Annotated in this window: 50 protein-coding genes, 2 tRNA genes and 1 riboswitch; of the genes, 21 read left to right on the top strand and 31 right to left on the bottom strand. The window is 60.3% G+C overall.

All coding sequences use genetic code 11. The features are described from left to right. Positions 1-1263, top strand: a complete 1263-nt coding sequence (locus PG881_RS08640) for a DUF945 family protein (RefSeq protein ID WP_016349961.1) — start codon at positions 1-3, stop codon at positions 1261-1263. Positions 1264-1332: 69 nt separating this feature from the next. Here the strand turns inward: PG881_RS08640 and purU are convergent, their stop codons facing one another. Next, positions 1333-2169: a formyltetrahydrofolate deformylase gene (purU, locus tag PG881_RS08635; protein ID WP_011705222.1), complete on the bottom strand. Its 837-nt coding sequence runs from the start codon at positions 2167-2169 to the stop codon at positions 1333-1335. A gap of 198 nt (positions 2170-2367) precedes the next feature. Beyond that, positions 2368-2525: riboswitch (FMN riboswitch) on the top strand. A 102-nt stretch (positions 2526-2627) separates the two neighbouring features. Between purU and ribB the strand changes: the two genes are divergently transcribed. Then, positions 2628-3281: a 3,4-dihydroxy-2-butanone-4-phosphate synthase gene (gene ribB, locus PG881_RS08630; protein WP_039215521.1), complete on the top strand. Its 654-nt coding sequence runs from the start codon at positions 2628-2630 to the stop codon at positions 3279-3281. A 224-nt stretch (positions 3282-3505) separates the two neighbouring features. Next, a complete protein-coding gene (locus PG881_RS08625; RefSeq protein WP_010634682.1) occupies positions 3506-3748 on the top strand; it encodes an Lpp/OprI family alanine-zipper lipoprotein in 243 nt (80 codons plus the stop codon). 142 nt (positions 3749-3890) lie between these two features. On the opposite strand, the gene PG881_RS08620 is transcribed toward PG881_RS08625, so the two are convergent. Continuing rightward, entirely contained in the window at positions 3891-4739 is an 849-nt protein-coding gene (locus PG881_RS08620; protein ID WP_039215517.1) for a tetratricopeptide repeat protein, read from the bottom strand. Next, positions 4736-5458 (bottom strand): 4'-phosphopantetheinyl transferase family protein, encoded by a 723-nt coding sequence (locus PG881_RS08615; protein ID WP_039215516.1) that lies wholly within the window; start codon positions 5456-5458, stop codon positions 4736-4738. Before PG881_RS08615 ends, PG881_RS08620 begins: the two co-directional genes overlap by 4 nt. 275 nt (positions 5459-5733) lie before the next feature. Here PG881_RS08615 and PG881_RS08610 point away from each other — a divergent pair, with 275 nt between their 5' ends. From PG881_RS08610 to PG881_RS08600, 3 genes are all read left to right on the top strand, one after another. Beyond that, a complete protein-coding gene (locus PG881_RS08610) occupies positions 5734-6222 on the top strand; it encodes a C40 family peptidase (RefSeq protein WP_005298673.1) in 489 nt (162 codons plus the stop codon). Positions 6223-6370: 148 nt separating this feature from the next. Beyond that, positions 6371-7327, top strand: a complete 957-nt coding sequence (gene rlmF / locus PG881_RS08605) for a 23S rRNA (adenine(1618)-N(6))-methyltransferase RlmF (RefSeq protein ID WP_270799329.1) — start codon at positions 6371-6373, stop codon at positions 7325-7327. A gap of 270 nt (positions 7328-7597) precedes the next feature. Further along, positions 7598-8317 carry a MaoC family dehydratase gene (locus tag PG881_RS08600; RefSeq protein WP_270799326.1) on the top strand — a complete coding sequence of 240 codons (720 nt, stop codon included), beginning with the start codon at positions 7598-7600 and terminating at the stop codon, positions 8315-8317. Between the two features lie 149 nt (positions 8318-8466). On the opposite strand, the gene PG881_RS08595 is transcribed toward PG881_RS08600, so the two are convergent. Together PG881_RS08595 and PG881_RS08590 are read right to left on the bottom strand one after the other, a co-directional pair. Then, positions 8467-9465, bottom strand: coding sequence for a DUF481 domain-containing protein (locus tag PG881_RS08595; RefSeq protein WP_270799323.1), 999 nt, complete (start codon positions 9463-9465; stop codon positions 8467-8469). A 27-nt stretch (positions 9466-9492) separates the two neighbouring features. After that, positions 9493-10410, bottom strand: a complete 918-nt coding sequence (locus tag PG881_RS08590) for a L,D-transpeptidase family protein (protein WP_270799320.1) — start codon at positions 10408-10410, stop codon at positions 9493-9495. A 421-nt stretch (positions 10411-10831) separates the two neighbouring features. Between PG881_RS08590 and PG881_RS08585 the strand changes: the two genes are divergently transcribed. Further along, a tRNA-Ser gene (locus PG881_RS08585) sits at positions 10832-10921 on the top strand. A 146-nt stretch (positions 10922-11067) separates the two neighbouring features. On the opposite strand, the gene PG881_RS08580 is transcribed toward PG881_RS08585, so the two are convergent. The 17 genes from PG881_RS08580 to PG881_RS08500 form a co-directional block, all read right to left on the bottom strand. Then, a complete protein-coding gene (locus PG881_RS08580) occupies positions 11068-11397 on the bottom strand; it encodes a DMT family transporter (RefSeq protein WP_010634671.1) in 330 nt (109 codons plus the stop codon). A gap of 17 nt (positions 11398-11414) precedes the next feature. Continuing rightward, the gene (locus tag PG881_RS08575; protein ID WP_270799317.1) at positions 11415-11828 is read right to left on the bottom strand and encodes a DMT family transporter; all 414 of its coding nucleotides are present in this window, start codon (positions 11826-11828) and stop codon (positions 11415-11417) included. A 19-nt stretch (positions 11829-11847) separates the two neighbouring features. Next, positions 11848-12540, bottom strand: coding sequence for a hypothetical protein (locus tag PG881_RS08570; protein WP_270799314.1), 693 nt, complete (start codon positions 12538-12540; stop codon positions 11848-11850). Between the two features lie 11 nt (positions 12541-12551). After that, a complete protein-coding gene (locus tag PG881_RS08565) occupies positions 12552-13172 on the bottom strand; it encodes a phosphate propanoyltransferase (protein ID WP_270799312.1) in 621 nt (206 codons plus the stop codon). Further along, positions 13169-13621 (bottom strand): BMC domain-containing protein, encoded by a 453-nt coding sequence (locus PG881_RS24030; protein ID WP_270799311.1) that lies wholly within the window; start codon positions 13619-13621, stop codon positions 13169-13171. The genes PG881_RS08565 and PG881_RS24030 overlap by 4 nt, the downstream gene beginning before the upstream one ends. 12 nt (positions 13622-13633) lie before the next feature. Continuing rightward, complete coding sequence (cutD, locus tag PG881_RS08555; protein ID WP_270799309.1) at positions 13634-14581, bottom strand: choline TMA-lyase-activating enzyme; 948 nt, start codon at positions 14579-14581, stop codon at positions 13634-13636. A 113-nt stretch (positions 14582-14694) separates the two neighbouring features. Continuing rightward, positions 14695-18081, bottom strand: a complete 3387-nt coding sequence (cutC, locus tag PG881_RS08550; RefSeq protein ID WP_270799307.1) for a choline trimethylamine-lyase — start codon at positions 18079-18081, stop codon at positions 14695-14697. A 25-nt stretch (positions 18082-18106) separates the two neighbouring features. Further along, positions 18107-19261: a 1-propanol dehydrogenase PduQ gene (locus PG881_RS08545; protein WP_106552085.1), complete on the bottom strand. Its 1155-nt coding sequence runs from the start codon at positions 19259-19261 to the stop codon at positions 18107-18109. Positions 19262-19276: 15 nt separating this feature from the next. Continuing rightward, positions 19277-19534 (bottom strand): EutN/CcmL family microcompartment protein, encoded by a 258-nt coding sequence (locus PG881_RS08540; protein WP_010634663.1) that lies wholly within the window; start codon positions 19532-19534, stop codon positions 19277-19279. 26 nt (positions 19535-19560) lie between these two features. Further along, complete coding sequence (locus PG881_RS08535; RefSeq protein WP_270799304.1) at positions 19561-21147, bottom strand: acetaldehyde dehydrogenase (acetylating); 1587 nt, start codon at positions 21145-21147, stop codon at positions 19561-19563. A gap of 53 nt (positions 21148-21200) precedes the next feature. Beyond that, positions 21201-21482, bottom strand: coding sequence for a BMC domain-containing protein (locus tag PG881_RS08530; RefSeq protein ID WP_017408466.1), 282 nt, complete (start codon positions 21480-21482; stop codon positions 21201-21203). Between the two features lie 11 nt (positions 21483-21493). Continuing rightward, entirely contained in the window at positions 21494-21778 is a 285-nt protein-coding gene (locus tag PG881_RS08525) for a BMC domain-containing protein (protein ID WP_011705244.1), read from the bottom strand. Between the two features lie 16 nt (positions 21779-21794). Then, positions 21795-22073, bottom strand: coding sequence for a BMC domain-containing protein (locus PG881_RS08520; protein ID WP_010634659.1), 279 nt, complete (start codon positions 22071-22073; stop codon positions 21795-21797). Positions 22074-22754: 681 nt separating this feature from the next. After that, positions 22755-23168, bottom strand: coding sequence for a FidL-like protein (locus PG881_RS08515; protein WP_235333247.1), 414 nt, complete (start codon positions 23166-23168; stop codon positions 22755-22757). 101 nt (positions 23169-23269) lie between these two features. Continuing rightward, positions 23270-24079, bottom strand: coding sequence for a winged helix-turn-helix domain-containing protein (locus PG881_RS08510; RefSeq protein ID WP_270799299.1), 810 nt, complete (start codon positions 24077-24079; stop codon positions 23270-23272). A 21-nt stretch (positions 24080-24100) separates the two neighbouring features. Continuing rightward, complete coding sequence (locus tag PG881_RS08505) at positions 24101-24673, bottom strand: TetR/AcrR family transcriptional regulator (protein WP_270799297.1); 573 nt, start codon at positions 24671-24673, stop codon at positions 24101-24103. A gap of 413 nt (positions 24674-25086) precedes the next feature. After that, complete coding sequence (locus PG881_RS08500) at positions 25087-26001, bottom strand: LysR family transcriptional regulator (RefSeq protein WP_269383901.1); 915 nt, start codon at positions 25999-26001, stop codon at positions 25087-25089. A gap of 148 nt (positions 26002-26149) precedes the next feature. Between PG881_RS08500 and fdhD the strand changes: the two genes are divergently transcribed. The 9 genes from fdhD (at position 26150) to PG881_RS08455 (ending at position 35478) form a co-directional block, all read left to right on the top strand. Beyond that, the gene (gene fdhD / locus PG881_RS08495) at positions 26150-26956 is read left to right on the top strand and encodes a formate dehydrogenase accessory sulfurtransferase FdhD (RefSeq protein ID WP_270799293.1); all 807 of its coding nucleotides are present in this window, start codon (positions 26150-26152) and stop codon (positions 26954-26956) included. Further along, positions 26943-29231, top strand: a complete 2289-nt coding sequence (locus tag PG881_RS08490; protein WP_270799291.1) for an FdhF/YdeP family oxidoreductase — start codon at positions 26943-26945, stop codon at positions 29229-29231. Before fdhD ends, PG881_RS08490 begins: the two co-directional genes overlap by 14 nt. Before the next feature lie 316 nt (positions 29232-29547). Beyond that, positions 29548-30852, top strand: a complete 1305-nt coding sequence (locus PG881_RS08485) for a tyrosine-type recombinase/integrase (protein WP_270799289.1) — start codon at positions 29548-29550, stop codon at positions 30850-30852. Then, entirely contained in the window at positions 30852-31376 is a 525-nt protein-coding gene (locus PG881_RS08480; protein WP_270799287.1) for a hypothetical protein, read from the top strand. Before PG881_RS08485 ends, PG881_RS08480 begins: the two co-directional genes overlap by 1 nt. 97 nt (positions 31377-31473) lie before the next feature. Then, the gene (locus PG881_RS08475) at positions 31474-31662 is read left to right on the top strand and encodes a helix-turn-helix transcriptional regulator (RefSeq protein WP_041993776.1); all 189 of its coding nucleotides are present in this window, start codon (positions 31474-31476) and stop codon (positions 31660-31662) included. Further along, positions 31662-31895, top strand: a complete 234-nt coding sequence (locus PG881_RS08470) for a hypothetical protein (RefSeq protein WP_270799283.1) — start codon at positions 31662-31664, stop codon at positions 31893-31895. The genes PG881_RS08475 and PG881_RS08470 overlap by 1 nt, the downstream gene beginning before the upstream one ends. Before the next feature lie 65 nt (positions 31896-31960). Further along, positions 31961-33109, top strand: a complete 1149-nt coding sequence (locus PG881_RS08465; protein WP_270799279.1) for a hypothetical protein — start codon at positions 31961-31963, stop codon at positions 33107-33109. Beyond that, entirely contained in the window at positions 33106-34404 is a 1299-nt protein-coding gene (locus tag PG881_RS08460; protein WP_270799277.1) for a VapE domain-containing protein, read from the top strand. The genes PG881_RS08465 and PG881_RS08460 overlap by 4 nt, the downstream gene beginning before the upstream one ends. 636 nt (positions 34405-35040) lie before the next feature. Next, on the top strand, positions 35041-35478 hold the full coding sequence (locus PG881_RS08455; RefSeq protein ID WP_270799274.1) for a hypothetical protein: 438 nt from the start codon (positions 35041-35043) through the stop codon (positions 35476-35478). 451 nt (positions 35479-35929) lie between these two features. Here PG881_RS08455 and PG881_RS08450 read toward each other — a convergent pair. Together PG881_RS08450 and PG881_RS08445 are read right to left on the bottom strand one after the other, a co-directional pair. Beyond that, a tRNA-Thr gene (locus PG881_RS08450) sits at positions 35930-36005 on the bottom strand. 85 nt (positions 36006-36090) lie between these two features. Next, positions 36091-36831, bottom strand: coding sequence for a phosphatase (locus tag PG881_RS08445; protein ID WP_270799272.1), 741 nt, complete (start codon positions 36829-36831; stop codon positions 36091-36093). 469 nt (positions 36832-37300) lie between these two features. Here PG881_RS08445 and PG881_RS08440 point away from each other — a divergent pair, with 469 nt between their 5' ends. The 4 genes from PG881_RS08440 to PG881_RS08425 all read left to right on the top strand — a co-directional run bounded on the left by PG881_RS08440 (position 37301) and on the right by PG881_RS08425 (position 44622). Further along, the gene (locus tag PG881_RS08440) at positions 37301-37954 is read left to right on the top strand and encodes a TetR/AcrR family transcriptional regulator (protein WP_011705252.1); all 654 of its coding nucleotides are present in this window, start codon (positions 37301-37303) and stop codon (positions 37952-37954) included. A 48-nt stretch (positions 37955-38002) separates the two neighbouring features. Next, positions 38003-40327 (top strand): acyl-CoA dehydrogenase, encoded by a 2325-nt coding sequence (locus tag PG881_RS08435; RefSeq protein ID WP_270799270.1) that lies wholly within the window; start codon positions 38003-38005, stop codon positions 40325-40327. A gap of 170 nt (positions 40328-40497) precedes the next feature. Continuing rightward, on the top strand, positions 40498-43560 hold the full coding sequence (locus PG881_RS08430) for an efflux RND transporter permease subunit (RefSeq protein ID WP_270799269.1): 3063 nt from the start codon (positions 40498-40500) through the stop codon (positions 43558-43560). Positions 43561-43575: 15 nt separating this feature from the next. Continuing rightward, positions 43576-44622: an efflux RND transporter periplasmic adaptor subunit gene (locus tag PG881_RS08425; protein ID WP_270799267.1), complete on the top strand. Its 1047-nt coding sequence runs from the start codon at positions 43576-43578 to the stop codon at positions 44620-44622. 65 nt (positions 44623-44687) lie between these two features. On the opposite strand, the gene pyk is transcribed toward PG881_RS08425, so the two are convergent. Together pyk and PG881_RS08415 are read right to left on the bottom strand one after the other, a co-directional pair. Beyond that, positions 44688-46127, bottom strand: a complete 1440-nt coding sequence (gene pyk / locus PG881_RS08420) for a pyruvate kinase (RefSeq protein ID WP_011705256.1) — start codon at positions 46125-46127, stop codon at positions 44688-44690. A 163-nt stretch (positions 46128-46290) separates the two neighbouring features. Beyond that, entirely contained in the window at positions 46291-47145 is an 855-nt protein-coding gene (locus tag PG881_RS08415; RefSeq protein ID WP_005298732.1) for a MurR/RpiR family transcriptional regulator, read from the bottom strand. Positions 47146-47494: 349 nt separating this feature from the next. Between PG881_RS08415 and glk the strand changes: the two genes are divergently transcribed. Continuing rightward, positions 47495-48463 (top strand): glucokinase, encoded by a 969-nt coding sequence (gene glk / locus PG881_RS08410; RefSeq protein ID WP_011705258.1) that lies wholly within the window; start codon positions 47495-47497, stop codon positions 48461-48463. A 297-nt stretch (positions 48464-48760) separates the two neighbouring features. On the opposite strand, the gene PG881_RS08405 is transcribed toward glk, so the two are convergent. The 5 genes from PG881_RS08405 to PG881_RS08385 all read right to left on the bottom strand — a co-directional run bounded on the left by PG881_RS08405 (position 48761) and on the right by PG881_RS08385 (position 56560). Further along, entirely contained in the window at positions 48761-50143 is a 1383-nt protein-coding gene (locus PG881_RS08405; protein ID WP_016350039.1) for an ATP-binding protein, read from the bottom strand. Then, positions 50143-50817, bottom strand: a complete 675-nt coding sequence (locus PG881_RS08400; protein WP_016350040.1) for a response regulator — start codon at positions 50815-50817, stop codon at positions 50143-50145. The genes PG881_RS08405 and PG881_RS08400 overlap by 1 nt, the downstream gene beginning before the upstream one ends. A gap of 138 nt (positions 50818-50955) precedes the next feature. Further along, a complete protein-coding gene (locus PG881_RS08395; protein ID WP_270799265.1) occupies positions 50956-53100 on the bottom strand; it encodes a type I secretion system permease/ATPase in 2145 nt (714 codons plus the stop codon). Between the two features lie 35 nt (positions 53101-53135). Continuing rightward, on the bottom strand, positions 53136-54500 hold the full coding sequence (locus PG881_RS08390; protein ID WP_270799263.1) for an HlyD family type I secretion periplasmic adaptor subunit: 1365 nt from the start codon (positions 54498-54500) through the stop codon (positions 53136-53138). Then, the gene (locus PG881_RS08385) at positions 54497-56560 is read right to left on the bottom strand and encodes a peptidase domain-containing ABC transporter (protein WP_270799261.1); all 2064 of its coding nucleotides are present in this window, start codon (positions 56558-56560) and stop codon (positions 54497-54499) included. Before PG881_RS08385 ends, PG881_RS08390 begins: the two co-directional genes overlap by 4 nt. Positions 56561-57082 lie beyond the last annotated feature (522 nt).

The following is a 57082-nucleotide window of genomic DNA, read 5'->3' as shown; positions in this document are numbered from 1 at the left end:
ATGAAGAAGCGAGTAGCGCTGGCCGTCACGGCGGCCTTGGTGGTGGGTGGGCTGGGTGCCTGCTGGTACACGGGCAACACGTTCGATCGCATCATGGCCGAGCAGATCGCCAAGGTGAAGCAGGAGAGCGGCGTCGAACTGAGCTGGCAGCCGAGCTCGAGCAACCTGTTCGCTCGCGATGGCGTGCTGAAGGTGGTGGTCACCCCGCAGACCCTGGCCAGCCTGGATGGTCAGCTGGAGGGGAGCGAGCCGGTCGAGGCGCAGTTCATCGTCACCAGCCGCATCCTGCCGCTCTACATCAAGAGCCACATGCTGCTCGACACCAAGCAAGGTTCGCTGGCGCCGGTGTTCAACGCCTTCAAGATGGAGCAGTGGCAGTTCGGCATCGAGTCGGTCAGCAGCCTGTGGACCGCCAGCAACAGCAGCCGCTTCTGGGCCAACGAGTTCAAGATCAAGCAGGGGCTCGACGAGTTCAACTTCCTGCCGATGAAGGGCGACTATCACGGCGATCTGGAAGGCAACGGTCACGTTACCTTCCACTGGCAGGGTATGACGGTGCACGAAGAGCAGAACAAGATGGACATGGTGCTGGCCGAGCTCAAGGGCAGTGCCGACATGGCCGAAATCAGCGGGATCTGGCTCTCTCCGCGCAGCGACATGACTCTCTCCGCGCTGTCGGTACAGCTGCCGGACAGCGTCAAGGTCTCCCTGCAGGGGCTGACCACCGAAACCCAGCTGGCGGGTGATGATGCCCAGACCCTCTCCAGCAGCTACCAGATGAAGGTGGACACCCTCAATCTGGAGAACGAGACCGACAACCTGGCGCTGACCCAGAGCAAGCTGGCCCTCAATCTGAAGGGGCTGGATCTGGAAGGCTATCAGGCGCTGCAGGCCTCCAGCGGCCAGGGCGTGGAAGAGGAAGCGATCCAGCAGGCGCTGGACAAGATGCTCAAGCGTGGCGCCACGCTGGAGCTGGTGGACTTGAGCTCTCACCTCAATGGCGAACCGGTGGCCATGAAGGGCGACATCAAGCTGGCGGCCACCTCGCTCGAGCAGCTGTTCAACAGCGAAGAGGGGATGCACGCGCTCTCCGGCCTGCTGCACGCCAACCTGAGCGGCAAGCTGGGCAAGGCGGTGCCGCAGCTGGCGCCCATGCTGGATCAGTTCGCGGCCATGGGTTACCTCAAGGCGGACAAGGAGCAGCTGACGGCCGAGCTCAAGCTCGACAAGGGCGCCATGACCGTCAACGGTCTGCCGCTCTGATTGACGTTGCTTTCGTGCACATAAAACAAAGGCTCCCGCGGGAGCCTTTGTTGTTTTCAGTGGCCGGGATTACTTGAATACCACCGTCTTGTTGCCGTAGACGAACACCCGCTCGTTCAGCACCAGCTCCAGTGCCCGGCTCAGCACCGATTTCTCCACGTCGCGGCCGGCCTTGGCCATGTCGTCGGCGCTGAAGGTGTGATCGACGTGGATCACGTCCTGCTCGACGATGGGGCCCTCATCCAGATCGTCGGTGACGAAGTGGGCGGTGGCGCCGATCAGCTTGACCCCGCGATCGAACGCCTGGCGATAGGGGCGGGCACCGATGAAGGCGGGCAGGAAGGAGTGGTGGATGTTGATGATCTTGCGCGGATAGGCCTCGACGAAACTCGGGGTCAGCACCCGCATGTACTTGGCCAGCACCACGTAGTCGGGCTGGTAGCCGTCGATGATGGCGCGCACCTGCTCTTCGTGCTCGGTGCGGCTCAGATCCTCGTGGCTGACGGTGTGGAACGGAATGTCGAACTTGCCGGTCAACTCGGCGAGGGTGTCGTAGTTGCCGATCACCGCGACTATGTCCATGTCCAGCGCACCGGCGTAGTTCTTCATCAGGATGTCGCCGAGGCAGTGGGTCTCCTTGGTCACCAGGATGACGATGCGCTTCTTGCCGGCCTTGACCAGGCGGCGCTGGGCACCGGCGGGCAGGGCATCATCGAGGTCGGCCAGCAGGGTCTCGTCGTTGAAGCGTCCCTCCAGCTCGGTGCGCATGAAGAAGCGGCCGTTTTCGTGATCCACGAACTCGTCGTTCTTGTTGATGTTGAGCTGGTGCTTGTAGCAGATGTTGGTGATCTTGGCGATGAGGCCCTTGGCGTCCGGGCAGTCCGTCAGCAGTATTTTCTTTTCCATCTCTGTCATGATTCCGTTTGTGTTGTTGGCGCCTGAGTCTGCGCAGGCAGCGCGTTTTTTCAGGCACTATGCCACAAACAAAATCAGAAAAGACAGTGCGCCGTGCGCCCTGATGCAATGCGGCCACAAGCGGTGCGCTATTCATCTTTGATGGGTTTTGGGCTGGTATCCGGCGTTTTTTTTCTTTACGCTGTCTGCGCTTATTCTCAGGGCGGGGTGAAATTCCCCACCGGCGGTATCCCGATGTGACTCGGGGAGCCCGCGAGCGCCCGACCCGGTATTGCACCGGGACGGGGTCAGCAGATCCGGTGAGATGCCGGAGCCGACGGTCATAGTCCGGATGAAAGAGGATAAGACAGATATTGCAGGCAAGCCCCATGGGCCGGCCGCTGCATACCTATCTCTGTCTGCCTTTCCATGCCCTGATTCTGGTCCTTGTCTTGTTTAGGAGTCTTACCATGAATCAGTCTCTTCTCAGTGAATTTGGTGATCCCATTGCCCGTGTCGAAGCGGCGCTGGCAGCTCTGCGTGCCGGCCGCGGCGTGCTGGTGGCCGACGATGAAGATCGGGAGAACGAAGGGGATCTCATCTTCGCCGCCGAATCCATGACCAACGAACAGATGGCGATGATGATCCGCGAGTGTTCCGGCATCGTCTGCCTCTGCCTGAACGACGAGCGGGTACGCCAGCTCGAACTGCCGATGATGGTGGAGGCCAACTCCAGCCATTATCAGACCGCCTTCACCGTGACCATCGAAGCGGCGCAAGGGGTGACCACCGGCGTGTCGGCAGCCGATCGCATCACCACCATCCGGGCCGCCATCGCCGACGGTGCCAGACCGTCCGACCTGCACCGCCCGGGTCACGTTTTCCCGCTGCGGGCCCGCACCGGCGGGGTGTTGACCCGTCGCGGCCACACCGAAGCCACTGTGGATCTGATGCAGCTGGCAGGACTCAAACCGTTCGGTGTGTTGTGCGAACTGACCAAGGAAGATGGCTCCATGGCACGGCTGCCGGATCTGGTGGCATTCGGTCGTCAGCATCAGATGCCGGTGCTGACCATCGAGGATCTGGTGCAATATCGTCAATTGCTGTCAGAACGTTCAGCCTGAGCCTCATACGAAATTGTAATAAGCCCAAAATTTGGTTACGCTTTGTGCGAACCTCATCCAGAGACCCTCATTTTTGGCTTAACTTTGCACAAAAAGTGTACGTTTAAAAAAAAATGAGGGTTTTAATGCATTTATCTGTGATGGGGCCTATCCAAACTATGATTTTTTTGTGCCATAATCACGCCGCTTGCTAAACGTCTGGCGAGTTAAAGGGAGCTTTTAAAATGAAAAAAATGTTGTTGGTAGGTGTTGTTGGTCTGTCCGCTCTGCTGGGCGGTTGTGCAAACACCAGCGAACTGGAAACTTCCGTTCAGAATCTGTCTAACAAAGTTGACCAACTGGCTCAAGATGTTAGCGCTGTTCGTGCTGATCAATCCAAGATCGCTGCTGATGTTGCAGAAGCCAAGCAAGAAGCTATGCGTGCTAACCAGCGCATCGACAACATGGCTACTTCCTACAAGAAGTAATCCATGCGAAAAAAATGGCGCAGTTATGCGCCATTTTTTTTTGCCTGAAATTCGTCAAATTCCCGCGTTTTCCCCGCTGATACCTGCCTGACAAGGCAATGCCGATCACTCGGCATCACCCCGTTTTTCATTCCCGCATCGATCAGTAGAGCAGGCTGTAGAGCTTGCGACGGTAGCTCTGCGCCGCCGGGTTGTTGCCCATGGTGGTCAGGATGTCGAGATAGGTCTTCTTGGCATCACCGAAGGCGAGATCCCGCTTGAGGATGGTAAACAGCAGCGTGAGCGCCTCTTCCTGCCGGCCTGCCTGGCTGTATTGCACCGCCAGCTCCTGGGCCAGGGCAAAGTTGTCCGGCTCCTGCTGGTGACGGGCTTCCAGCGCCCGCAGTTCCGGGCTGTCGGCGGCCTGTTGGGCCAGTGCCAGTCGGGATGTCAGGGTCTGGTAGTGATCGTCCTGGGCGATCATCGGGATCTTGCCCAGCCGATCCTGCGCTTCATCCAGCAGATTGAGATCGAGCGCCGCCTGAATGAGCCACAGGCTGATGTCGTGGCGCTCCGGTGCCAGCTGATGGGCCTTGCCGAGATGGGCATAGGCAAGGTCCGCCTGACCATTTGCCAGCGCCTGCTGTCCCTGTTCGAACAGCAGCTCCTCCTCCTTGGGGGCGAAGGCGGCAAAGTAGTGGCGCAGGGTGGCTTCGTCCTGCGGGCCTTCCAGAATGGCCTGCTCGTCAGGGCGGCCCTGATGGAACAGCACCAGCGCCGGCAGGGCGCGCAGGCCGAGCTGGCCTGCCAGCGGCTGCAGCTGCGGATCGTTCATGTCCACCCTGGCCAGGGTCACCTGAGGATTGGCCGGGCCGACTAGCGCTTCCACCTGCGGGGTCATGGCCTGACACTCCGGCATCTGGGGGGCGTGGAAATAGATGACGATCGGCTTTTTCATGGAAGCATCGATCAGGGCGCTTTGGAAATTCTGGGGATTGATGTCGACGATCATGAGGCTGACTCTTGGAAAATGGTGTGAGTTAACATGGGGTTGATGGGCACAGAATTCAAGCTGCCGTCGAGCAGCCAGCCGTTGACGGCGAGGGTCGGTGCCGCCAGGCTGAGCCAGCCCCGGCCGATGGGCCAATCCTGTACTTGGTAATCCTGTTCATCGAGTTGGTTGTCGAGCTGCCACGCTTCCTCTGGCACGAAGCGCACCTTGTCGAGGCCGGCGGCGATGCCAGCGCCTTGGGCCTTCAATACCGCCTCCTTGCGCGACCAGAACCGATAGAAAGCCGGCTCTTGCTCCGCCTCGGGCAGGGCGAGCAGCCACTCATATTCACTCTGCGCATAAAAACGGCGGGCCAGTGGCAGAATCTGGCGGCGCCGCTGGCCCATTTCTATGTCCACTCCGAGCGGGCCGGCGGCACAGAGGGCGATCGCCAGCCAGTCACCGCTGTGGCTGAGGTTGAACTGCCAGCGCCCGTCGCTCAGTACCGGCTTGCCGTGCGGGTTGCTGCAAAACTGCAGCGCATCGGGGCGGCACTGCAGGCGCTCGGCCAGCAGCCGTCGCAGCAAGCCACGGCTGAGCAGGTACTCCTGGCGGCGTGCCGGCTGACCGATGGACTGCCATGTCTGCCGTTCTTCGGGGGAGAGCAGGGTTTGCAGCAGGCTCAGCTGGTCGGCGTCCGTGTTGGCCGGTTTTAACAAATAGAGATCCACAGAGATCATAATTTTTCACTTAAAAAGCATGCTGAAACAGCGATAAAAGTCAGTTTGATCCGGCCTGGGTGGCCCCTTTCGAGATTGTATATTGTTTGGCCACGATCACATTAATCAGGAAAAATAATGCATTTCCTTGCAGAAATGTGAGGTCGATAGGGATTTTCGCTTGCCTCGATAGAATTCTTGGATATAGTCGGGTGCTGTTGCCTTATAAATTGCCCGTTCGGGCCGTATTTTAACAAGTTTTACTATTTTGCGGGGATAAAGGATTGCGCCACCTGATGCTACTGCTGGTCGCGCTCGGAATGGTGGGTTGTGCCTCGGCACCCCAGCCCGAGGTCGCGAGCAAGATCGAAGTTTCCATGATGGAACCCGTTATTGAACCGGAAGCTTCGCAAACCCCAGATGTAAACGAAATCCTGACAGTATACAAAGAGTGGCGCGGTGTTCCTTACCGCATGGGCGGCAGCAGCCAGCGTGGCATCGATTGTTCCGCCTTCGCCCGTGAAGTGTTCCGCAACGCCGTCGGCATCGAACTTCCCCGTGATACCCGCTCCCAAGTCCATGAAGGCACCCGCGTTTCCAAGCAGGATCTGGTCGAAGGTGACCTGGTCTTCTTCAAGATCAATCGCCGTCTCAATCATGTCGGCATCTATGTGGGCAATGGTGAATTCATTCACGCCTCCACCCGCGCCGGGGTAACGCGCTCCAAGCTCGACAGCTCCTACTGGCGCAGCAAATTCTGGCAGGCACGCCGGATCGACATCTGAGTCAGGCTGGACAAACGGCTCGCAGTACGGACTGTTTTTCCAACCTCACTTGAACCGGGCTCGACAGCCCGGTTTTTTATGGCCGTCATTTAGACTTTCCGGGGCCAAGTCACTATAGTGTGGGCCCGTTTTCCTCGGCAGGCCCAGCATGAAGACTCATTCCGACCGCAAATCCGGATTGCATCCACGCAATCGCCATCAGGCTCCCTATGATTTCGATGCGCTCTGCCAGCGCACCCCCGAGCTGCAACCCTTCGTGTTCGTCAACGAGCACGGCACCCAGACCCTGGACTTTGCCGATCCGGCCGCCGTCAAGGCGCTGAACAAGGCGTTGCTGGCGCTGCACTATGGCATTGCGCATTGGGATCTACCGGCCGGTTATCTCTGCCCGCCCATTCCGGGGCGGGTGGATTATCTGCATCGGATGGCCGACCTGCTGGCCGAGAGTGCCGGCAAGGTGCCGACCGGCAAGGGCGTCCGGGTGCTGGATATCGGGGTCGGTGCTAACTGCATTTATCCACTGCTGGGGGTCCGCGAATATGGCTGGCGCTTCGTCGGCTCCGACATCGATCCGGTGTCGGTCAAGGCCGCTACCTTGCTGGCCAAGAGCAACGGGCTGGGCAGCCAGATCGAATGCCGCCTGCAGGGCAAGGCCGGCGACATCTTTCAGGGGATTGTGGCGCCACTCGAGCGTTTTGCGCTGACCCTCTGCAATCCTCCCTTTCATGCTTCACTGGCAGAGGCGAGCAAGGGTACGGAGCGCAAGCTGCGCAACCTGGGCAAGGCGGCGACGGCCAAGCCGGTGCTCAATTTCGGCGGCCAGAAGGCCGAGCTCTGGTGCGAAGGGGGGGAGGCGGCCTTTCTGGCGAGCATGATCACTCAGAGCAAGGCATTCGCCAGCCAGTGCCTCTGGTTCAGCTCGCTGGTGTCAAAAAAAGAGAACCTGCCGGCGGCCAAGCAGGGGCTGAGCCGGGTCGGGGCCCGTCAGGTGCGGGTGCTCGAGATGGCCCAGGGCAACAAGATCAGCCGGGTCCTGGCTTGGTCTTTCCAAGACGAGGCGGCCAGCAAACAGTGGTGGTTGCCAATGGCGCACGATAACGCCTGAACCGGCTGAAGCGGGACGACGACAAGGGGCATGCCGATGGTATGCCCCTGTTTTTTGGGGAGCGTCAGTGGCCAGTTTGGGTCGATGCCCGGCACCCATGACAATCGTTTTTCCCCTTGTGGTACCTGGGTTGGCGCCTGCATGTTAGTGAACACTTTCATCCTCGGTACAGTTGTACGCTGAGATTTTTTTGCACTTGCAGTTGAAACTTTCATAAAATAGGACTGGTTAGACCTCTTTACAGGCTTTGAATCGAATAGGGATCGGTACATGAAAGTTGTCGATTTTCTGAAGCGCAAGCGCGAAATACTGGCGCAACACCCCTTTGAGCTCAAGGATTGGCTCTCTCCGGCGATCCGCGACTACTGGCGTGAGTTTCAGCAAAAGGCACACCTCCACCCTCTGCTGGGCCGGGTGCTGGATTTGCAGAGCGACAGCCAGTCCACGCAGCAACAGCAGGGCGCGGCGCAAGTCGTCAACGGCCAGCCCGTGCCGCTGGATACCCCTGCCGTCGAACTCAGCGGCGAGGCAGCAGCCTTGTTTTCCACCTTGCAGGAGCGCATCGGCGAAGAGACTCATGTCGGCGAGTGGTTGCTGGTCAGCCAGCAGATGATCAACGAGTTTGCCACCGTGACTGGCGACAACCAGTGGATCCACACCGATCCGGAGCGCGCAGCGGCCGAGTCACCGTTCAAGACCACCATTGCCCATGGCTTCCTGACCCTGGCGTTGTTGCCGCGGTTGACGGGCAGCATCAACGAGGCCGCCCCCGAGTTTCCGACCGCCCGCATGGTGGTGAACTTCGGCCTGGATCAGGTACGTTTCCCGTACCCCATCAAGGTGGACAGCAACATCCGCGCCCGCACCAAGCTGGCTCGGGTTACCCCGATCAAGGGCGGGCTGGAGCTGCTCAAGGAGATCAAGGTCGAGATCGAAGGCATTCGTCGCCCAGGCTGCGTCATTGAATCGGTCACCCGGATCTACTTCTGACGGGGTGACGGTGTCACCCGCTGGCACGAACCGTATTGAAAAAAACAGGCTCACCTCGGTGAGCCTGTTTTGTTTATGGCGGTTTGTTGCACTTGCCTATGTTGCCTCTATGTAGGCGCCACTCACACATCCATGGCTTGCCCCGAGGGCTAGAAGCTGGCCCCCAGGCTTATCAGGTGGCGCCACTCTTTGTCTGATAAGGGGGTCTGAACACCTTGATAGTCCAATCTGGCATCTTCCCAATCGAGCTCGCTCGACCAGGAGAGGCGCAGGTGGTCGTTGAAGTAGTAGCGCATCCCCAGGCTGCCTTTTACGGCCTGCGCCCGGGTGATGTAGGGCGAGGGCTGGTCCAGATAGCGCTTGTAGGTGCCCTTGCTGAACAGCTCCAGTTGCTCCGACCAAAGTGCAATGGGTTGCCGGTAGTCCCAACCAAGGCCCATCAGGGGATAGCTAATGATCCTGTCATTGAAAATATCGGGGATGATGAAGTTGTCCCAATAACCCGGCCTGACGTAGGAACGCTCCAGTCCGGCCTGGCTGATCAGCTCAAGCCGTCGCCGCTTGTCGTTCCAGAACCGGTAACCAGGTCCGGCCACATAACCTACATCCATGTATTCGGGGCTCAGCATCTGATATTCAAAGTCGACGGCGGAGCGCAGAAACCAGCGCTGATCGAAGAAGAAGTCCAGCATGGGCTTGAGCCGGTACTCATGGCTGTTGGTGACGTTGTTGGCAGTCTCGTAGATGTACTCCCCATCCAGCGTATAGCGCCAGTCGAGGTTGGCCACCTCGGTGGAGGCCTTCAGGTTGACATTGTTGGTCTGCTTGTCGCTGTGCTTGAGCTTGACGTTCAGATCGCTGCTGCCGCTCCACAACCAGGCTTTCTGGTCATCCGGCGTCAGGGCCAGCAGGGTAATGCCGGTCTTGACGGTCGGTTTGGGTTTGTCCTGCTTCTCGATGCGCCAGCGCTTGACAGCTTCGCGCTTGACGGTGATGGGGGCGCTGTAAGGGAGCGCGATGCGCACTTGCTGGTCGCCTATCTCCTCTATGGTGCCGGTCAGCCGGTCACCGTTGTCCATCCAGAGGATGTCGGCCGATACCGCCGGGCTCAGCAGCAGGGCCAGCAGACAAAAAATGCGGTAGCTCATGAAGATCCTCGTGAACATGGTTGGCCATCAGCCGCTGACGGGACGGGGGATACCGTTCTTGCTGTTTAGCACGCGGGCGGCCTTGTCACCATCGACTTCCGGTTTGGCGATGAAGGCTTCCACCTCGGGGGAGAGGATCAGCGGGGCGCCCTGCTCCAGCTCCAGTTCGGTGCGAGAGAGCGGTGAGTGCACCTCCAGCCAGTGACGGCCATCAGGCTCGATGGCGGTTTTGACCGGCTGGTTGATGACCCGCACCTGAGTGCCGATGGGAACAATCTTGAACAGGGCCTCGATATCGTCGGGGCGCAACCGAATGCAGCCGGCGCTGACCCGCAGACCGACGCCAAAATCCTTGTTGGTGCCGTGGATGAGGTAGTCCTGCTTGCCATAACCGAGGCGCATGGCGAATTTGCCGAGGGGATTGTCGGGACCGGGTGGCACTACCGCCGGCAGGGTGATCCCTTTTTGCTCGAGCCAGGACTTGCGCACCATGGGGCCGGGCACCCAGGTCGGATTGGGATTCTTGGCGATCACCGTGGTGGTCATCTCCGGCGTCTCTCGCCCTATGTCACCGATCCCGATGGGCAGCACCATCACCTCGTTTTTGCCTTTCGGGAAATAGTAGAGGCGCAGCTCCGGCAGATTGATGACGATACCCTCGCGAGGCACGTCCGGCAGCAGCATCTGGGTCGGCAGGGTCAGCCGGGTGCCCGGCTTGGGCAAATAGGGATCGACCCCTGGATTGGCTTCGAGCAGCGCCAGAAAACCAATCTGGGTGTGCTTGCCGATGAGCTCAAGATGTTCATCTGGCTGGACTATGTAGTCCTCCAGTTCGCCGAGCAGGCGGCTGCCTGCCGGGGGCAGCGGATAGGTGGTGGCGAGGACCGGAGCCGTCAGCAGGCTGGCGGTTAGCGCCAGCAATGAGAGGGTTCGTGCTATGAACATGTACTTCCTGTCTGATTGAGATGAGGGGGCCGCGAGGCGACCGCCTTGAGTAAAAGGGGGAAATTGTCAGTCAAACGGGTGACGATTGCCAGCTTGGCCGGCCAGGGTTACAGCCGGGTCCGGACATGGCAATCCATCATTTTGACCGTTTCTTGCCTGTTTTTAATGCAAGGCAGCATAACCTGCAATGAACAGCATGCTTGGAGAGCGGTGGGAGAGGGGATGAGTGGCGAGTAGCGCCGGCGACACCGGTGTAGGGGGAGTGTCTCGGCGTCAGTGCTGCAGCGACAGCAGGTACGACAGCGGAGAGCATCTCGCCACCGGGCGCGTGCTCATCTGCTGGTTTTATGTGCAGTCGTTTGATCTTTAAAGAGATTCAAGTTGATTTCCAGAGGCGGCTCCGGTAACAATGATGCCCCGTGGAGAGATGCCGGAGTGGCCGAACGGGATTGACTCGAAATCAATTGTGGCAGCAATGCCACCCAGGGTTCGAATCCCTGTCTCTCCGCCATCTTCAAGGCCCAAGCTGCCAGACAGCTTGGGCCTTTCTCTATTTGCACGCTTGCCGGCTTGTTACCCGGCAGGGCGTGTCAGGGCTGGCATGCCGGCGCGCCGGTGGCAGGGGCAGAGCGCCACTGCCAGGGTCTTGTCACGGCGTTACATGCTGGAGAAGACATTCATGATCACCCCGCCCGAGATGATCAGCGCCATCGCCAGGATGGCGGGCAGATCCGGTTTTTGCTTGTAGAGGAGCATCGAGCAGATGGTGACCCCGACGATGCCGAAGCCGCACCAGAGCGAATAGGCCACCCCGACCGGAATGGTGCTCATGGCGCGGGTGAGGGCGAAGTAGCACAGGCTGTAGGCGCAGACGACCAGTATGGATGGCCCCAGTCTGCTGAAACCGTTGGTCTTCTTGATCATCGAGGTACCGGTGATTTCAGAGCCAATAGAGAGCGCCAGCCATAAAAATCCGAAATTAAACATGGGTCATTCCTTTTGTGTCAGTTGGCGATGTTGTTGTTCATGGGAGGAGTGAGCGGCTCGGCGGAGGCATCGGCGCCCTCTTCGCTGCCCATCTTGGAGAACAGGTTCATGATGACGATGCCGCTGGCGATGACGGCCATGCCGATCATGGCGGCGGTGTCCGGGTGCTGGCCGTAAAACGCCATCCCCAGGGTGGAGACCACCAGGATGCCGGTGCCGGACCAGGTGGCGTAGGCAAGCCCAACGGGGATGTCTTTTACCACGCGGGAGAGGGAGTAGTAGCAGGTGCAATAGAGCAGCACGAGCAGACCGAGCAGGAGCATCTTGGTGGTTCCTTCACTGCTGCCAAACATCTTGAGAGTGGAGGTGGCCGAGGTTTCGGACACGATCACCAGCAGCATCCATAGCCAACATTTTGTTTTTGAAGACATAAGTTAAACTCCGGGTTTGTTATTTAAGGTAAGGTTGTTTTTCTTTTCTTCTGCTTTTCAAAAAATCGATGGCGGCATCGGTCAGCTGGGCCTCGGCCGTCTGTGCCAGCGCCGGATCCTTCTCAACATCGCTGACCGTGAGATAACGGCGCGCCGTGCCCGCCGGCACCGGGGCCGCGTCGTTCGCCGGTGCCAGCCTCTCCAGCAGCTCATTCATGGTGCACAGCACAACACCGATCTCGCCCAGACGGCTGAGCGCCGCCTGCATGTGCCCGGCGTATGGCGTGCCCGGTTGCGCCCCCAGCAGCTGGTTCAGCTCGCTGGCGGGATCGCAGTGATAGCGCAGCGCCAGCACCGGCAAGCCGCTTAGCAGGGCATCGTGCAGCCGCCGGGCGACGGGGCTTTGCAGCGAGCCGCTCAGCAGATCCATCGCCAGCGGGTAGTCGAGAAAGGGCAGCACCAGCGCGCGATAGGGGGCGGGCGGCAGGGCCTGTTGCCAGACGTTGGCCGGCACTGTCTCCCCCAGCGGTTGCCACAGCGCGCCATCCTCGATCTCTGCTGCCAGCGCAAGCTGCAGGGGCTGCCCACTGCCGGCCAGACGGTTTCGAATGGCCTGCCGATAGCCCTGAGCCGCGGTCACCATCACCAGCAGTGGCGGCTGCAGGCGCCTGAGCATCTGTTCGACCAGGCGTTCAATCTGTTCGTCGGTCATGGGGATCTCCGTTAGCCGAGCAGCCTGACCTGCGCGCCGTTTTTCAGTCCGGCGGCGTTGGCCTCTTCGGTGTCGATGTGAAATTCCAGCGCGAAATCATCGCGTACCCGCACCACCACCTCATCGAAGGTCAACTGGCGCTCGCCGTCGCTGCGCACCCTCACCTTCTGACCGTGGGTCACGTTCAGCTGGCGGGCATCTTGTGGCGAGAGGTGGATATGGCGCCAGGCGCAGATCACCTGGGAGCGCAACTCCACATGGCCGGCGGGGCCGATGAGCAGCGCGCTGCCGGTATTTTCCAGCTGGCCTGACTCACGGACCGGCGCCTTGATGCCGAGGGTGAAACAGTCGGCGCGGGAGATCTCCAGCTGTGAAACCGGCCGGGTCGGGCCGAGTACCCGTACCCGGGTCAGCGAGCCCTTGGGACCGACCACGGTGACGCACTCTTCGGCGGCAAACTGGCCCGGCTGGCGCAGCAGTTTGAGCGGCGTCAGGGTGTAGCCCTTGCCGAACAGGGCCTCCACATCCTGTTGTGCCAGGTGAACGTGGCGATTCGAGATGCCGACCGGGATCGCTGGGCTGACCAGGCTCAGACGGGCGGCGATCTTTTGATGCAGCTGGGGATCGATCATGCTTTCTTCCCTTTTCTTGCCGCGCCCTGTCGGTCTTCCGCCTGATCCGCGGCTGGCTGGCTGGCAGGTGGCGTGGCCGGTTCGGTATCGGCACCGCTTTCCGGTGATAGGGCCGGCACAGCGCTTGTTGCGGTAGTCATCTCCTTCTTGGTGCCGGCCGGTGCGCGCGGCGGGTAGCCCTTGAGGTTGCCGAGCGCCGCTACCGCGCTAGGCTCCGGACGAGCAATCACCAGGGAATGGACCTGCTGGTCGATGGTGGCGGCCACCGCGACGCCACGCTCGATGGCGGTGTGGATGGCGCTGATCTCCCCTTCGAAGCAGACACTCACCAGCCCGGAACCCACCTTGCGATAGCCGATGCAGCTGACGCCTGCCGCTTTGCAGGCGGCGTCCACCGCCTGAATGGCGGCGACCAATCCTCGCGTTTCAATTACGCCCAAACTTTTCATCGTCGACTCCTGTTAATGGCGGACCAAGCGAATATCGAAATCAAATTGTGCAAAGAAGGCCTCCAGCCGATCCAATTCGTCCGGCGTGTAAGAGGGGTCTTGCGCAATCGGGTAGGGCATATCCAGCCGCTCATATTTCTTGCGGCCCAGCTGGTGGTACGGCAGCATGTCGATCCGCAGGATATTTCCCCGCTTTGCCAATTTCTGTACATATTCGATGGCGCCGGTAATGGCATCCCATGAATCGTTATATCCACGGATGAGCGGCATGCGCACAATCACCTTGGCGCCGTAATCAACCAACCATTCCAGATTGCGGCGAATACCTTCATTGCCGATACCCAGCATCGCCTTATGCTGTTCGCTGTTGATTTGCTTGATATCGAACAAAAAGGTATCGGTGACGGGCGCCAGCTGCTGGTAATTGGCCAGCGAGGTGGTGCCCTGGGTCTCGATGGCGGTATTGATCATCATCTTCTTGCATACGCTAAACAGCGCGACGGCAAAGTCGGTCTGCAGGCTCATCTCGCCGCCGCCGATGGTGACGCCACCGCCGGAGGAGATGTAAAAGTCATAGTCCTGCATGATGATCTCCATCAGTTCGCTGACGGTGACATCCTTGCCCATGATATCCAGCGCATGCTGGGTGCAGACCTCTTCGCATTTGCGGCAGCCGATGCAATCCTTATTGCGATCGACGAAGTGTTTCATGCTGCCGTTCTCCTCGGCCCGGTAATGGACTCCGGCCGGACAGACATTCACACAGTCACCGCAGTTGATGCATTTGTCGTGCGAAAACATCACCTGAAATTGGCTGCTGAGCCCTTCAGGGTTGGCGCACCAGGGACAGCGAAGGTTGCAGCCCTTGAAAAAAACCAGCGTGCGAATGCCATCGCCGTCATATATCGAATATTTCTGGATATTGAATATGCGGCCGGTTAATTCATTATTTGCGATCACGCTTGCCTCCTCTCCGGATGTGGCAGGCCGCAGTCGCATTATTTGCGACCTGCCATCACGGAGTACTTCCGGTTATTTTTGCGATTAAGAAAGACGGGTTATCAACGCATCGATCAGAACTTCTCAATCACGGTGCGGCTGATGATCTCGTCCTGCACCTCTTTGCACAGCTCGACGAAATAGGCGCTGTAGCCGGCGACGCGCACGATGAGGTCGCGGTACTTCTCCGGCTCCTGCTGCGCCTTTTTCAGCACTTCGTTGTCGACATAGCTGAACTGCATCTGGCCATTGCCGAGGATGGAGGCGGTGCGCAGCAGGGTGATGAGGCCATGGCGTCCCTCCTGGGTATCCAGCAGTCCCTTGAGGAACTTGAAGTTATGCACCATGCCGATGTTCATGGTCTCCACGTTCATCTTGCTGACGGACTTGATGATGGCCGTCGGCCCCTGCTTGTCCGCCCCCTGGGTCGGGCTGATACCGTCGGAGAGCGGCATCCAGGCCAGGCGCCCGTTCGGCGTGGCGTTGGTCAGCTCGCCGATGGGGGTGTTGTTGGAGATGGAGAGGGTGCCGTGGCTCAGGGTGGAGTAGAGCATCTTGTACTTGCGGCACTCTCGCTCGGTCCACTCGGTGATATCCAGCGCGTACTGGTCGACGTAGTTGTCGTCGTTGCCGTACTTGGGCGCATTGAGGCAGTCGCGGCGCAGCGCTTCGAACCCTTCGAAGTTGGCCAGCAGGGCATCGCGAATTTGTTCGAGTGTGTATCTCTGCTCCTCGAACACCAGCTTGCGGATTGCCGCCATGGAGTCGACATAGGTCGCCAGCCCAGAGAAGATGAGGCCTGGACCGTGGTTGACCACGGCGCCACCGGCGGCGACGTCCTTGCCCTTCTCCATGCAGCCTTCCACCAGCAGTGACATCAGCGGTTTAGGCGCCACGTCGCGGTGCACGCGCTGGCTGATCACGGTGCCGATGGCCGACAGGCGAACGATGTGGGCAATCTGCTGTTTCACCGCCGCATCGAACTGCTCGAAGGTGCGCAGCTCGCGCAGGTCGCCGGTATCCAGCCCCTGATGGCTGTCGAACAGCACCATGCGTCCCCGGTTGAGCACGAACTCGATGGCGATGGGCCACTGGGTGTAACCGGTGGAGGTCCACTGATAGATGCGCCCCGACTTTTGCGGCTCGACGCAGCCCATCAGGCAGTAGTCGCGGGCGTCTTCAAAGTCGAAGCCCTTGCGCAGCATCATCTTGATGTGGGAGTCGTCAAAGTGGCAGGCCGGGAAGCCCATCCCCGCCTTCACGACGTCGACGATCTTCTCCATGTATTTCTGCGGTGACTGGTTGTGAATGCGGCAGGCCAGCGACGGTTGATAGACCTTCACGAACCGCACGGCATCCATGATGAGGTAGGTCAGATCGTTGCAGGCATCGCCGCCGCTGCGCTTCTGGCCGCCCACGGTCAGGTTGATGAAGGGCTGGTAGCCGGCGAAGTATTTCGCCCCCAGCTCGCTCGACATCCACATCAGCTCGGCACACTTGATGATGAAGGCTTGCATCAGCTCGAGCGCGCTTTCATGGGTCAGACGACCCTCGCGAATATCCGCTTCGAACATGGGGTAGCAGTACTGGTCGACCCGACCGAGTGACAGACCGGTCTGGTTCTCTTCGATCTCGAACAGCGACTCCACCGTCCAGATGCTCTGCAGCGCTTCTTGCAGGGTCTTGGGCGGGTTGGCCGGCACGTTCTCGTTCACCTCGGCGATGGTCAGCAGCTCGGCGCGGCGCTGGGCATCCTGCTCTTTGGCCGCCAGTTCGCGGGCATGGGCCGCGATGCGGCGGGCGTAGTTGACCACCCCTTTGCAGGTTTCGATCGCTGCCTTGTAGTAGTAGATGCGATCGATGTCGTCCGGGTTCTCCATGCTCAGCTGGTCGAGATGGGCCTGGGCGTCGGCCTTGATGCCGTTCATCCCCTTGGTGAACAAGAGCACGTCGTAGCCCGGGCAGGTGTCGCCACCCCCGTTGATCTGGTGGTAGGAGAGGTCGCTGACGAAGGTCTCGCCGCTGAAGGCCCAGACGCCGGCTTCCCGGTACTGCGCTTCGCAGATCTCGTCCAGCGAGCGACCTTCCCAGAACGGCACTATCTCTTCGCGGATGGTTTTCTTGTCCGCCTCGCTGATTTCAAAGGGATCTTGCGGGCGGGTGCTCATGGTATCGAGCTCGTCGCGTACCCAGCGCCAGGCAATGTCCGGCGAGAAGGCGCCGGCGCGCGGCTTGCCGCACGGGTGGCCGACGATCAGCTCGTCGTTCTGGATAAGGATGGGGGCGGTTTCACTGGCGTGACGGAATGCCTTGGCCCGCAGCAAGATGGTCGGCATGCCAGGGTTGGCCTTGACGACCTCGGTAAAGGCCAGTGCCCGGTAGATGGAGACGCTGGGGCGCACGGTCAGATAGTGGTTGCGCAGGCGCTGCAGGCGCGGTGTCAGCCCCTCCATCACCGGCGTATCGGCACAGGCGGCGAACGGGGCGGCAGAGACGTGCTGCACTGCGCGAAAGAGGCGAACCGGCAGCTTGAGGGCGCTCAGGTTTTGCTGGGCGCAGAGGAACATCTCGGAGAGCGGGTTGATGCTCGCCTGCTCCAGGCTGGCGCCGTGCAGCAGAGCATCAAACATGGGGTAGCCGTCGATGGCGCAGGTGGCGCGCACTTCGCTCAGCTCTGCCAGCTTGAACCACAGGCACTCGACGATCTCGTACGCCTGCTGCTCGGTCAGCGCGCCGTTGGCGATGTCGCGCTGGAAGTAGGGCAGCAGCGCCTTGTCGGCCCCTTCCGGGTTGACCGCATAGCTGCCGTTGTCGAGTTGAAGCGCCAGCTGGAACAGGTAGAACGACTGGCAGGCCTCTTTGAAGTTGCGTGCCGGGTGGGCTGGTACATGGTGCAAAATGGCGGCGCTGTCGCGCAGCTCGGCCTGGCGGAACGGGTTGGTTTCGGCGGCGGCCAGGGTTTCGGCGCTGTTGGCCAGGTTCTGTGCCAGTGCCATCAGGGCGTCGCAGGCGTGAATGGCGGCGCGGCAGCCGTTGACTTCGTCCATGCCGCTGCGGCTGACGGCGCTGCCCAGCGCGCGGGTTTTCTCTTCCAGCTGCTGCCTGATGGCCAGCACGCCCTTCTCCACCACCAGCTTGTAGTCGGGGGAGTCGATGGCGCTGTTCAGATTCAGGAACTGGAAGGTGGACGGGCGCTGCCCGGCACTTTCGTCGTGGAAAATGGCGCCGTGCGGGGTACGGGTCTGGTTGCCGACAATCAACTCGTCGGCACTGATGGTCAGCGGCAGCTGGCGCATCAGCTCGTAAAAGCGGCGTGCCGGTTTGACGGCGGCGGGAATGCCCGCGATGTCGCCATCCAGCCCGCTCAAAATCGTGGCGTGTTCAGTGCACAGGGTGCTGGTGTGCGCCAGTAAACGTTCAGCCAGCACGTTGACGCGCGGCGTTAAGCTGTAGTGTGCCATGAGGTAGGTTCTCCAGTTCTTGTTCTTAGTGGCCGGCGGCGAGAGTGCCGCACCATGCCTTGCGATAGAGTTCGGTCAATGCCCGGGCATCCGGTGCGCGCGGGTTGGTCGGAGTGCAGTTGTCGCGCAGCGCCTGGCTGACCATCTCCGCCAGCCGCTGGTCGAAATCGGCTGCGAGGAGGCCGGTATCGCCAATGCCGGCCGGCATCTTCATCTCCTCTTTGAGCGCCTGGATGGCCACCAGCAGGCTGTTGACCCCCTCGCGTGGCGTATTGGCGGGCAGGTCCAGCAGGTGGGCCAGGCGGGCATACTTGTGGGCGGCCTGGGTATCACACAGCCCGTCATGATCGGCGTTCCATGCCACGACCTGCGCCATGAGGAGCGCGTTGGCACGCCCGTGCGGGACGCGGAACACGCCGCCGAGGGCATGGGCCAGGCTGTGGGTGATGCCGAGCGAGGCGTTGGTGAAGGCCATGCCCGCCATGCAGGAGGCGTTGTGCATCTTCTCCCGCGCCAGCAGATCGTGACCGTCGCGCCAGCAGGCGGGCAGGTAGCGAAAGACCTGCTGCACCACCTTCTCCGCCAATGCGTCGGAAAAGTCGCTGGCCGCCCGGGAGACATAGGCCTCCAGCGCGTGGCACAGCACGTCCATCCCAGTGTCGGCGGTGATGGCGGGCGGTACCGATGCCACCAGCGACGGATCGAGAATGGCGATATCCGGCAGCAATGACGGGTCGACCAGCACCAGCTTCTCGCTGCGGGCCTTGACCACCGAGAAGCTGGTCACTTCCGAACCGGTGCCGCTGGTGGTCGGGATGGCCACGAAGCAGGGGCGCTCGCGCCCCAGGTTCGGGCGGGTTTGCGCCAGGGCGAACATGACCGCTTTGGCTGCATCAATCACCGAACCGCCGCCCAGCGCGATCACCAGATCCGGATAGCAGCTATCCATGAGCTTCATGCCGCGCACGACCGTGGTGATGTCCGGATCGGCCACTACATCGTCCCAGCACTGGAACGGGATGCCGCGCTGGCGCAGGATCTGCGTCACCCGGTCGGCCAGGCCAACCTTCACCATCATCTGATCGGTGACCAGCAGCGCCTGGCGGGCGGGTACTTCGGCCAGGGCGGACAGGGCGTCCTGACCGAAGCGGATCCGGGGTTTCAGCAAAAATTCACTCATTGGGTCATTCACTCCTCAAGCGTCCCGAAACACCTTCTCGACAATGGCGACCACCGACATGGCCTTGTAGCGGTCTCTGTTGAGCGCGAGGTACTCCTCGGCCAGTACGACGTCGTGCATGCCTGCGCCGACACTGTCGACGGCGACCCAGGAGCGGTCCTTCATCGGTTGCTGCTGATCGTCCAGCTGGGTGATCAGCAGCAGATTGCTGCCACGCAGCTCATCGCATTTCTGCGTGGCGACGACATGTCCGGTTACCTTTGCGAGAATCATGGTTTTTATCGCCTTATCTCAATGGGTTACTTGCCAAGGCGCTCAAGCACCTGACGGATGACCCGCTCCACGTTCTGCTCGCTGATCTCGCCGCCGGCCGAGGCAGTAGCGCCGGCAAAGCGGTCGTCCGCGCTGTGGCAGGCCGGCGCCGAGGCAGTGAAGCGGGCATCGTCGAGGATGCTGCAGGGCTGGGGCGCGGCCGGGGCGGCACTGGCGGGCTGCACTGCAACCGGCTGGATGGGGGCGCGCAGCTCTTCGATGGTGCGCACGCCATAACCCACCTTGCGGATGTTGAGCAGGTTCATCGGGCCGACGTTGTCGGAGCTGGAGCCGCCGCCGACGGCACCGCAGCCGAGGGTCAGTGCCGGCGTGAGGTTGGTGGTGGCACCGATGCCGCCGAGGGCGGCGGGGGTGTTGATCAGGATCCGGTTGACCGGTTTTTCCAGGCTGAACTGGCGGATCACGTCCTGATTGCGGGTATGGATCACCAGGGTGTGGCCCAGTCCTTCGTTGGTCAGCAGCTCAACCACCCGATGACAGGCGGCGCGCCACTCCTCTTCCACGTAGAGGCCGAGCACCGGGCAGAGCTTTTCACGGGAGTAGGGATTGCAGTGGGAGACGGTGGTCTGCTCGGCCACCAGCACGCGGGTGCTGGGGGGGACGCTGAAACCGGCCAGCTGGCTGAGATGGAGCGCCGTCTTGCCCACCACTTTCGGGTTGATGGTGCCGTTCGGGCGCAGCAGCAGGGCGGCCATCTTGGCGGCTTCGTCTTCGTTCATGAAGTAGGCGCCCTGGGCCGCCAGCTCGCGATGAACCTCGTCGTAGATGCAGCGTTCGACGATGATCGACTGTTCGGAGGCGCAGATCACGCCGTTGTCGAAGGTCTTGCTGGTGATGATGTCCTTCACCGCCTGGTGAATGTCGGCGCTGCGCTCGATAAAGGCCGGGCCGTTGCCCGGGCCGCCACTGATGGTCGGGGTGCCGGAGGCATAGGCTGCGCGCACCATGCCTTCGCCACCGGTTGCCAGGATCAGCGACACGTCCTTGCTGTGCATCAGCTCGGAGGTGGCCTCCAGGGTCAGCTGGGTGACACCGTCCACGATGCCCGCCGGGGCACCGGCGGCTTCGGCGGCGCGCTTGACGATTTCGATGGCTTTCCAGCTGCACTGGCGTGCGCCCGGGTGCGGCGAGAAGATGATGGCATTGCCCGCCTTGAGGGCGATCAGGGTTTTGTAGAAGATGGTGGAGGTGGGGTTGGTGGAGGGTACCAGCGCGCAGATCACGCCCAGCGGCACGCCCACGTCCATCACTTTTTTCGCCTGATCGTCATGAATGATCCCGACGGTCTTCATCTCTTTGATGGCATCGTAAACGTGCAGCGAAGCGAACCGGTTTTTCAGCACCTTGTCTTGCCAGTTGCCAAAACCGGTCTCTTCTGCGGCCATTTTCGCCAGCGTTTCGGCATGGCGCGCGGCTTCTTCGGCCACGTTCTTCACGATGGCGTCGATTTTCTGCTGCGAAAAGGTGGCCATAATCACCTGCGCCTGTTTGGCGTTGCGCACCAGTTCTCTCGCGTTCTGGCGGGAGAGCAAATCGGTATCGAGTTCAATCATGAATCTATCCTTCATCAGACTAAAAAAGTGCGGGCGGGGCGTGCCCTCTCAGGTCATGCCTTGTGCTGCGCCGCGATTTTTTCGATGTCGTTGTGCGGGCGTGCGATGACGCGAGAGGTGACCACTTCGCCAATGCGTTTCGCCGCTTCCACACCGGAATCCACCGCCGCATTGACCGCGCCGACGTCGCCTTTCACCATGGCGGTGACCAGGCCAGAGCCGACGTTCTCATAGCCGATCAGCTCGACGTTGGCGGCCTTGCACATGGCATCTGCCGCTTCGATGCAGGCCACCAGACCTTTGGTCTCAATCAGACCAAGCGCTTCTTTCATCATGTTCTCTCCCGTTATTCGGCAATTTTGTAGTGGGCGACAATCTTGCTGATGTCGTTGTGCGGGCGGGCGATGACCAGCGAGGTCACCACTTCACCGATGCGCTGTGCGGATTCCACGCCGGAGTCCACCGCGGCTTTCACGGCCCCCACGTCGCCTTTCACCATGGCGGTGACCAGGCCAGAGCCGACGTTCTCATAGCCGATCAGCTCGACGTTGGCGGCTTTGCACATGGCATCCGCCGCTTCAATGCAGGCCACCAGGCCCTTGGTTTCAATCAAACCCAATGCATCACCCATTTGCGATCTCCCGGCCTCAAGCCTTGTGTTTAATGACGATTTTGTTGATGTCGTTGTGCGGACGGGCGATGACCAGCGAGGTCACCACTTCACCGATGCGCTGTGCCGACTCCACGCCGGAATCCACCGCCGCTTTCACCGCGCCGACATCCCCCTTCACCATGACGGTGACCAGGCCGGAGCCGATGTTTTCATAGCTGATCAGCTCCACGTTGGCGGATTTGCACATGGCATCCGCGGCTTCAATGCAGGCCACCAGACCTTTGGTTTCGATAAGCCCCAATGCGTCACCCATGGTGATCTCCTCAGAACAGATTGTGTGGTGTGGTTAAGGAACTCCGTCTGTGTCACGGCGTTGAGCCACGGTTGCGGCGTTCAATCGCCACTATAGGTACTGGCGGCATTTGTGGAATTTGAATCTGTAAAATTGAGATATTTAGTTTGTTGTTCTGGATTTATGATTTTTATAAGCCGTATTTATCTATTTATGCTGCGACCACGAGGCTGTTTTCACCTTGCATAAGGCCGAATTCAGGCCCGGGAAAAGATCGTTGGTCGATGTTAATGAGTTGTTGTGTAATGGGGGCCGAGAGGTAATTTGGCCGGCTGCTAACTGTGGCGGAGCTCATGTTTTGCCGGCGACGCTAAATGTAAAAACCGAGCGGTGTGTGACGGGAAGGCGAGATAAGGGCGGTGACGGCGGGTCAAATGGGGGGAGGTGGCATTGAGAGCGGGGCGCGAGTCATGTGGATGCCGGCGCGAGAGTGGATGGGACAGGCTGGAAAAGTAGCGGGAACCGGTCCTGCCTGGTGATGCGCAAGGGGCGTCTTGTCGGTACGGATGTGCAGTCGGGGGAAGGGGGGCAGGCCGAATCAGGGCTGAGTCATCAGGGGCTTGCGCGGGTCAGGTTGCGGGGGCCGGGCGATATGTGTGCGTCATCGACGCTTGGGTCGGGACCACCGGCGTATTGCCGGGACTAGTTCAGTTCGCTGCCGGATTTGAGGGTGCAGATCCAGAGCGGCGAGTTGATGGAGCTCAGCAGTATGGCCTGCTGATTGAGCCGCTGGGCGCTCAGAAACAGCCCATCGTGACTGTCGGACATCTCGCGCATGAAGTAGTCGAAGATGACATCCGGCGATTGATCGATGGAGGAGGCGCTCGCTTCCCATTTGTTGATGCGGTACTGACGCTCGGTGGCGGAGACCCGGTTGCTACTGTAGGTAAACGTGACGTAGCGCTGGAGGTAGAGCCAGCCTGCGGCCGAATCGGTATAGCCTTCAACCACCATGGAGCCTTTCCCTTGGCGGCCGAAATTGAAGTGGATGTTGCCGTTGACGTTCTCTTTGTTCATGTCCTCAAAGCGCATGATGCCTTTGGTGGCGCAGCTCATGACGCCATCATTTTCGCTGGGCAGCTGGTAGCAGGCATAGACTGCCGCAGCTAGGAATACTGAGCAGGACAAAAGAAAGAAGGGACGCGGCGCAAGTCTCATCACGGCTTCCAGGAGTAGTAGAAATAGTTGTCGCAATAGCTGAACGGGTTGTCTTCATGCATGGCGCAGTGAGCCAGAAATACCCGGCCCAGGCCGTTGGTTTCCAGTCTGTCCCCGTAGAAAAACAAAAAACGCTCGCCGGGTTTGCAGCTGATATTCAAACGCTGGCGCACCTGCTCGAAATGTTCACCATAGGTCGTGGCGCTGACCGAGCGCAGCATCTCGTCGCTGGCCAGCAATTCGCACTGGCTGTTGGGGATCCCGGTCAGGGTGACGGGGCGTGGCTCACGGCCATTCAACAGACCGAATGCCAGCAGCATGAGGGCAAATGCGAGCATGCAGCCCCCCGCGATGTACCAGTAGATGCCGCGTGAACGGGGGGTGAGGGGAAGTGGCCATTCGGCAGGGTCGAATGCCGGCTCGGCGGCGGCGACCGTGGAGGGCGAAGGTACTATTTCAATGGACGATGCTGGCGCATTTTCAATAGGCTCGATGATGACCTCGGGATTGAGCTGCAAATAACCGCGCGACACCGTGATGATGATATTGTCGATATCGTAGTGGCGAAAAGCCTTGCGCAATATGCTCAGGTATTGGTTGAGGTTGCTGTTTGATGAGGTTAATCCGTTATCGTCCCAAACTTTTTTAAGCACTTCCTCGCGGCTGACTATCCCGGTATTTCGCAAGAAAAAATAAAACAGCGCATTGGCGGTGATGGATAATTGGCTGTCCGGCTCAACGCTTTCCCGCTGAGTCAGGGAGCCATCGGTCGCGTCATAAATGAAGCGGGCATTGATGTGGTAGCGCATCTCGGCCTCAATCCATCAGCTTCACGTGGGGAGCGTCATAGTATGCAGGGTCTTGACCAGCGCCTGACGGTGCTCGGTGCTCATGGTGCGCCCTTCGGTCAATTCCGATAGCCAGATGCCGTCTGCGGCATAACGTACCAGGGTGCCGATATGGCCATTATCCAGCTCATCCCCTTGTGCCAGATGCGCCAGCATCCAGTCACGCCAGCATTGTCGCAGCACCGGCTCATCCGGCATGGCCAGCGAGAGCACCATCAGCTGACGGCTCTCCTGGGTATCTGTCAGTTCAGGAGCAGAGAGATAGTGCAGGTAAGCACGGGTAAAGCGACCGTAGGCGGTCTTGTCTGCCGCCATCAGTGCTGAGATGGCCTCTTCCATGATGGCCAGCAGGCGCGCAAACAGGGCAAAGATCAGCGCCTGCTTGTTGGGGAAGTGGTGCAGCAAGCCCCCCTTGCTCACCCCGGCCTCAAAGGCAACGGCGTTCAACGACAGGGCGGCGATACCGTCCCGGCCGGCGATGGTGGCGGCCGACTCCAGCAGTTGTCGATAAAGACGTACAGGGTCTTTTTTTCTATGTTGGGTTTCGATGTTCATGGCCCAATCATACCGACCAGACGGTATGATCATTCTTGATCGCCATCAATATGAGGAAATGGGACGCGGGAGGAAAAGTCGTTATTGTGTGGTGCTTCACAAATAACCTTGAAATAACGATGGAATAGTCGCTTTAAATATTTAAATTGGATTTGTTTGAGAACTCGGATTGTCGTATTGAATACGACGTTTTTATCTCCTGGTTAAAGTCATTTTCAATGAGGAATAACTATTTCAAGGAGTCGGGATAGGGATTAAGTTGTCATTTATTTACCTCATTACAGCAATCATTTTTCTGAATGTCTATCTCTTGTTGTTAACCACGTTGCGGTTGTTTTTTAGTGGGAAGGTATATATTTCTGCCACCTTTGGTCATGGCAGAAATATAAAAAAGTGTGCCTGTTGGCGTCACCTTATTTTTCAAGGGGGGCGTCTGCCTCTTGCACCAGCTCGAGGAAGGCGCGCATGGCGGGGGTGATGCTGTGCTGGCGGGTGATGAAGGCGGTATGGCCGATGTCGCGTTGCGGCGCCAGCGGCAGGCAGACCAGATCCGAGAGCTTGCTGGCGGATCGGGCGAGGCCGGCACTGACGATGGCCCAGCCCAGCCGGTGGCGCACGGCACTCACCAGGTGAAACAGGGAGTCGGTTTCCAGCACCACGTCAAGCCGGATGCCGGCCCGCTCGGCGGCGCGGTCCAGATACTTGCGAAACTGCATGGTGCGGCTGGGCAGTACCAGCGGCCGCTGCTGCAGTGCCGTCAGGGTCAGCTCATCGCCGGGGAGGCGCTGATCCGCCTCGTCGCGGTTCATCAGCACGGCCATCTGGTTGTTGCCCTGGGGATAGAGGTGGAAGGTCTGTCTGGCGGCGCTGGTGAGCGGCTCGTCAAACCCCAGCCCGATATCGCACTGGTGCAGCTCCAGCTGTGACAGCAGGGCTTCGTTGCTGAGCACCGAGAGACGGATGACGATGTCGGGGTAGCGCTGCTTGCAGCGGGCGATGAGCGGCATGATGTCGACATTGGACTGGGGCACGATGCCGATGCGCAGGGTGCCGGAGAGCTCGCCATGAAACAGCGCCAGCTCCTGCTTGAGCGCCTCCTGCTCCAGCAGCATCCGCTCGGCATACTGGCGTACCAGCTCGCCCGCTTCGGTGAGGGCGACGAACTGGCTGGTGCGCACCACCAGATCGGTGCCGAGGTTCTTCTCCAGCGCCGTGATGCTGGCCGAGAGGGTCGGCTGGGTGATGTGGCAGGCCTTGGCCGCCCTGGCAAAATGCTGGTGTTTGGCCAGTTCGTGGAAATAGTGCAGCTGCTTGATGTTCATGATCATTCGGGAGGCGAGGATGAACCTAAAAATTAATCAATTGAAAAAACGCAGTCAATAGAACAACTCTATTGCCATATAGATTTATTTCATTGGTTTTGCGTCTGCCGCCTCTCTAAACTTGAATGCAGTTTGCATTTTTAGGCCAACCTGCATGCCTGCCTACACGCCCGTCGACATCCCCGTCAATTTGCCTGCTTCGCCTTCACTGGATCATCTGGTGGAGGAGGTAGCCGTTGCCATCAACATCAATGGCATCAACCATGCGGTGATGATGGCGACCCCGGACGATCTCGACGACTTTGCCATCGGTTTTCTGTTTGGCGAGGGGATCATCCGGCACAACCACGAGGTCCATGACATCCAGATCGCGCCAGCCGAGCAGGGGATGGTGCTCGACATCACCATCGCCAACCGCTCCCTGGCTGCCCTGGCCCGGCACAAGCGCCGGCTGACCGGGGCGACCGGTTGCGGCATCTGCGGCGTGGCGGCGGTGGAGCAGGCGCTGCCCGCACTGCCGGTATTGCCACTGACGCCGCCGCCGGATGGGGTCTTGCTGGCGGGGCTGCGCCCGCAGATTGCCCAGTGGCAGCTCAAGGGTCAGCAACACGGCGCCCTGCATGCGGCGCTGGCGCTGGATGCCGAGGGGCGGATCCTGCATTGCCGGGAAGATATCGGGCGCCATAATGCCCTCGACAAGCTGATTGGCCTGCTGCTGCGTCAGCAAAGTGCGTGCGACACCCTGGTGGTGACCAGCCGCTGTGGCAGCGAGCTGGTGCAAAAAGCCGCCCGCTTCGGCGCCCGTCATCTTATCTGTCTGGCATCGCCCAGCCAGCTGGCGGTCAGGCTGGCCTTCAAATACAACCTCAACGTCGTTCATATTCCCAAGTTTGATGCCCCGGTCAGCTATTCGAGCTATCGCCCGGCGGATCCCATCGGAGAGTGCCATGAGTCATATTGAAAAGCCCGCCAAAGCCGGCGGTTTTTCGTCCCTGCAATCCACCATGAAACAGGTGCTGCGCAGCCAGAAGACCCGTCAGAACATCAAGAACCTGCTGCGGGTCAACCAGACCGACGGCTTCGACTGCCCGGGCTGTGCCTGGGGGGACAACGACCACGGCACCTTCCAGTTTTGTGAAAACGGCGCCAAGGCGGTGGCCTGGGAATCCACCGGCAAGACGGTGGGGGCCGAGTTTTTCGCGGCCCACTCGGTGCGCCAGCTGGCCACCCAGAGTGACTACTGGCTCGAGTATCAGGGACGACTGACCGAGCCGATGCGCTACAACCCGGCGACCGATCACTACGAGCCGGTAAGCTGGGACGATGCCTTCGCCCTGATTGCCGACACCCTCAAGGGGCTGAATAGCCCGGACGAGGTGGAATTCTATACCTCGGGGCGTGCCAGCAACGAGGCTTCTTATCTTTATCAGCTGTTTGGCCGCCTGTTTGGTACCAACAACTTCCCCGACTGCTCCAACATGTGCCATGAGGCGAGCGGGGTGGCGCTGATCCAGTCGGTCGGCATCGGCAAGGGGACTGTGGTGCTGGATGACTTCGACCAGGCCGATGCGGTGTTTGTCTATGGCCAGAATCCGGGCACCAACCACCCACGCATGATGAATGCCCTGCGCCAGGCGGCGCGCGGCGGCTGCAAGATCGTCAGCTTCAACAACTTGAAAGAGGTGGCCCTCGAGCGCTTCGCCAGCCCGCAGAGCCCGCTCGAGCTGCTGACCCCGGCGGCCACCACCATCAGCCACCAGTACCTGACGCCGAAGCTGGGGGGCGACATGGCCGCCATCCGTGGCATGGCCAAGTACATCCTGGAAGAGGCGCCAGAGGCGGTGGATCGCGACTTCATCGCCCGCCACACCCGCCACTTTGCCGAGTACGAGGCGCAGGTGCGGGCCACCGACTGGGCGGCGATCGAGCAGCAGTCCGGCCTGACTCGCGCCGACATCGTGCAGGCCGCCCGGGTGTTTGCCGCAAGCCAGCGCATCATCAGCTGCTGGGCCATGGGGGTGACCCAGCATCTGCATTCGGTCGATACCATCCGTGAAATCGTCAACCTGCACCTGATGCGCGGCCAGATTGGCAAGCCGGGGGCGGGGCTCTGTCCGGTACGGGGCCACAGCAACGTGCAGGGCAACCGCACCATGGGGATCAACGAAAAGCCCACCGCCGCCTTCATCGACCGGCTTGAGCGTCACCTGCAGGTGAGTTTGTCACGGGCTCGTGGTCACAACGTTTACGAAGCGCTCAAGGCGCTGGACGAGGGCAAGAGCAAGGTGCTCATCTGCCTGGGTGGCAACCTGGCGGCAGCGGCGCCCGATACCGACTTCACCTACGGGGCGATGAAAAAGGCCGAGCTCAACGTGCAGATCAGCACCAAGCTCAACCGCAGCCATCTGCAGGTGGGCAAGGCGGCGTTGATCCTGCCTTGTCTTGGTCGCACCGAGCTCGATATCCAGCGCAGCGGCAACCAGAAGATCACGGTGGAGGATACCTTCAGCATGGTGCACGCCTCGACCGGCGCGGCCGAGCCGGTGTCGCCGCTCTGCCTCTCCGAAACCGACATAGTGGCGCGGATGGCTCATGCCACCGTGGGCAGCGAGCGGGTCGACTGGCTGGCCCTGCGCGATGACTATGGCCGTATTCGCGATCTCATCGAGCAGACCATCGCCGGTTTTGCCGATTTCAATGCCCGTATCCAGCAGCCGTGCGGTTTTCATCTCGATAACTCCGCGGCGCTACTGACCTGGAATACCGCCAGCGGCAGCGCCGAGTTTAGTGCCTGCACCCTGCCGCACTCTGTGCTGCCGGAGTGTACCCGCCATGCCGAGCAGATGGTGGATCAGCCGGTGTTGCTGCTGCAGAGCCTGCGCTCTCACGATCAATACAACACCACCATCTATGGCATGGACGATCGCTACCGCGGCATCAAGGGCCAGCGCAACGTGGTGTTCATGAACGAGGCGGATGCTCGCCAGCTTGGCTTTGCCGAAGGGGATCGGGTCGACATGGCGGCCATCTGCAACGATGGGCGCGAGCGCTGCGTGACCGGTTTTGTGGTGGTGATCTACCAGATCCCGCGTGGCAACATCGCGGCCTACTATCCGGAAACCAACCCGCTGGTGCCCATCGACAGCATAGGGGCAGGCTCGTTTACCCCCACCTCCAAGTCCATCCCGGTGCTGGTGACTGCTTCCAATCGGCAGGACAATCTGTTGCTGCTATGAACTGGGAGGTTTGCAGGCTTGCCGGTTCAAGCCTGCCAGCCCAATGCAGCAGAGCCCGCACATCCTATAAACAACAACGCCGCATAAGATATGCGGCGTTGTTGTTTGCGTGATTGGTGCCGGTAAGAGGAGTCGAACCCACGACCTTCGCATTACGAATCCAGATTTTGCCAATTTCAGCCCGTGTCACCCCACTTCACGAAACAAAAATAAAATACATTAAATCAACCAGTTAAATGCCATTCACTGTATCAGGTTGTGTCGTGAAATATCACCCTATACCATAGCAAAAGAGGGGTATGAGGAGGGGTACGGAATGGCGATTACAACCGATGCCGAGATTGCGGCAATCAAACCAGAATCCGGCGTTATTGTGCGCCGTATGGCTATCCAGTCAAAGCATGGTGGCGGGCTCAAGCTGGAAGTGCGCACCAGTGGAATCAAGCGCTTTGTCTATCGCTACAAGATAGCGGGCAAAGCTGGGGAAATGCTGCTTGGCGGCTATCCCGCCATGACCCTAGCAAAAGCCAGACAGGCCCACGGTAAAGCGGCTGAATTGGTAAAGCAGGGAATTGATCCGCTTACTGTCACCAAGCAAGCCAAGGCTAAGAACATCGAGATGCCGACCCTTGGCGAGATTTACCGTGATTGGCTGGCGATGCGAGCCAAATCAAAGCCGATAGGCCCGCGCACTCTGCGCGATTATGAGGGGACCTTTACCCGTCACATTGAATCGGCCATTGGCAATACCCGAGTTTGCGACCTCTCCCGTGCCGTACTGTATGAGCATTTCCGCCGAGTAGAGACCGCAGAGGGCGCACGAAAGGGGCTGATAGTCCTTAACCAGTGTCTTGATCATGCAGTGTTACAAGGTCACATCGAAATAAATCCCGCTCGCCTGCTCAAGCCCGCCATGTTTGGCGCATCTATGCCCCCACCTCGTGAACGCTGGTTGACCCGCGATGAGTTGCACCAGTTATGGGGAGCACTTGAACAAGCGACTGCTGGCGGCGGTTCTGTGGCTGCTGGTGGCCGTGGGATCGCGTCTAACGTAGTGCTATCGCTGGCGGTGGCAAACTGCTTGCGTTTAATAACCCTGACCGCTGTACGCCATTCCGAGGCTGTAGGGATGCGCTGGGAGCAGATTAACGGCGACCGCTGGACAATCCCCGAAACCAAGAACGGACGCGCCCACGTTGTAACCCTGTGCCCGCTGGCGCTGGATATTATCGAGCAGCAAAAAGCGTTATCTAATGGCCCCTATGTATTCGAGTCCACCAGCAAGACCGGACACCCGATCACGGGGGATGCAGTAACCAAGGCGCTAGAGCGTGTTCGCATCAAGTACCTTGCCGAGCTTGCACCATTCAGTCCGCACGACCTGCGCCGCAGTGTAGCAACGGGTGCGGCGGAATATCTGGACGCCCCCGAGCGCCTGATCGAGCTAATGCTCAACCACGTGCCGAAAGACAGACTGATCCGCACCTATCAAGTAGGTGGCATGGCCGAGAAGTTGCGAGCGCTATTTCTGCGCTGGGGGGATTTCATGGCAACCATAACGCAACCGGAGCAGGCCAAGCCTGATAACGTGGTGGTGGGGAACTTTGGGGGGCGTGGGTGATGGTAACGGCAGAAGAAGAGATAGAATATCTGCGCCGATTGGCGGCCATACTGGAGAAGAACCAAGCAAGACGAACCCCGTCCAAGCGCGAGATATTCATCAAGATAGAAGAGGCTGCGGCTCCGCTTGGCGAATTTATGAGGATCGCCGGTCAAGTTAATGACCTTGTGAAGCATGGGGGTGAACGTTCATCTAGCGGAGAGATGTCCCTTGGGTATCATCCTTGGTCTTATCGACTAGCGACTCACATACGCCTAAGCAATAGGACGCAGAGCGAGCGAGCCAAGAGGCCCCGAACACAGAGGTATAACGCGTTGAAAGATACTGTCCGTGACATAGTGGAAGAACACTCTGGCTGGACGAGTGAAATGATCTTCGATGAACTGCGTAGCAATCATTCTGGCCAGGATCAATTGCTCGAAGAAATAAATGGCGTTGATTACTTTGTGACCAGTGAAGGCGGAAAGAGGACGAAAAAAAGCACGGTTCGAAATTGGATTACAAACTTTAAAAAAAAGATTTGATTGCATTCACTACTAGCCGGTTATTCGTGAAACCGGCTATCTAAAGTTCGCCACATGCCATCGTATCCCGCGCTGGTTCAATGTGGAGTACTAATCAATGTCACCCGTTCTCATTACCGAAAAGCAGTTGGTTGAGCTTACGTCCGTTTCCCGTTCAACCATTCGCCGCTGGATCAACGATCCACACGTCCACTTTCCCGCCTTTGTGAAAATTGGGCCAAATTCCATCCGTTGGAAACTGGCCGAGGTATTGGCGTTCATTGAGCGTCAAGGGAGGGAAATCTGATGGCCCATTACCCACTAACAAACGCGAAAGCAGATCTGCGAGCGGCAGCCAGTGCAGCCGCAGCAAAATTCGAGCGCATAACAGTGAGATTCTGGCGAAACAAGTACAAGTCGGAGGGGGATAACGAAAGGCTCGCGTATGAGCGAGCGCTGGCGGTTCAAGAGGCATTTCACGCAGAGGTGGCTTTACTGCTGAAAGAAAACGGCGCTGACCCGAAGGAAAGCGCCGAGTAATCGCGCTGGTGGCCCGTACCTTTACCGAGTTAGGGGCTGCCAGCAAGTTCAAAAGGTATATCGAGATGATCAATTTTACCACTATTCCCAATGTTTCAAATAACGAAACGTTCGGATTTGTTACGTGGCTAGATCTGCAACAAGCAACCTGTGTCCCTCACCGAAGCCACGCCCGCGCACCAGAGACGGCTAAGAAGTCTGCCCCACTGGTGGCCGCCCACAATGGCAAGACTCGTAACAAGGCACAAGCAGAGGCTAACGGGCTGTTTGGAATGCTTCGCGCCGATTTGGACAACGCCAAGGGCCAGACGCCCAAGACCATAGCCGATGTTTTGCAGGAGCAAGGGCTGTGCTCGTTTATCATCTATTCAACCCTGAGCCACCAGCCGGACGCGCCCCGTTATCGGGTATTTGTGGAGCTGGCCGAGCCTGTGCCATTCACTATGTGGGCGGATCTGCAATTCGCGTTGGCCGAGTTGCTGGGATCTGATCCATGTGTTGGCCGCCCTGCTCAATTTATGATCCTGCCAACGGTTATCAAAAGCACAGCCGAGCATTATCAGCACATGATCGCCGAGGGGGCCGCGCTAAGCCCGTCAGCCCCGTTCTGGCTCAATGCAGCCGTGCTGGCGGAGCAGCACCAAGCCGCCGCAGCCAAAGTTAGCCAGCAGTTTAATCAGGCGGCCCCCAAGCCATTTAATGAAAAGCTGGTGGGTAGGCAGGTATCGATCATCGAGTGCGTGAACGCCAGCTACGAATGGCCGGAGCTGCTCGCCCATTATGGCTATAAGCGAAAGGGGCGAAATGCATGGATGGCACCAGAATCAACCAGTGGAACCGCTGGGGTTCATATTCTGACCAGTTCGACGGATGGCAAAGAGCGCATTTTCTCGCACCACCAAAGCGATCCCGCTGGTAATAGGCTGTGCGACAAATTCGACCTGATCACCATTCGCAATTTCAGCGGGGATAGCTTCAAAGCCGTTCAAGAGATTGCCAGAGAGCAGTTTCCTGATATTCACGTGCACAACCGCCGCGAGTGGGCACGGGCACAGCGCGACGAGCAACGCCAGCAATTCGAGGCGATGCGAGAGGGCACCAAATCGTTAGCCGTTGCTAAGGGGCAAGCAAAGGCTATTAGCCAGCCCACGCCGATTACGTTTCCATTACTGAGCACCGCTCAAATGGCCGAGATCATGGAGGCCGCGCTATGAAGCCGCTGCCGCCGCCAACCAATGTGATCCCGTTCGCGCCACCAGCTAGCCCCGAGCAGATCGAACCACCATTATTTCTGCCGGACACTGACGAGAAGGGAAAGCCGCTAAAAACATCTGCTAACCTGTGGGCCGTATTTAGGCATAAGGGGTGGATTTACCGCTATAACACCATGATAGCAACCCCTGAGCTAATGACAGCCGAGGGCCGCCGCCTTGGCAAAACTGATGAGGGGCAACGTTCGGCTTTGGTGGACGCCTGCCAGCGTGCCGAGGTTCCCGATGCCGCCATAGACGAACACTTGATCGCGCTGTGCCAGTTGAACAGTTATCACCCTGTCAGAAAGTGGCTAGAGGCTGGCCCAAAATGGGATGAAGTGCGCCGAGTTGATGCTGTCTTGGCAACGCTCAACGCGGCTGAGCCCGATTATGCCGCCTCAGTCCTGCGCCCTTGGCTGGTGGGCTGTGTGGCAGCATTGTATGAACAGCGATGGCTATCAAAGCTCGTGCCTGTATTGGTGGGGGGCCAGTCATTCAAAAAATCGGCATGGGTTAACAGACTGGCCGCAGTAGTGGCGGGCTCGACGTTGGATTGCTCGATTGACCCCAGCAAGTCGGACGATGTACGCCGTGCTGTTTCGGCTTGGATTGTGGAACTAGCCGAGTTGGAAACGACAACAAGGCACGAAGCCGGAGCATTGAAGGCGTTCATTACCCGCGATGTGGATCGGTTCCGCATACCCTACGCAAAATCATTCACGGAGAAACCCCGACAGACGGGCTTTATTGCGACGGTAAACGGCACTGACTTTCTCAAAGACCAGACAGGGAACGCTCGTTTTGCTGTTATCGAGATGGCAGGTGCCGCAGATCTTGACCACCTGAATGAATTATTGGGCTGGTGTTGGGACGCGGGCCGTCAAAGCCAAACAGCTCCCGAACTGTTGCGCCAGTTCTGGCTTGAAGTCAAAGCGGACTACGATGCGGGGGCAAGCTGGTATCTCGACGAGGCCACCAGCAAGCAGGCCACCACGGCGAACGACTCGCACACCGACAAGGGGCCGCATTACGAGACAATTGTTGACCGGCACTTGGCCCGCCCGATGCGATCCAATCGCTGGTTCACTGCTGCCGATCTTTGTGAATATCACCTTGAAAAGCCCGCGATGGCGGGCAGATATGGGAGGGCGTTAACAATGCTGGAAAAGGAAGGGCGCATAGAATCACGCCCAGCGAGATCGGGGCGCAAGGAATACCGTTTGCCGGTGAACGATTTGCCGCAGCCCCAAGAATAGCCGTTGCTGGTGGCACCCCCTTGAGCCCTGCCGATTTGGCGGGGCTTTTAGTTGGTGAGGTAGGTGAAGTAGTGGTGAGGTAGAAAACGGGCTACCTCACCAGCCGCTAACCCACACTGCTACTGGCTTTCATTCATATTTGGTGAAGTGGTGAAGTAGATCTCTTTATAAAGTAATTACACATAGACAAGGGGAAGGGATTGACACACTGGGAGCTGCTCACGAACACAAGCAACGGCTATTGCTGAGGGGGTTTATAGGAAACTTACCTCACCAACTTCACCACTAACAAAAAACGCACCTGTAAGCCGCGCCAGCACTGGGTTTTAGCATGGTGATGAACTGGCAACCGCTACCCCACCAGCTACCCCACCGCATCCAAACGACGGTGATATAACGGTGAGAGCCCAACGGTAATAAAACGGTAATATCTGGTTAGTGATTGGCTAGCAATTGGCTAGTACCGAACGGACGCAAACCAAAATGGTGTGATCGTTAACATGCAAGAAACAGACTCCCACGGCTCAAATTGACGCCTGTAAGCTGGTATCATAACGGCTAGGTTACGGCTAGGTCATAGCTAGACGAGCGACACAATAGCGGCATGTTCGCCAGAACAACGGGAGTTTGGGGAAGATGAAGAGATTGATTTTAGGGGCAGTGTTGATAATGTTGGTAGGCCATGCTTGGGCTAAAAATGTAGTTTCTATAATGACGTTGCCGGAAAGCGTGTTGGTTACAGGCTTTTATCCAAATCTGTCTGATGAAGCCGCGAAGGGCCTCTGTCAAACTAATGCCATGTTAGCAAGTTCCAATATGGAGTTGCGTATAAAAGGCACACTAAATAATGAAGCAGAAGCGTTAGAAAACCAAAAACAAGGAAGAGGTTTTTGGGATAAATTAGGGGTTCCAAAGGAGTTTCATGATGTTAACGCATTTCTCTTGAAATTGATGTTCGAGCACCCACTTCCTAAAGATATGTCAAAAAAAGATGAGTTATTGAAGTCGATTAGTAGAGATACGTTTAAGCTTTGTTTTGGTCAAAGAGAAGTCGACGATGTATCGCTAGGCTAAAGCTGTCTGAGATGTACCCAAACGGCAGCGACTATCGCTTGGGTAACGCTCACGACTGCAATCGTGTGTCGTCTTATGCTTTGGATGTGATGAAGAAGCGTCAAGAGCAGGGCGGCTTACTCTCGGATACACTAACCGCACTCTACAAGGGGGCAGATGAAGGTGCTACCGTTTGGTGGGGAATAGTGACCCGCCTAACAATAGAAGCATACAAGATGCCACAATGGCCTGATGAGGCGACAAGGCAGTATATGGCCGATCAGTTTGCCAATATGGCAATGGCGAAGTGTCTTGGCTAGAAGTCACCCCAAGAAGCCCACCCAAGCAGGATGGGCTTTTTTGTTACTCAACCGGAGGGGTAGCAAATCGCAAAAGAGGGGTACAAGGAGGGGTATGGAGCAAAAAATAACAAAGGGTTAGCTTCACTGCGAAGCTAACCCTTTGTTTTATATGGTGCCGATAAGGGGAATCGAACTCCTGACCTTCGCATTACGAATGCGCTGCTCTACCAACTGAGCTATACCGGCATGGCACTAGATTCCCGAAAACAGCAGGGCAAGTCAATGAGCTGCACTCAGTTTTATGAGTGGGCTCATGGAGTTACGGTCAATATCAGAGGTCGGCGAACTCCGGAATATGGGCCCGGCCGCGGCTTTCGAGAAAATCGAGTAACGCACGGGGGGAGCGCGCCAGGATCCGCTCTGCCGGGAAGCCGGCCTCGGTGACCAGTCGGTGGCAGTGCTCGAAATCCCCGAGGCTGAAGGCCACGTGGGAGTCGGAGCCGAAGGTGAGGTAGGCACCCATGTCCCGCGCCGCCTCGACGATGGCACGGCAGTTGCCTTCACTGCCCGGGCGGGAGTGGTTGAAGGAGGAGTTGTTGAGCTCCAGCGCCACCCGATACTCTGCCGCTGCCTTGACCACGGCCTGGATATCGATGGGGAAGGCGGGATTGCCGGGGTGGCTTATCATGTCGACCCGGCCGCTCTTGATGGCGTTGATCATGGCCTGAGTGTGGGTGGCCTGGTCGCAGGGGGGAAACACCGGCTCGTGAAAGCCCGCCATGATCATGTCGAGCCGCGACTCGTAGCGCTCGAGGAAGTCGATCTCGCCGTCGATGTTCTTGATGTTGGCTTCGATGCCGCGCAGGATGCCGACCCCGTCGACCACCCGTGGCAGCACGTGCAGATTGACGAAGTGCCAGAAGTGGGGGGCATCCGCCATGTCGGGGCCATGATCCGTGGTGGCGAACAGCTTGATCCCCTTTGCCTTGGCGATGGGCAGGTAGTCGTGGATGGTGCTGTAAGCGTGGGTGCTGGCGACGGTGTGGGTGTGGGTATCGACCGTGTACTTCATCTTATCTTCCCCTCTGGCGTGAGGCGCCAGCATAGCAAAGGCGGCGGGTCGAGACCATGTCGTGGCTTGTCATACTTTGTCACAAATTGGGGCCTGGCTGACAAAGTTTGAACACGCTTGGCGGTCATGATGGCGTCATCGATGAAAGCCTGAACTCGCATCGATGGGTTGGATCAGGATGGTGCAACCTCATTTCCCCGCCGTCGCGCCCTGCGACGGTTTTTTTTTGCCTGTTTGCCAGCGCGCTGCGCGGTTACCGGGCAAAAAAATGCCCAACTAGCATGGAGCAGGTTGGGCGAGACTTAATGTTTAATTGCAGTGGCATAGATATAGAGTCCGATTCGTCCGTGAAGTTCCCGCCTTGTTCCCCATTTTCAACAAAAACATTTCACTAACACCTGTTCACATTCTCTTGACACAAAAGGTTGTGAAACGTACTTTTTAAACATTCGTTTAAGTGAGGTGTCCTGTGAGTAAAATCGATACCAAAAACCGCATTCTCGATGCCGCTGAGGTGTTGTTTGCCGAACGGGGGTTCGCCGATACCTCTTTGCGTCTGATTACCAGCGAGGCCGATGTCAACCTGGCGTCAGTGAACTACCACTTCGGCTCCAAGAAGGAGCTGATCCAGGCGGTGCTCGATCGCTATCTGAGCCTGTTCATGCCCGAGCTGGATGCACGCCTGCATACCCTGATGGCGCAGGAGCAGCTGACCCTGCTGCAGGTGTTCGAGAGCTTCGTCGACCCGTTGATGAAGCTGGTGGCAGTGCGCACCAACGGCCCGGCCATTTTCATGCAGCTGCTGGGTCGCGGCTACATCGACAGCCAGGGCCACTTGCGCCGCTTCATCACTGCCCACTACGGCCCCATTTTGCAACGGATCACCCAGGCCATCTCCAAGGCCAACCCGGCCTTGTCGCCGGCGGATCTGTTCTGGCGGCTGCACTTCACCCTGGGCACCGTCGTGTTCACCATGGCCTCGGCCGATGCGCTGCGCGACATCGCCCAGGCCGATTTCGGCCAGCAGCTCGATGTGGAGGGGCTGGTACGCAACGTCATTCCTTATCTGGCGTCCGGTGTCGGGGCGCCCGTGGAGTCGACCAGGCTCTCCCTGGCCGTGTAACAACCAACAATAAATCAACGGAAACAGTGAAATAGAAGGAACTTGAGTATGATCACATTGCTTATCCTGCTGGTGCTGGCGATAGCCGTCGTGCTCGGCGTGCCCTCCATCCGTAAAAAGGTGGTCACCCGCCCGGTGTTCGGCATCTTCAAGAAGATACTGCCGCCCTTGTCGGCCACCGAGCGGGAGGCCATGGAAGCCGGCTCCGTCTGGTGGGATGGGGAGCTGTTTCGCGGCAACCCCGACTGGAAAAAACTGCACGGCTACGGTAAAGCCGAGCTGACCGCCGAGGAGCAGGCCTTCATCGACAATCAGGTCGAAACCCTGCTCGCCATGGTCGACGACTTCAAGATCGTCAACGAAACCAAAGACCTGCCGGAGCCGGTCTGGGACTATCTGAAGAAGGAAGGCTTCTTCTCCCTGATCATCCCGAAATCCTACGGCGGCCGTGAATTCTCGGCGATTGCCAACTCCACCATCGTCACCCGCATCGCCACCAAGAGCCTGAGCGTGGCGGTCACCGTCATGGTGCCGAACTCCCTTGGTCCGGGCGAGCTGCTGATGCACTACGGCACCCAGGCCCAGAAGGACTTCTGGCTGCCGGGGCTGGCCAATGGCAAAGAGGTACCCTGCTTCGCCCTGACCGGGCCGGAAGCGGGCTCCGATGCCGGCGCCATCCCGGACAAGGGGATCGTCTGCAAGGGGATGCACAAGGGCGAAGAGGTGCTGGGTATTCGCCTCAACTGGAACAAGCGCTACATTACCCTGGCCCCCCGTGCCACCGTGCTGGGGCTGGCGTTCAAACTCTATGACCCGGAAAAACTGCTGGGTGACAAGGAAGAGCTGGGCATCACCTGCGCGCTCATCCCCACCAGCCACCCCGGCGTGCGCGTCGGCGATCGCCACTACCCCATGGGTCTGGCGTTCCTGAACGGCCCGACTTTCGGTAAAGATGTGTTCATTCCGCTGGACTGGATCATCGGCGGCCCGGATTACGCCGGTCGCGGCTGGCGCATGCTGGTGGAGTGCCTCTCCGCCGGGCGCGGCATCTCGCTGCCAGCCCTGGGTACCGCTTGTGGTCACATGGCGAGCCGCACCGTGGGCGCCTACTCCTATGTGCGCAAACAGTTCGGCATGTCCATCGGCAAGTTTGAAGGGGTGCAGGAAGCGCTGGCTCGCATCGGCGGCCTCACCTATCAGCTGGAGGGGGCCCGCCGCATGACCGCAGGTTCGCTGGACTTGGGTCAGGCACCGGCCATCGTCACCGCGATCTCCAAGTACCACATGACCGAAATGGCGCGCCAGATCATGGATGACTCCATGGATATCCACGCCGGTCGTGCCATCCAACTCGGTCCCAAGAACTACACCGGCTACGCCTACATGGGCATTCCGGTGGCCATCACGGTGGAAGGGGCCAACATCCTGACCCGCAACCTGATGATCTTCGGGCAGGGTGCCACCCGCTGCCACCCGTACGTGTTTGCCGAGCTGGAAGCGGCGGCCGACACCGATGTGGAGCGCGGTCTTGAGAAGTTTGACGCCCTGCTGCTGAAGCACATCGCCTTTGGTGCCGGCAACTTCTTCGGTTCCCTGCTCCAGGGGCTGACCCTGGGCCAGTTCAACAGCGCGCCGGTGGCTGGCGAAACTGCCCGCTACTACAAGCAGCTCTCTCGCATGAGTAAAGGGCTGGCGCTGTGCGCCGACGTCTCCATGCTGATGCTGGGTGGCGATCTCAAGCGCAAGGAGATGATCTCCGCCCGTCTGGGTGACGTGCTGAGCCACCTCTACCTGGCCTCCGCCACCCTCAAGCACTACGAGGATCAGGGCCGCATGGTCTCCGATCTGCCGTTCGTGCAGTACGCGGTGGAGCGCAACCTCTACCTGATTGGCAAGGCGTTCGAGGGCTTCTTCCAGAACTTCCCGAACAAGGTGGTGGGTGCCGTGCTCAAGCGGGTGGTGTTCCCGTTTGGCGTCGGTTACAAGATGCCGGCAGACGATCGTTGCCACGCCATCTGTCTGGCCATGATGAAGCCGGGTGAGTTCCGCGACCGTCTGACGGCGCTGTGCTACGTCGGCAAGGACGAGGCGGATCCGGTCGGTCTGATGGAGCGTGCCTTCCAGGCAATGGTCTCGGTGCAGCCCTACGAGAAGAAACTGGTGCAGGCCCAGAAAGAGGGCAAACTACCCCGCAAACTGGCGCTGCCGGAGCTGGTCGCCGCTGCCCTGTCCCAATCCATCCTGAGCAAGGACGAGGCAGACAAGCTGCTGGCCGCCGATGCTCTGCGCTACGAGGCGATCCAGGTGGACAACTTCGCTCCGGGCGAGCTGGAGGGGTTATCCCAGCAAAATCCGGTGGTGCACGCCGCCTGAGAGAGCGCTCACTCCTGAACCTGAAACCGGCCGTCATGGCCGGTTTTTTTGTTTGTTAACCCTGCATTTACAACCTCGATTAATTCCAGTTTAATGCAATGGCCCCTCACCCTTGGGGCAGGAAGCAAGGCCAGCGGAATGGCCGACAACAACAAACTCAGGAAGAGTGAATGAATCTCGCCAAAACGGCGATCGAACGCCCCATCTGGGTGGCGGTCTCGATCGTGCTGATTTTTCTGCTGGGCCTGCTCAGCATCCGGGGGCTGCCGATCCAGCTGTTTCCCGACATCGATCGCCCGCACCTCAACATCTCGGTGGACTGGCGCTCGGCCTCGCCCCAGGAGATGGAGTCGGAGATAACCGACCCCATCGAGCAGGAGATGCAGGGGGTGCAGGGGCTCAAGAACCTCACCAGCAACAGCTTCCCAGGTTTTACCGAAATCGACCTGGAGTTTGCCCTCGGCACCGACATGCAGCGGGCCCAGCTCGACGTCATCTCCCGTCTGAACCGGGTCTCCGGCCTGCCGGACAAGATTGGCGGCCCCTACGTCAACAACTACAGCAGCAACGACACTCTCACCTTCTTCTTCATCCAGCAGTTGCCCGGTGCCAAGGGGCAGATCGACGATCATCAGGCGCTGATCGAGGCGCGGGTCAAGCCGGAGCTGGAGCGGATCCCCGGGGTGTCGACGGTCGACATCGAGGGGATCAACGAGCGCCAGATCCAGATCCGTTTCGACCCTTACCGCGCCGCCGAACTGGGGGTGGAGATCCCGGTATTGGCCAGCCGGGCCAGCACCGGCTGGGACGTCTCCGCCGGCACCCTCGACATTGGCCGCTGGGAGTACAAGCTGCGCTTTGCCGGCCGCTACGACGTGGCGACCCTGGGGGACAAGGTGGTGGACTGGCGCGACGGCCTGCCCATATATCTGCGGGATGTAGCGGAAATCAGGTTGGCCCGGGAGGAGAACCCAGTGCTGCGCATCCAGAACGGCAACACCGCCATCGCGGCCCAGATCTTCAAGGAGAGCGGTGCCAACGCCCTGGCGGCGCTGGAGGCCATCAAGCTCAAGGTGGGCGAGCTCAACCGCGAGGTGCTGGAGCCGGTCGGCCTGCACATGGAGCAGTCGTTCGACGCCTCCCTCTACATCAACCGGGCGGTGGGCATGGTGACCGCCAACCTGGGGCTCGGCGTGCTGCTCTCCTGTGCCATCCTCTGGGTCTTTCTGCGCCAGCTCAAGGCGACCCTGATGATCGCGATCGCCATTCCCATCAGCATCATGCTCACCTTCTGCCTGCTCAAGGTGCTGGGGCGGACCCTCAACGTCATCTCGCTGGCGGGGATCGCCTTTGCGGTGGGCATGGTGCTTGATGCCGCCATCGTGGTGCTGGAGAGCATCTACCGGCGCCACGAGCGAGGGGATCTCGGCAAGGCGGAGGCGGCGCTGGAGGGCACCAGCCGGGTGTGGACCGCGCTGGTGGCCTCCACCCTGACCACGGTCGCCATCTTCCTGCCGGTGCTGCTGCTCAACGACGTGGAGGGTCAGCTGTTTGCCGATCTGGCGCTGACCATCGCCTGCGCAGTGAGCGTCTCCATGCTGGTGGCGGTGACCGTGCTGCCGGCGGTGGCGGCGCGCTGGATGGGGCGTGAGCGGCTGCTCGATCCCTATGAGGGGCTGTGGCAGGGCACCACCCGACGGGTGATCCGCTGGACCGGCACCTCCCGCCAGCGCTGGACCGTCATCACCCTGATGATGAGCCTGCCGGCACTGGCCACCTGGGCCCTGTTGCCGAAGATGGACTATCTGCCGGATGTGAAGCGCGATGCGGTGGATGTCTGGATGAACTTCACCCCGGGCTTCAACCTGCAGGCCCAGCGCGAGGAGGTGATTGACACCCTGATCGCCCGTCTCGCCCCCTACATGAAGGGGGAGCGGGAGCCGGCCCTCAAGAACTACTACATCCTGCGCTACCCGGGCGGCGCCCAGATCGGGGTGCGGCCGAAAAAGGAGGATCAGATCAAGGTGCTGGAGCAGCTGTTGATGAAGCAGCTGCTGGTGGGGATCCCCGACACCCAGGTGTTTGGCGGCCAGGGGTCGCTGTTCGGCGGCTTTGACAGCGAGAACGGCATCTCCCTGCTGCTGCAGGGGGGCGATCTGGCCGAGCTCTACCAGGCGGCACGGGCCGCCATGGCCATCGTCAAACAGGATCTGCCGGGCGCCCAAGTGAGGCCGCAACCGGATCTCGATTTCACCGCCCCCGAACTGCGGCTGGTGCCGCAGGACAGGCGCCTGGCCGAGGTGGGCTGGGATCGTACCCCCATGCCCGCCATCATCCAGACCTTCGGCGACGGGTTGCGGGTCGGCGAGTATTTCGACGGGGAGGAGCGACTCGACATCATGCTGATGGGACAGACCTCGGCCAACCCGGACGAGCTCAAGGCGGTGCCGCTGGCGACCCCGTCCGGGCGCATCGTGCCGCTCGGCGAGCTGCTGCGGGTGGAGCACGACATGGGGCCGGCCAGCATCTTTCGGGCCGACGGCCGGCGCAGCATCAGCCTGCAGATCTCGCCCCCGGCGGGGATGAGCATGGAGCAGGTGCTCGATACCCTGCAGAGCAAGAGCTTTGCCGCCATCCGGCCACTGCTGCCCGCCGGCGGTGAGCTGCGGGTCTCCGGCAATGCCGACAGCCTGCAGCAGGCGCTGGGCAACCTGGGGGCCATCTTCCTGTTTGCGGTGATGATCCTGCTGATCCTGTTGTGGGGGGTGTTTGCCTCCCTCAAGGATGCCGTGCTGGTGCTGCTGACCCTGCCGCTTGCCACCGTCGGCGGCGTGCTGGCGCTGCACCTGAGCGGCCTGCTGGTGCCGCTGCCGATGGATCTGCTGACCATCATCGGCTTCGTCATTTTGCTGGGGTTGGTGGTCAACAACGCCATCCTGCTGGTGCATCAGACCCGCACCGCGGAGCGGGAGGGGATGAGCCGCCAGCTGGCGGTGGCCGATGCCCTGCAAAGCCGGATGCGGCCCATCGCCATGACCAGCCTCACCAGCATCTTCGGCATGCTGCCGTTGATGCTGAGCCCGAGCGAGGGCAGTGAAATCTACCGGGGGCTGGCCACCGTCATCGTCGGCGGCATGAGCTGCAGCACCCTGTTTACCCTGATCCTGTTGCCCGCCTTCCTGCGACTGGGAGAGCGGGTCGAATCACCGCTCGCCCTGCGCCAGCGGGCCTGAGCAAGGAGCTCATCGATGACACACGGTTTTACAAGGATGGTAGTGGGCGCGGCGCTGCTGGCGGGGGGCGTATTCCCCGTGCTGGCCCAGGGCAAGATGGTGACCCTGGCGGACGTGATCCGGGGGGAGGCGGCGGCCAGCATCTGGGTCAGCGGCACGGTGGCGAGCCGCCAGCAGGCGGCGCTCAGCGCCGAGGTGAGCGGCCGGGTGGAGTGGATCGCCGAGTTCGGCAGCCGGGTCAGGGCGGGGGATGAGCTGCTGCGCCTCGACAGTGCGGCGCTGCGGCTCTCGCTGGAGCAGGCCCAGGCCGAGCAGGCCAAGTGGGAGAGCAATGTGCGCTTCGCCCGCGCCGAGTTTGGCCGGCTGGCGACGCTGCACCGTCAGAAGAGCACCTCCCAGAGCCAGTATGACAAGGCGCGCTACGATGTGGAGCAGGCTGAACTGGCCGAGCGGCTGGCGCGGGTACAGGTGCGCCAGATTGAGGAGCAGCTGCGCAGAAGCCACATCTTCGCGCCGTTCGACGGGGTGGTGAACAACCACTTCATCCAGCCGGGGGAGCACGTGGATGCCGGCGAGCAGGCACTGGAGCTGGTCAACCCCGATCAGCCCGACATCCGGCTGCAGGCCCCCATCGTCTGGGCCGGTCAGCTGGCGCCCCAGACCCGGCTGCGGGTGGAAGGGGAGCAGCTCAGCGGTCACGGTGTCTATTACCAGCGGGCGGCGAGCGCCGATCCCAAGTCGCGCCTCATCGAGCTGCGTCTCAAGCCCGAAGCGGGCCGCTTCATCATCGGCTCGCCGGTGCGGGTGGCACTGCCGCTGGCGGAGCAGCAGACCATGCTGCTGCCGCGCGATGCCCTGGTGCTCAACACCGAGGGGAGCGTGGTCTATCAGGTGGAGCAGCGCGGCGAGGAGCTGACGGTAAACCGGGTGCCGGTGACTGTGCTGTTTGGCGACAGCCGGCAGGTGGCGGTGAGCGGGGCGCTCAAGCAGGGCGACAGGGTGGTGGTGCGCGGCGCCGGCAGCCTGCAGGATGGCGACAAGGTCGAACTGTTTCGCGGCTGAGGCGGCGGGTTCGCCATAAAAAAACGGCTCCTGCAGGAGCCGTTTTTGGTGCCGGTGAAGGGCGATTACTCGACCATCATCACCTTGCAGGTGTTGGTACTGCCGACGGTTTCCATCTTGTCGCCGTGGGTCAGCAACACCATGTCGCCGCTTTGCAGCAGCCCCTTGGCCTTGAGCACGTCCAGCGCGTCACGGCACACCTCGTAGACCGGCTTGGTCTCGTCGCCGTCGAACAGCACCGGGGTGACACCGCGGTAGAGGTTGGTCCAGGCCAGGGTCTTGTTGTGCGGTGACATGGCGAAGATCGGCAGGCCGGAACTGATGCGGGACATCAGCAGCGGGGTGGTACCCGATTCGGTCAGCGCCACGATCGCCTTGACCCCTTCCAGGTGGTTGGCTGCATACATGGTGGACATGGCGACGGCCTCTTCCACCGAGGTGAAGGTGTAGCTCATGCGGTGGTTGGAGACGTTCAGGCTCGGATGCTTCTCGGCACCGACGCAGACGCTGGCCATGGAGGTGACGGTCTCGATGGGGAACTGACCGGCGGCGGTCTCGGCGGAGAGCATCACCGCATCGGTACCGTCCAGCACGGCGTTGGCCACGTCCATCACTTCGGCACGGGTCGGCAGCGGCGCGTTGATCATCGACTCCATCATCTGGGTGGCGGTGATGACCACGCGGTTCAGGCGACGGGAGTGGCGAATGAGCTTCTTCTGCACGCCGACCAGCTCGGGATCGCCGATTTCGACGCCCAGATCACCACGCGCCACCATGACGGCATCGGAGCCGAGGATGATGTCTTCCATCGCCTCGTCGGTGGCGACGGTTTCGGCGCGCTCGACCTTGGCTACTATCTTGGCGTTGGAGCCGGCTTCGCGGGCCAGCTCGCGGGCGTAACGCAGGTCATCGCCGCAACGGGGGAAGGAGACGGCCAGGTAGTCCACGTTCATGCGGGCGGCGGTCTTGATGTCTTCCTTGTCCTTCTCGGTCAGGGCCGGGGCGGAGAGGCCGCCACCCTTCTTGTTGATGCCCTTGTTGTTGGAGAGCGGACCGGCCACGGTGACCGTGGTGTGGATGCGGGTGCCTTCGACCTGCTCCACCTTCAGCTGCACGCGACCGTCGTCCAGCAGCAGGATGTCGCCGGCGATCACGTCGCCCGGCAGGCTCTTGTAGTCGATGCCGACCTGCTCCTGGCAGCCTTCACCCTTGCCGAGCGCGGCATCGAGGATGAACTTGTCGCCGACGGCCAGATAGATCTTGCCGTCCTTGAAGGTGGAAACACGGATCTTGGGGCCCTGCAGGTCGCCCATGATGGCGACGTGACGACCCAGCTTGGCGGCGATGTCACGCACCTGGTTGGCGCGCAGGATGTGGTCTTCAGCAGTGCCGTGGGAGAAGTTCATCCGCACCATGTCGGCGCCGGCACGGATGATCCCCTCGAGGATCCCTTCGCGATCGGTGGCCGGACCGAGTGTGGTTACAATCTTTGTACGTCTTGGCATGAAAGACTCCAGTTTTGAAGTTGATATGACTTGAGATACTGCCCCGTCAAGCGCATGACCCATTGCACCCGCTTGCAAGCCATCTGGGTGGCTTTTGTTACTAAATTACAATACTACACCAAGGAAGGTGGCAGAGACAGCCGAGGGCCGAGGCCCCCGCTGCTTACGAAGAGTGGGGTGTATCAAAGCGGGATTCGCGCAAACCTTCTTTGACTTTCTTCAGGTTTTCGCGAAATTTCATGCCACGGCGCAGGGTAAAACCGGTCGCCAGCACGTCCACCAGGGCGAGCTGGGCTATGCGGGAGGCCATCGGCATGTAGACGTCGGTGTCTTCCGGCACGTCCATGGAGAGCACCAGGTTGCACTCGCGCGCCAGCGGGGAGTCCTTGGCGGTCATGCCGATCACGGTGGCGTCGTTCTCGCGGGCCAGCGCGGCAATCTCCACCAGCGCCTTGGTGCGGCCGGTGTGGGAGATGAGCACCACCACGTCCCCTTCGCTGCTGTTGATGCAGCTCATGCGCATCATGACGATGTCATCGAAGCTCACCACCGGGATGTTGAAGCGGAAGAACTTGTTCTGGGCATCGCGGGCGACGGCGGAGGAGGCGCCGAGGCCAAAGAAGCTGATCTTTTTGGACTGGGTCAGGATATCGACGCAGCGATTGATGGCGGAGATGTCCAGGCTGTTCTTGGCGGCATCGAGGCAGGCCATGGTGGATTCGAAGATCTTGGCGGTATAGGTATCGGGCCCGTCTTCCGCCTCCACATGGCGGTTCACATAGGGCGTGCCGTTGGCCAGGCTCTGGGCCAGATGCAGTTTGAAATCGGGAAAGCCTTTGGTATCGAGACGGCGGCAGAAACGGTTGACGGTCGGCTCGCTGACGTCAGCCATCTTGGCGAGGGTGGCGATACTGGAGTGGATGGCCGTCTGCGGGGAGGCCAGGATGACCTCGGCGACTTTACGCTCTGATTTACTGAAACTTTCCAAATTATTAGTAATTTTATCAAGGGTATTCATCATCACCACCAGGCGTTTTTGTAATTTAGCTTCAGTGTCTTTGCACTAAATTCATGGCTAAGCAGGTTTCCAATCAACTTGATGACTATACAAGACAAGCTCTTATCGAAACTAATCTCGGCCCTGCAAAGTATGACTCATGTCTAATTATTTCGTTGTTTTGGTTACAAACTTCCAGTCATTCCGTGAAAGCGCTTACAAATGTTGCAAAGCAACAACACTGTGAGCAGGCGCACAGTTGCACCCATCAAACGCGCCGCAAGGGGAGGGGCTCGGGTAGAATTGGCACCAAATAATAAGTGCGGGACGGTAACGGCCGCCCCGACCCCAGTAACGAAGGAGTTGTTTTATGCAGCATACCCATGCGCTGGTCGGCGACGTAGGCGGCACCAATGCCCGGTTGGCCCTGTGCGAGCTGGCAACCGGCACCATTTCCCAGGCCAAGACCTATTCCGGGCTGGCCCATCCCAGTCTGGAAGCCGTGGTTCGCCTCTATCTGGATGAGCACAAGGTGCAGGTGGGCGAAGCCTGCATCGCCATCGCCTGCCCCATCAATGGCGACTGGGTCGCCATGACCAACCACAGCTGGGAGTTTTCCATCAGCGAGATGCAGGCCAATCTGGGCCTGAGCCGGTTGCAGGTGATCAACGATTTTACTGCTGTCTCCATGGCGGTGCCGGTGCTGGACGCGGCTGACTGCATCCAGCTGGGGGGCGCGGCGCCGGTGGCCGGCAAGCCCATTGCCATCTACGGGGCCGGCACCGGCCTTGGCGTCGCCCACCTGGTGCACACCGGCGAGCAGTGGCTGAGTCTGCCAGGCGAGGGTGGCCACGTGGACTTTGCCGCCAACAGCGAAGAAGAGGATGCGGTGCTGCAGGTGATGCGCGCCGAGCTGGGCCACGTCTCGGCCGAGCGGCTGCTCTCCGGTCCCGGCCTCGTCAACATCTACCGTGGGCTGGTGAAATCCGACGGCCGCGAGCCGCAGGCGTTCGAACCCAAGGACATCACCGAGCGTGCGCTGGCGGGCGAGTGCCTGGATTGCCGCCGTACCTTGAGCCTGTTCTGCGTGCTGATGGGCCGCTTTGCCGGCAACCTGGCGCTCAACATGGGCACCTTCGGCGGCGTCTACATCGCTGGCGGCATAGTGCCGCGCTTTCAGGAGTTCTTCATCGGCTCGGGCTTTCGGGTGGCCTTCGAAGACAAGGGGCGTTTCAAATCCTACCTCAAGGATATCCCCGTCTTCCTCATCACCCACGAGGGGCCGGGTCTGCTCGGTGCCGGCGCCTATCTGCGCCAGTCGCTCGGCATCAAGTTATAAGCAGGCGGCTTGCCGGGGGACGGATCAGCCATGGTTCAGCCTTGATTCAGTGACCATGGCGTAGAGTGTCTACACGTACTCAAGAAGGCAGGGCTCCATAAGGAGTTGGGACTTGTCTTCATCCGCTGGGTGCGTTTGTCACCTGACAAGCCTGAACTGTTTCACCGGCCCTCGCGGCCGGTTTTTTTATGCCTGCGGTTTGCCGGCTGGATGGGGATGTCGTCCTCTGCGAAAGGATGAGCCTGCGCCGCAATGCACCTGCCGGGTGGCGGGCGCAGTGCATGGGCAGGGATGGGCTCAGGGCAGGTCGAGGGTGAAGCGGGCGCCCCCGAGCGGGGATTCATCCACCATGATCTGGCCGCCGTAGCTGTGCACGATTTCGGTGACCACCGCCAGCCCGATGCCCTGGCCGGGGGAGCTGTCGGCGCGCACCCCGCGCTGGAAGATCTGCTGCGACTTGCCGGGGTCGATGCCGGGGCCGTCGTCCTCGATTTCGATCCGCAGCCGGTCTAGCCGGCGGCTCACCGTTACCTTGATCTCGCTGATGGCGAACTTGAAGGCGTTATCGAGCAGGTTGCCCATCAGTTCCATCAGGTCTCCCTGTTCGCCGGCGAAGAAGACGTCGTCATCGAACTTGAAGCGGGTCTGCAGCTTCTTGTGGCGATAGACCTTGGCGAGGCTGGCCAGCAGCTTCTCGATGAGGGGCACCGGCTCGGTGCCCTTGCTGGCGAGGCGCTTGCGGCCGGTGACGGCGCGGCGCAGCTGGTACTGGATGATCTGATCCATGGTCAGGATCTGCTCATTGATGTTGTCGTGGATGTCGCGCCCCAGCTTGACCTCCTGCGCCGTCATCTGGATCAGCGCCAGCCGGGTTTTCAGGCTGTGGGCCAGATCGTTGAGGGCGTGCTGGTAGCGCTGGGTCTGCTGGCGTTCGTTCTCCAGCAGCTGGTTGACCGACTCGGTCAGCGGCGTCAGCTCCCGCTCATAGTCGTTGGAGAGGGCTTCCCGCTTGCCGGCCCGGATCTCGTCCATCTGGCGTGCCATGGTGCGCAGGGAGCCCAGGCTCCAGAAGCTGGTGAGCAGCAGCAGGGCGCCGAGCAGGGAGTAGGCGAGCAGGGCCTGGCGGATGCACTGGTAGAGGTAATCGCGGGTCTGGGCCAGGTAGCGCTTGGCCGAATCGACCATCACCACATAATAGGTGGTGGGGCCATCGCCGTGATTGCGCAAAAAGCGCAGGCTGTAAATGAAGTAGCTCTCGCCGTTCTTGATGGTGTGACGCTTGAAGAAGTAGTCCTGATCCAGCCCGCCCAGATACTTCATCAGATCCTGGCAGATGGTGTCCCTGGCCTGGATCACCTCCGGCATGTGCATGCTGGACCAGCTCAGCTGGCCGTCGGCCCGGCAGATCAGGGTATCCAGATTGGGGTCGACGGCATCCGGGGTGATCCGGCCCAGATCCGTGGTGGCATGGGCGTCCGGCAGCTTGGAGGAGAACAGCTTGGAGAGGTTCTCCTGCATACGGGTGCTGGCCTTCTGGGCCTGCTCCTCGGTGTGACCCAGGTAGAGGATGTAGACCGAGAAGGCCATGATGAGCGCGATGACCAGCATGGCGCTCAGCATCAGCTTGATGTGCAGCGAGCGGCGGATGAAGCGCATGGGGCGCAGCAGACGAACGTCCATCAGTTGCACGACAGGTTGAAGATGTAACCCTGGCGGCGGATGGTGGAGATGGGCTGGATGGTCCCCTCCGGATCCAGCTTCTTGCGCAGCCGGCTCACCATGACCTCGATGGTGTTGGGGTCCCCCTCACCGTCGCCGTAGAGCTGGTCCAGCAGCTGCTGCTTGGAGACCACCTGGCGGGCGTTGCGCATCAGGTATTCGAGGATCAGGTATTCAAAGCTGGTGAGCACCACCGGGGTGCCGGCGATGGTCAGCTCCTTGCGAGATAGATCCAGCTCGTAGTCGCCGGCCTTGACCCTGGGGGAGATGAAGCCGGCGCTGCGGCGCACCAGGGCGTTGAGGCGGGCCAGCAGCTCGTCCTTCTGGAACGGCTTGACCAGGTAATCGTCCGCCCCGGCTTCCAGTCCCTCCACCTTGTCCTGCCAGTTGCCGCGGGCGGTCAATACGATGATGGGAAAGGGGATCTGCTGCTCGCGCAGCTGGCGGATGAGTTGCAGGCCATCCATGTCCGGCAGGCCCAGATCGATGATGGCCACGTCGATGGGATAGTCGGCGGCGTAATGCAGTGCCACCTGGGCGCTGTCGGTGCTGTGTACCTGATTCTGGGCTTCGGTCAGCAGGGTGCTGAGATGGTGATTGAGCAGCTTGTCGTCTTCGACCAACAATATTTTCATAAGGTGCGCGATCATGGGGATCCAGGCTGTCAATTAGAGGGCTTATGACGGGGAGAGTCAATCCGGATCCTAACAGCCCTGGCTGTATCGGGACTGAATCAGCCCGCCATTACTCACCACCCCATCATTAGCCACTCCCTAGCCTGTGTGAGCTTGGGTCTGACTCGCCTCAGCACCGGTCTGTTGACGCCACAGCCTGGCATAGAGCCCCTCGCGGGCCAGCAGTTCATCATGGCTGCCCGACTCCACTATCTGCCCTGCCTCCATCACCAGGATGCGGTCCGCCTCGCGCAGGGTATTGAGGCGATGGGCGATGCTGATGAGGGTGCGGTTGCGGCGGATGGCCGCCATGTTGGCCATGATGGCCGCTTCCGACTCATAGTCGAGGGCCGAGGTGGCCTCGTCGAGCAGCAGGATCCTGGGGTTGACCAGCAGGGCGCGGGCCAGGGCGATGCGCTGGCGCTGCCCACCCGACAAGCGGGCACCCTTCTCTCCCACCTGTTGCTCGAAGCCATGGGGCAGCTCGCGAATGAAGGCGAGGGCACCGGCCAGCTGCGCCGCCTGCTCTAGCTCGGCCTGGCTGGCATCGGGGCGGCAGATGCGGATGTTGTCGGCGATGGTGCCGGAGAACAGCACGCTCTCCTGCAGCACCACGCTCATGTTGCGGCGCAGGGAGACGGGGTCGGCGATGGCGAGATCCATGTTGTCCACCAGTACCTGGCCGTGCTGAGGCACATAGAGCCGCTGCAGCAAACGGGTCAGGGTGCTCTTGCCGCAGCCGGACGGACCCGTGATGCCGATGAACTGCCCCGGCTCAATGGTGAGGGAGAGGTTGGCCAGCACCTCGGGGGCATCCGGCTGGTAACGAAAGCGGATGTGGCGAAACTCGATGGCACCCTGGAGGACGGGCACGGAGGCGAGCCCGCTGTTGCCATGCTCCGGCGTCTCGTCGAGGATGTCGCCGACCCGGCGCAGGGCAATCAGGGTGTGCTGAAAATCCTGCCACACCTGGGCCAGGCGCAGCACCGGCTGGGTGACGTGGCCGGCCAGCATGTTGAAGGCGACCAGCTCCCCCGGGCTCATGCGACCGTTCAGTACCTCGCCGACCCCGAGCCAGAGCAGCAGGGCGGCGGTGATTTTTTGCACCAGATCGATGCCCTGACCGGCCGCCAACCCCACCTTTTTGGCCTGAAAGCCCCGTCTGAGCTGGCGTGCCAGCAGGTGCTTCCACTCCTGGTAGAAGCGGCGCTCGGTGGCCGTGGTCTTTATGGTTTCGATGCCGGTGACCGCCTCGGTGAGAAAGCTGGTGGCATCGGCATCCGCCTGATACTCCGCCTCGACCTTTCTGCGCACCAGCGGCCCTATCAGCAGCCAGAGCAGGAAGTAGATCAGCAGCGAGCCGAGCACGCAGGCGGTCAGGCGCGGGGCGTAGTGAAACATGACCCCGACGAACAGCAGGATGAACAGCAGATCCAGCACCAGCATCAGGGTCGAGCCGGTGAGGAACTGGCGGATCTGGGCCATCTCCTTGACCCGGGCGATGATCTGACCGGTCTGGCGGGCCTTGAAATAGCCGATGGGCAGGCCGACCAGGTGGCGATAGAGCTTGCCGGAGAGCTCGGCATTGACCTGGTTGGCCAGGTGACCGAACACCTGGCCGCGCAGAAAGCCGTAGAGCGGCTCGGCGCAGGCCAGTGCCACCATGGCCAGGGCCAGCACGTGCAGGCTGCCGAGGCTGCGCCCCACCAGCACCTTGTCGATGATGTTCTCGAACAGCAGCGGGCTGGCGAGGGCGATGAGCTGCAGCAAGATGGCGAAACAGAAGACGTCCCGCAGCTGTTTTTGCTGGCGCAGCACCGCCGGGCTGAACCAGCTCAGCCCGAATTTGACCTCGGCTTGGGTGAGATCCTGCTGGGCCAGCAACAAAAAGTGCCACTGCGCCGCCTCGGCCTGGCTCGGTAGCGGCTGCAGCCCGCTGCTGCCGCTGGCGGGATCAAACAGCAGCCAGCCCTCTGGCGTGATGGCGGTGATGGTGTACCAGCGGCCATCCCGCTTGAGCAAGGCCGGCAGCGGCAGCGCCGCGAGCGGGCAGCCCGGCCCCTGCGACAGGGCGCTGCGAAGGCCGAGGTGGGCAGCGGCTTCCCGCACCGTCAGGTCGGGCGGTGCCAGATCGCACCCTAGGGCGTGGGCCAGTTGCTCGGCATCGGCCGTCAGCATCAGTTGGTGCGCCGCGTGGGTGAGGGCGGCGAGGGCGCCATTGGCGATGGGCGCTGTCTCGCTCACGGGGGCCTCCAAGGCTGGCAAAGCGTGTGTCATTGTCATCGCTCCCTCAGCGCCTCGGCCTGATACACGCGAATGGGGCTCAGCAGGTAGTCGATGACCCGGCGCCGGTCGGTCTTGATCTCCGCCACCACCGACATGCCGGGGGTGAGTTTGACGGGCTGCTGGTCGATCAGCATCTCGCCCCGGCTCAGCTTGACCCTGGCGGCAAAGACCAGCCCCAGCTGCTCATCGGCGGTGGCGTCGCGCGACACGCTCACCAGCTCGCCATCTATGGTGCCGTAGCGGGTGTAGGGGAAGGCATCCACCTTGATGCTCACCGCCTGCCCCTCGTGCACGAAGCCGATGTCCTTGTTGAGGATCTTCACCTCGGCGAGCTGCACCCCTTCGTTGGGCACGATCACCAGCAACTGCTGGGCCGGCTGCACCACGGCGCCCTGGGTGTGAATGGCCAGCTGCTGCACCGTGCCGGCCACGGGGGCGCGGATCACCTCCAGATGTTCCCGTTCGCGCAGTTTGGCGAGCTCCTGCTCGATGGCGGTCAGCTGCAGCTTGGCCTGCTGGCGTTTCTCGATCCACTCCCGCTGCTTTTGTGCCTTGAAGCCGGCCAGCCGCTCCTGCAGGCTCTGCTGCTGGGATTGCAGCACCTCGAGCTCGGCCCGCTGCTGGGCGAGTTGGCGCTGGGTTTCCAGCAGCTCTTTTTCCTGCTCCAGATACTCCACCCGGGAGATGGCATGGGACTGGCTCAGGGTCTGACGGGCCTGCAGGCGGGGACGGATGTTGGCCAGCAGGGTGGTGAGAGACGCCATGTCGCCCCGTCTGGCGGCCTGGTTGGCCTGGTTGACCCCGAGCTCGGCCTGCAGGTTGCCGAGAGTGCTGTGAAATTCGTGCAGCTCGCTCTGGTAGTTCTCCACCAGCGCCAGCTGCTGCTCCGGCGTGAGCCTGACATAGTCCGGATGCTGGTCGGGGGCCTGATCACGGTAGAGCGACTGGTAGCGGATCAACGTCTGGTACTGGAACGCCTGCTGCTGGCGCAAGCGGCTCAGATCCTGACTGACCCCGAGAGTATTGAGGGTCAGCAGCGGCGCATCGGCGGCAACCACCTGACCGTCTTCCACGTGGATGCTCACCACCCTGGCCTGCTCGTAGGACTGGATCATCTGGCTGCGGCCAAGCACCAGCAGGCGGCCGCTGGCGGTGGCCTGGATGTCGAGCTCGCCCCAGCAGGCCCACAGCAGGGTCAGCAGCACGCCGGCGCTGAGGGTCAGCGCCGTGATGCGGGCAAAAGGAGAGGGGGGCGTCTCGGCCAGCGCCAGGTGGGCCGGCAGAAAGCCGTAGTGGGTATCCGCCTGCCGGGGTGGACGGGGTTGGCGCAAGCGGGCCAGCCAGGTACGCAGATTCATGGGGTCTCCTCGTGCAAGTCCTGCTGCAGTCGCCACAGCCGGGCGTAGTGCTCTCCTCGCGCCAGCAGGCTGGCGTGGTCGCCCTGCTCGACGATCTTGCCGCGCTGCAGAACGATGATGCGGTCGCACTGGCGCACGGTGGAGAGTCGGTGAGCGATGGTGATGACGGTACGGCCACAGGCGATCTGGCGCATGTTGCGCTGGATCAGCGCCTGGGACTCATCGTCGAGGGCACTGGTGGCCTCGTCGAAGATGAGGATCCTGGGGTCGGCCAGCAGGGTGCGGGCGATGGCGATGCGCTGGCGCTGGCCGCCGGAGAGCGAGCTGCCCCCCTCCGCCAGCACGGTGTCGTAACCAAGGGGCAGCCGCAGAATGAAGTCGTGGGCCCCGGCCAGGGTGGCGGCCCGGATGATCTGGTCCAGGCTGGCATGGGGCATCGACTGGGCGATGTTGTCCCGTACCGATTTGTTGAACAGGTGGTTCTCCTGCAGCACCACGCCCATCTGCTGGCGCAGGTGGTGGAGGGGGAGCTGGCGGATGGATTGGCCGTCGATGAAGATCTCGCCCTGTTCGGGTTGGTAGAGGCGCAGCAGCAGTCTGGCCAGGGTGCTCTTGCCCGAGCCTGAGCCGCCGACCACCCCGAGCGTTTCGCCGGCCGCTATGGTCAGGGAGAGATCATCGATGATGAGGGGGGCGTCCGGTTGATAGCGAAAGCGCACCCGCTCCAGTCGAATGGCACCAGCACTCACCTGACCCGCGCCGTCACGCTGGTGCTCGGGGGGCAGGTTGAGCATGTCACCCAATTTGTCCACCGCGATCCGGGTCTGGATGAACTGGCCCCATAGCTCGACCAGCCGTGACAGGGGCTGGGCCACGTGGCCGGCCATCATGTTGAAGGCGATGAGCTGGCCGATGGTGAGCTGCAGGCTGATCACCTCGCTCGCGCCGAGCCAGAGCAAGCCGGCGCTCACCAGTTTTTGCAGCCACATGACGCCGTGCTGGGAGGTATTGTTGAGCTGCTGAACCCGGTAACCGGCGGTCACCATCTGGCTGGTCTGCTCATCCCAGCGCCGCACGAAGCGCGGTTCCAGCGCCAGGCTCTTGAGGGTCTCGGCGCCGGCGACCGTCTCGTTCAAGAAGGCGGTGTTGGCGGCGGCGTGGCCGAACTGCTGTTCGACCGCCTGCTGCATGCGCGGCGTGATCCACCAAGCGATCAGTACATAGGCGGGGATGGAGAGCAGGATCACCAGGGTCAGCATGCCGGAGAGGCTGGCCATGACCGCCAGGAAGACGAACATGAACAGCACGTCCACCGTCAGGGTGAACATGGTGCCGGTCAGGAACTCGCGGATGGTATTGAGCTCCTGCACCCGGGTCACGATGGCCCCCACCTGGCGGCTCTTGAAATAGAGCAGGGGCAGGGCAAACAGGTGCTGCACCATGCGCAGGCCGAGCTGGATGTCGATCCGGTTGGCGGTGTGGGCGTACTGGTACTCCCGCAATCCGCGCAGACAGACCTCCACCAGGGCGGTGATCAGCAGCCCGAACACCAGCACATCGAGCGTCGACCAGGCCTGATGCACCAGCACCTTGTCCATGACGACCTGAAAAAAGAGCGGGGAGATGAGAGCCAGGAGCTGCAAGACCAGCGAAAAGAGCAATATCTCCCCCAGCAGCCGTTTTTGCTGCAGGAAGGCCGGGATGAACCAGCGGATGTCAAAGCGGCTCTGTTGTCTGCGTACTTGATAGACTCGTCCGTTCCAGCGAGCCAGCAGTTCCTGCTGGTCGATGACCTGCGGGTTGCCGACGGCGGGGTCCAGGATCAGGGCCTGCTCCCCCTGACGCTGGGCCAGGACGCAGGGGTTGCCGTTGTCACTGAGTAGGACCAGGGGGAGCGTCTGTTTGGCGAGTTTGCGGGGAGCAATGTGACGTTGGCGGATCTGGCTGTCGGTCTGCTGCTGCAGCCTATCGACAATAATATCAAAGGGTTCGTCTGGCGTGATATCTATATCTTTAGGGGGACAGCCCAATAATCCGGTAATAATCTTCAAGCATGCCAAAACAGACTCGTCATGCGCAGTCATAATATACCCCGTTGCCGCGTTTAAACCCCTCCTGTTTATATGGGGCAAGGTGACCTGTTACAGGCAGGGCGCGCATACTAACGAGCCGGTAATTATCTGTCAAATATTATGTGCGCTGACAAAATTAATAATAAATTCACTGAGTCAATATATCCAAAGGTAATCTCAAGTGTGGCCTCATTATTAACCTTAATGAGTTTGTTGATATTTATTTTGACGTAATTACTCTATTTTTGAATCATTGTTTAATTGAATCAAATAATATTTTCAAATATGGTAAATATAGCGAAAAATGAAATGTTAGCACCATGTTGATTTATCTTTGGTGGGATTTTTGTTTTTTGTTTTACCTTATATTTATTGATAATGGAATTTATATGACAGAGCAGTTTGTACAGACAGTATCCAGCGTCAACTACAACAAGGGAAGGTGCGAATAAGCGGGGAAATTCTTCTCGGCTGACTCAGTCATTTCATTTCTTCATGTTTGAGCCGATT

It is taken from the genome of Aeromonas sp. QDB54, assembly GCF_027707385.1.
GTDB lineage: Bacteria > Pseudomonadota > Gammaproteobacteria > Enterobacterales > Aeromonadaceae > Aeromonas > Aeromonas hydrophila.
This window is presented reverse-complemented; position numbering and strand designations above follow the sequence as displayed.

What these genes read in the sequence shown, in the direction of transcription:
- PG881_RS08570 (WP_270799314.1), bottom strand. Translation starts at nt 12,540, where the DNA reads ATGACCGACGAACAGATTGAACGCCTGGTCGAACAGATGCTCAGGCGC.
- PG881_RS08525 (WP_011705244.1), bottom strand. Translation starts at nt 21,778, where the DNA reads ATGGGTGATGCATTGGGTTTGATTGAAACCAAGGGCCTGGTGGCCTGC.
- PG881_RS08530 (WP_017408466.1), bottom strand. Translation starts at nt 21,482, where the DNA reads ATGATGAAAGAAGCGCTTGGTCTGATTGAGACCAAAGGTCTGGTGGCC.
- PG881_RS08535 (WP_270799304.1), bottom strand. Translation starts at nt 21,147, where the DNA reads ATGATTGAACTCGATACCGATTTGCTCTCCCGCCAGAACGCGAGAGAA.
- PG881_RS08425 (WP_270799267.1), top strand. Translation starts at nt 43,576, where the DNA reads ATGACACACGGTTTTACAAGGATGGTAGTGGGCGCGGCGCTGCTGGCG.
- PG881_RS08520 (WP_010634659.1), bottom strand. Translation starts at nt 22,073, where the DNA reads ATGGGTGACGCATTGGGGCTTATCGAAACCAAAGGTCTGGTGGCCTGC.
- PG881_RS08640 (WP_016349961.1), top strand. Translation starts at nt 1, where the DNA reads ATGAAGAAGCGAGTAGCGCTGGCCGTCACGGCGGCCTTGGTGGTGGGT.
- PG881_RS08405 (WP_016350039.1), bottom strand. Translation starts at nt 50,143, where the DNA reads ATGGACGTTCGTCTGCTGCGCCCCATGCGCTTCATCCGCCGCTCGCTG.
- PG881_RS08400 (WP_016350040.1), bottom strand. Translation starts at nt 50,817, where the DNA reads ATGAAAATATTGTTGGTCGAAGACGACAAGCTGCTCAATCACCATCTC.
- PG881_RS08430 (WP_270799269.1), top strand. Translation starts at nt 40,498, where the DNA reads ATGAATCTCGCCAAAACGGCGATCGAACGCCCCATCTGGGTGGCGGTC.
- PG881_RS08460 (WP_270799277.1), top strand. Translation starts at nt 33,106, where the DNA reads ATGAAGCCGCTGCCGCCGCCAACCAATGTGATCCCGTTCGCGCCACCA.
- PG881_RS08545 (WP_106552085.1), bottom strand. Translation starts at nt 19,261, where the DNA reads ATGAGTGAATTTTTGCTGAAACCCCGGATCCGCTTCGGTCAGGACGCC.
- PG881_RS08465 (WP_270799279.1), top strand. Translation starts at nt 31,961, where the DNA reads ATGATCAATTTTACCACTATTCCCAATGTTTCAAATAACGAAACGTTC.
- PG881_RS08620 (WP_039215517.1), bottom strand. Translation starts at nt 4,739, where the DNA reads ATGATCGTCGACATCAATCCCCAGAATTTCCAAAGCGCCCTGATCGAT.
- PG881_RS08595 (WP_270799323.1), bottom strand. Translation starts at nt 9,465, where the DNA reads ATGAGCTACCGCATTTTTTGTCTGCTGGCCCTGCTGCTGAGCCCGGCG.
- PG881_RS24030 (WP_270799311.1), bottom strand. Translation starts at nt 13,621, where the DNA reads ATGAAAAGTTTGGGCGTAATTGAAACGCGAGGATTGGTCGCCGCCATT.
- glk (WP_011705258.1), top strand. Translation starts at nt 47,495, where the DNA reads ATGCAGCATACCCATGCGCTGGTCGGCGACGTAGGCGGCACCAATGCC.
- PG881_RS08540 (WP_010634663.1), bottom strand. Translation starts at nt 19,534, where the DNA reads ATGATTCTCGCAAAGGTAACCGGACATGTCGTCGCCACGCAGAAATGC.
- PG881_RS08625 (WP_010634682.1), top strand. Translation starts at nt 3,506, where the DNA reads ATGAAAAAAATGTTGTTGGTAGGTGTTGTTGGTCTGTCCGCTCTGCTG.
- purU (WP_011705222.1), bottom strand. Translation starts at nt 2,169, where the DNA reads ATGGAAAAGAAAATACTGCTGACGGACTGCCCGGACGCCAAGGGCCTC.
- PG881_RS08515 (WP_235333247.1), bottom strand. Translation starts at nt 23,168, where the DNA reads ATGAGCTGCGCCACCAAAGGCATCATGCGCTTTGAGGACATGAACAAA.
- PG881_RS08610 (WP_005298673.1), top strand. Translation starts at nt 5,734, where the DNA reads ATGCTACTGCTGGTCGCGCTCGGAATGGTGGGTTGTGCCTCGGCACCC.
- PG881_RS08600 (WP_270799326.1), top strand. Translation starts at nt 7,598, where the DNA reads ATGAAAGTTGTCGATTTTCTGAAGCGCAAGCGCGAAATACTGGCGCAA.
- PG881_RS08590 (WP_270799320.1), bottom strand. Translation starts at nt 10,410, where the DNA reads ATGTTCATAGCACGAACCCTCTCATTGCTGGCGCTAACCGCCAGCCTG.
- PG881_RS08490 (WP_270799291.1), top strand. Translation starts at nt 26,943, where the DNA reads ATGAGTCATATTGAAAAGCCCGCCAAAGCCGGCGGTTTTTCGTCCCTG.
- PG881_RS08480 (WP_270799287.1), top strand. Translation starts at nt 30,852, where the DNA reads ATGGTAACGGCAGAAGAAGAGATAGAATATCTGCGCCGATTGGCGGCC.
- PG881_RS08485 (WP_270799289.1), top strand. Translation starts at nt 29,548, where the DNA reads ATGGCGATTACAACCGATGCCGAGATTGCGGCAATCAAACCAGAATCC.
- fdhD (WP_270799293.1), top strand. Translation starts at nt 26,150, where the DNA reads ATGCCTGCCTACACGCCCGTCGACATCCCCGTCAATTTGCCTGCTTCG.
- PG881_RS08575 (WP_270799317.1), bottom strand. Translation starts at nt 11,828, where the DNA reads ATGTCTTCAAAAACAAAATGTTGGCTATGGATGCTGCTGGTGATCGTG.
- PG881_RS08475 (WP_041993776.1), top strand. Translation starts at nt 31,474, where the DNA reads ATGTCACCCGTTCTCATTACCGAAAAGCAGTTGGTTGAGCTTACGTCC.
- PG881_RS08505 (WP_270799297.1), bottom strand. Translation starts at nt 24,673, where the DNA reads ATGAACATCGAAACCCAACATAGAAAAAAAGACCCTGTACGTCTTTAT.
- rlmF (WP_270799329.1), top strand. Translation starts at nt 6,371, where the DNA reads ATGAAGACTCATTCCGACCGCAAATCCGGATTGCATCCACGCAATCGC.
- PG881_RS08510 (WP_270799299.1), bottom strand. Translation starts at nt 24,079, where the DNA reads ATGCGCTACCACATCAATGCCCGCTTCATTTATGACGCGACCGATGGC.
- PG881_RS08580 (WP_010634671.1), bottom strand. Translation starts at nt 11,397, where the DNA reads ATGTTTAATTTCGGATTTTTATGGCTGGCGCTCTCTATTGGCTCTGAA.
- ribB (WP_039215521.1), top strand. Translation starts at nt 2,628, where the DNA reads ATGAATCAGTCTCTTCTCAGTGAATTTGGTGATCCCATTGCCCGTGTC.
- PG881_RS08470 (WP_270799283.1), top strand. Translation starts at nt 31,662, where the DNA reads ATGGCCCATTACCCACTAACAAACGCGAAAGCAGATCTGCGAGCGGCA.
- PG881_RS08415 (WP_005298732.1), bottom strand. Translation starts at nt 47,145, where the DNA reads ATGAATACCCTTGATAAAATTACTAATAATTTGGAAAGTTTCAGTAAA.
- PG881_RS08565 (WP_270799312.1), bottom strand. Translation starts at nt 13,172, where the DNA reads ATGATCGATCCCCAGCTGCATCAAAAGATCGCCGCCCGTCTGAGCCTG.
- PG881_RS08435 (WP_270799270.1), top strand. Translation starts at nt 38,003, where the DNA reads ATGATCACATTGCTTATCCTGCTGGTGCTGGCGATAGCCGTCGTGCTC.
- PG881_RS08445 (WP_270799272.1), bottom strand. Translation starts at nt 36,831, where the DNA reads ATGAAGTACACGGTCGATACCCACACCCACACCGTCGCCAGCACCCAC.
- PG881_RS08615 (WP_039215516.1), bottom strand. Translation starts at nt 5,458, where the DNA reads ATGATCTCTGTGGATCTCTATTTGTTAAAACCGGCCAACACGGACGCC.
- PG881_RS08500 (WP_269383901.1), bottom strand. Translation starts at nt 26,001, where the DNA reads ATGATCATGAACATCAAGCAGCTGCACTATTTCCACGAACTGGCCAAA.
- PG881_RS08390 (WP_270799263.1), bottom strand. Translation starts at nt 54,500, where the DNA reads ATGAATCTGCGTACCTGGCTGGCCCGCTTGCGCCAACCCCGTCCACCC.
- PG881_RS08455 (WP_270799274.1), top strand. Translation starts at nt 35,041, where the DNA reads ATGAAGAGATTGATTTTAGGGGCAGTGTTGATAATGTTGGTAGGCCAT.
- cutC (WP_270799307.1), bottom strand. Translation starts at nt 18,081, where the DNA reads ATGGCACACTACAGCTTAACGCCGCGCGTCAACGTGCTGGCTGAACGT.
- pyk (WP_011705256.1), bottom strand. Translation starts at nt 46,127, where the DNA reads ATGCCAAGACGTACAAAGATTGTAACCACACTCGGTCCGGCCACCGAT.